Source organism: Anabaena sp. CCY 0017, from assembly GCF_963920885.1.
GTDB lineage: Bacteria > Cyanobacteriota > Cyanobacteriia > Cyanobacteriales > Nostocaceae > Nodularia.
On sequence record NZ_CAWUDG010000022.1, the window covers coordinates 1 to 57671 of the forward strand.

36 protein-coding genes and 4 pseudogenes (1 of these 40 running past the window's edge) are annotated in these 57671 nt (G+C 39.9%); 12 read left to right on the forward strand and 28 right to left on the reverse strand.

Going from position 1 to position 57671, the window contains the following annotated elements; genetic code table 11:
• Nucleotides 1–390 precede the first annotated feature (390 nt).
• On the forward strand, nt 391–2514 hold the full coding sequence (locus ACM0OW_RS20380) for an NHLP family bacteriocin export ABC transporter peptidase/permease/ATPase subunit (protein ID WP_414551966.1): 2124 nt from the start codon (nt 391–393) through the stop codon (nt 2512–2514).
• 316 nt (nt 2515–2830) lie between these two features.
• Here ACM0OW_RS20380 and ACM0OW_RS20385 read toward each other — a convergent pair whose 3' ends face one another.
• The 8 genes from ACM0OW_RS20385 to ACM0OW_RS20420 all read right to left on the reverse strand — a co-directional run bounded on the left by ACM0OW_RS20385 (nt 2831) and on the right by ACM0OW_RS20420 (nt 5858).
• Nucleotides 2831–3007 (reverse strand): hypothetical protein, encoded by a 177-nt coding sequence (locus ACM0OW_RS20385; protein ID WP_414551967.1) that lies wholly within the window; start codon nt 3005–3007, stop codon nt 2831–2833.
• A gap of 748 nt (nt 3008–3755) precedes the next feature.
• Nucleotides 3756–3971 carry a hypothetical protein gene (locus tag ACM0OW_RS20390; protein ID WP_414551968.1) on the reverse strand — a complete coding sequence of 72 codons (216 nt, stop codon included), beginning with the start codon at nt 3969–3971 and terminating at the stop codon, nt 3756–3758.
• Between the two features lie 192 nt (nt 3972–4163).
• Nucleotides 4164–4307, reverse strand: a complete 144-nt coding sequence (locus ACM0OW_RS20395; RefSeq protein WP_414551969.1) for a hypothetical protein — start codon at nt 4305–4307, stop codon at nt 4164–4166.
• A 31-nt stretch (nt 4308–4338) separates the two neighbouring features.
• Nucleotides 4339–4494, reverse strand: coding sequence for a hypothetical protein (locus ACM0OW_RS20400; protein ID WP_414551970.1), 156 nt, complete (start codon nt 4492–4494; stop codon nt 4339–4341).
• A 69-nt stretch (nt 4495–4563) separates the two neighbouring features.
• Nucleotides 4564–4761 (reverse strand): hypothetical protein, encoded by a 198-nt coding sequence (locus ACM0OW_RS20405; protein WP_414551971.1) that lies wholly within the window; start codon nt 4759–4761, stop codon nt 4564–4566.
• Between the two features lie 45 nt (nt 4762–4806).
• Nucleotides 4807–4974: a hypothetical protein gene (locus ACM0OW_RS20410; RefSeq protein ID WP_414551972.1), complete on the reverse strand. Its 168-nt coding sequence runs from the start codon at nt 4972–4974 to the stop codon at nt 4807–4809.
• A gap of 194 nt (nt 4975–5168) precedes the next feature.
• A complete protein-coding gene (locus tag ACM0OW_RS20415) occupies nt 5169–5558 on the reverse strand; it encodes a hypothetical protein (protein ID WP_414551973.1) in 390 nt (129 codons plus the stop codon).
• A gap of 123 nt (nt 5559–5681) precedes the next feature.
• On the reverse strand, nt 5682–5858 hold the full coding sequence (locus ACM0OW_RS20420; protein ID WP_414551974.1) for a hypothetical protein: 177 nt from the start codon (nt 5856–5858) through the stop codon (nt 5682–5684).
• A 528-nt stretch (nt 5859–6386) separates the two neighbouring features.
• On the opposite strand from ACM0OW_RS20420, the gene ACM0OW_RS20425 reads away from it, so the two are divergent.
• A complete protein-coding gene (locus ACM0OW_RS20425; RefSeq protein WP_414551975.1) occupies nt 6387–8528 on the forward strand; it encodes an NHLP bacteriocin export ABC transporter permease/ATPase subunit in 2142 nt (713 codons plus the stop codon).
• A 189-nt stretch (nt 8529–8717) separates the two neighbouring features.
• A complete protein-coding gene (locus ACM0OW_RS20430; protein WP_414551976.1) occupies nt 8718–10394 on the forward strand; it encodes an IS1634 family transposase in 1677 nt (558 codons plus the stop codon).
• Between the two features lie 129 nt (nt 10395–10523).
• Here ACM0OW_RS20430 and ACM0OW_RS20435 read toward each other — a convergent pair whose 3' ends face one another.
• Complete coding sequence (locus tag ACM0OW_RS20435; RefSeq protein WP_414551977.1) at nt 10524–11396, reverse strand: DUF928 domain-containing protein; 873 nt, start codon at nt 11394–11396, stop codon at nt 10524–10526.
• A 546-nt stretch (nt 11397–11942) separates the two neighbouring features.
• Here ACM0OW_RS20435 and ACM0OW_RS20440 point away from each other — a divergent pair.
• Nucleotides 11943–12260 (forward strand): hypothetical protein, encoded by a 318-nt coding sequence (locus ACM0OW_RS20440; protein WP_414551978.1) that lies wholly within the window; start codon nt 11943–11945, stop codon nt 12258–12260.
• 178 nt (nt 12261–12438) lie between these two features.
• Here the strand turns inward: ACM0OW_RS20440 and ACM0OW_RS20445 are convergent.
• The 8 genes and pseudogenes from ACM0OW_RS20445 to ACM0OW_RS20480 form a co-directional block, all read right to left on the reverse strand.
• Nucleotides 12439–12534, reverse strand: a pseudogene (locus tag ACM0OW_RS20445) (PEP-CTERM sorting domain-containing protein); the annotation flags it as partial.
• A 30-nt stretch (nt 12535–12564) separates the two neighbouring features.
• Nucleotides 12565–13056: pseudogene (locus ACM0OW_RS20450) on the reverse strand (DVUA0089 family protein); the annotation flags it as partial.
• A gap of 218 nt (nt 13057–13274) precedes the next feature.
• Nucleotides 13275–13427: a hypothetical protein gene (locus ACM0OW_RS20455; protein ID WP_414551979.1), complete on the reverse strand. Its 153-nt coding sequence runs from the start codon at nt 13425–13427 to the stop codon at nt 13275–13277.
• 26 nt (nt 13428–13453) lie between these two features.
• Nucleotides 13454–15805 carry a CHASE2 domain-containing protein gene (locus ACM0OW_RS20460; RefSeq protein WP_414552019.1) on the reverse strand — a complete coding sequence of 784 codons (2352 nt, stop codon included), beginning with the start codon at nt 15803–15805 and terminating at the stop codon, nt 13454–13456.
• A 162-nt stretch (nt 15806–15967) separates the two neighbouring features.
• Nucleotides 15968–19444 carry a filamentous hemagglutinin N-terminal domain-containing protein gene (locus ACM0OW_RS20465; protein ID WP_414551980.1) on the reverse strand — a complete coding sequence of 1159 codons (3477 nt, stop codon included), beginning with the start codon at nt 19442–19444 and terminating at the stop codon, nt 15968–15970.
• Between the two features lie 85 nt (nt 19445–19529).
• Nucleotides 19530–19751 carry a hypothetical protein gene (locus ACM0OW_RS20470; protein ID WP_414551981.1) on the reverse strand — a complete coding sequence of 74 codons (222 nt, stop codon included), beginning with the start codon at nt 19749–19751 and terminating at the stop codon, nt 19530–19532.
• A 102-nt stretch (nt 19752–19853) separates the two neighbouring features.
• Complete coding sequence (locus ACM0OW_RS20475; RefSeq protein ID WP_414551982.1) at nt 19854–23171, reverse strand: type 2 lanthipeptide synthetase LanM family protein; 3318 nt, start codon at nt 23169–23171, stop codon at nt 19854–19856.
• A gap of 86 nt (nt 23172–23257) precedes the next feature.
• Nucleotides 23258–23512, reverse strand: coding sequence for a mersacidin/lichenicidin family type 2 lantibiotic (locus ACM0OW_RS20480; protein WP_414551983.1), 255 nt, complete (start codon nt 23510–23512; stop codon nt 23258–23260).
• 203 nt (nt 23513–23715) lie between these two features.
• Here ACM0OW_RS20480 and ACM0OW_RS20485 point away from each other — a divergent pair, with 203 nt between their 5' ends.
• The 5 genes from ACM0OW_RS20485 (at nt 23716) to ACM0OW_RS20505 (ending at nt 36075) form a co-directional block, all read left to right on the forward strand.
• The gene (locus ACM0OW_RS20485; RefSeq protein WP_414551984.1) at nt 23716–24891 is read left to right on the forward strand and encodes a sigma-70 family RNA polymerase sigma factor; all 1176 of its coding nucleotides are present in this window, start codon (nt 23716–23718) and stop codon (nt 24889–24891) included.
• Between the two features lie 14 nt (nt 24892–24905).
• On the forward strand, nt 24906–26063 hold the full coding sequence (locus tag ACM0OW_RS20490; protein WP_414551985.1) for a DUF1822 family protein: 1158 nt from the start codon (nt 24906–24908) through the stop codon (nt 26061–26063).
• A gap of 364 nt (nt 26064–26427) precedes the next feature.
• On the forward strand, nt 26428–28959 hold the full coding sequence (locus tag ACM0OW_RS20495) for a CHAT domain-containing protein (protein ID WP_414552020.1): 2532 nt from the start codon (nt 26428–26430) through the stop codon (nt 28957–28959).
• 359 nt (nt 28960–29318) lie between these two features.
• Entirely contained in the window at nt 29319–30797 is a 1479-nt protein-coding gene (locus ACM0OW_RS20500) for a ShlB/FhaC/HecB family hemolysin secretion/activation protein (RefSeq protein WP_414552021.1), read from the forward strand.
• 487 nt (nt 30798–31284) lie between these two features.
• Nucleotides 31285–36075 carry a CHAT domain-containing protein gene (locus ACM0OW_RS20505; protein ID WP_414551986.1) on the forward strand — a complete coding sequence of 1597 codons (4791 nt, stop codon included), beginning with the start codon at nt 31285–31287 and terminating at the stop codon, nt 36073–36075.
• Nucleotides 36076–36141: 66 nt separating this feature from the next.
• On the opposite strand, the gene ACM0OW_RS20510 is transcribed toward ACM0OW_RS20505, so the two are convergent.
• Nucleotides 36142–38415 (reverse strand): caspase family protein, encoded by a 2274-nt coding sequence (locus ACM0OW_RS20510; RefSeq protein WP_414551987.1) that lies wholly within the window; start codon nt 38413–38415, stop codon nt 36142–36144.
• Between the two features lie 272 nt (nt 38416–38687).
• Here ACM0OW_RS20510 and ACM0OW_RS20515 point away from each other — a divergent pair, with 272 nt between their 5' ends.
• The gene (locus ACM0OW_RS20515) at nt 38688–41438 is read left to right on the forward strand and encodes a hypothetical protein (protein WP_414551988.1); all 2751 of its coding nucleotides are present in this window, start codon (nt 38688–38690) and stop codon (nt 41436–41438) included.
• A 545-nt stretch (nt 41439–41983) separates the two neighbouring features.
• Here ACM0OW_RS20515 and ACM0OW_RS20520 read toward each other — a convergent pair.
• The 9 genes from ACM0OW_RS20520 to ACM0OW_RS20560 all read right to left on the reverse strand — a co-directional run bounded on the left by ACM0OW_RS20520 (nt 41984) and on the right by ACM0OW_RS20560 (nt 56133).
• On the reverse strand, nt 41984–44119 hold the full coding sequence (locus tag ACM0OW_RS20520) for a S8 family peptidase (protein WP_414551989.1): 2136 nt from the start codon (nt 44117–44119) through the stop codon (nt 41984–41986).
• Nucleotides 44120–44322: 203 nt separating this feature from the next.
• Nucleotides 44323–46884, reverse strand: coding sequence for a tetratricopeptide repeat protein (locus ACM0OW_RS20525; protein ID WP_414551990.1), 2562 nt, complete (start codon nt 46882–46884; stop codon nt 44323–44325).
• Between the two features lie 152 nt (nt 46885–47036).
• On the reverse strand, nt 47037–47552 hold the full coding sequence (locus ACM0OW_RS20530) for a tetratricopeptide repeat protein (protein WP_414551991.1): 516 nt from the start codon (nt 47550–47552) through the stop codon (nt 47037–47039).
• A 109-nt stretch (nt 47553–47661) separates the two neighbouring features.
• A complete protein-coding gene (locus ACM0OW_RS20535) occupies nt 47662–48327 on the reverse strand; it encodes a DNA-binding response regulator (protein ID WP_414551992.1) in 666 nt (221 codons plus the stop codon).
• A 534-nt stretch (nt 48328–48861) separates the two neighbouring features.
• Nucleotides 48862–49614: a zinc metallopeptidase gene (locus ACM0OW_RS20540; RefSeq protein ID WP_414551993.1), complete on the reverse strand. Its 753-nt coding sequence runs from the start codon at nt 49612–49614 to the stop codon at nt 48862–48864.
• A 255-nt stretch (nt 49615–49869) separates the two neighbouring features.
• Nucleotides 49870–50553: a hypothetical protein gene (locus ACM0OW_RS20545; RefSeq protein WP_414551994.1), complete on the reverse strand. Its 684-nt coding sequence runs from the start codon at nt 50551–50553 to the stop codon at nt 49870–49872.
• Nucleotides 50546–52963 (reverse strand): CHASE2 domain-containing protein, encoded by a 2418-nt coding sequence (locus tag ACM0OW_RS20550; RefSeq protein WP_414551995.1) that lies wholly within the window; start codon nt 52961–52963, stop codon nt 50546–50548. Before ACM0OW_RS20550 ends, ACM0OW_RS20545 begins: the two co-directional genes overlap by 8 nt.
• Before the next feature lie 456 nt (nt 52964–53419).
• A complete protein-coding gene (locus ACM0OW_RS20555) occupies nt 53420–54769 on the reverse strand; it encodes a DUF1822 family protein (protein WP_414551996.1) in 1350 nt (449 codons plus the stop codon).
• Nucleotides 54766–56133 (reverse strand): hypothetical protein, encoded by a 1368-nt coding sequence (locus ACM0OW_RS20560; RefSeq protein ID WP_414551997.1) that lies wholly within the window; start codon nt 56131–56133, stop codon nt 54766–54768. The genes ACM0OW_RS20555 and ACM0OW_RS20560 overlap by 4 nt, the downstream gene beginning before the upstream one ends.
• A 554-nt stretch (nt 56134–56687) precedes the next feature.
• Between ACM0OW_RS20560 and ACM0OW_RS20565 the strand changes: the two are divergent.
• Together ACM0OW_RS20565 and ACM0OW_RS20570 are read left to right on the forward strand one after the other, a co-directional pair.
• Nucleotides 56688–56945 (forward strand): annotated as a pseudogene (locus ACM0OW_RS20565) (ISAzo13 family transposase); the annotation flags it as partial.
• Nucleotides 56923–57252 (forward strand): annotated as a pseudogene (locus tag ACM0OW_RS20570) (IS4 family transposase); the annotation flags it as partial. The pseudogenes ACM0OW_RS20565 and ACM0OW_RS20570, both read left to right, overlap by 23 nt.
• A gap of 279 nt (nt 57253–57531) precedes the next feature.
• Here the strand turns inward: ACM0OW_RS20570 and ACM0OW_RS20575 are convergent.
• Nucleotides 57532–57671 carry the 3' portion of a hypothetical protein gene (locus ACM0OW_RS20575; protein ID WP_414551998.1) on the reverse strand. 112 nt of this gene lie beyond the right edge of the window, so the window shows 140 of its 252 coding nt (coding positions 113–252); its start codon lies off the right edge, out of view — the gene reads right to left on this strand; the stop codon is at nt 57532–57534.

Sequence of the window (57671 nt, forward strand, 5' to 3'; positions counted from 1 at the left end):
GTTTCAAAATCGCCTTGTTTGCAGTTTTATCGCTGGATGTTTGCAGTTCGCTACATCTAACTGTCTACAAGTAGTATGACTGTCTATGTGTGATACACGACTCGAAAGGTTATCCATGATAAAAATATATCTGGAGTAATTTTTAGGCAGGCATTAACTGACCGTGTACACCAGTGTATCTGCAACATCCAGTCGTTGTCATACCTGATCGAGGGATGGCATCGACTCTGGAAAAATTGCTCACATCTCTCGAAAGTCAAGAATAACAATAATTTGAGTCTTCTGAGTGATAATTTATCTGTCTAAAACAGCAAGATTTTTGATACGATCAATTGAAATTACCCGTTATACCGCCCAAAAGTGCGTATCAGAACTCCCACTGTCTTACAAATGGAAGCTGTCGAATGCGGTGCGGCCTCCTTAGCGATTATTCTTGCCTACTACAATCGCATTGTCCCTTTAGCCGAACTTCGCATTGAGTGCGGAGTTTCCCGTGATGGCAGTAAAGCCTCTAATATCATTCTTGCGGCTCAACGGTACGGAATGGAAGTTGGAGGTTTCAAAGCCGAATTAGAACAACTGCAAGAATTATCCCCTCCCTACATCGTCTTTTGGAAGTTCAATCACTTTCTAGTTGTGGAAGGATGGAACAAAAATTGGGTGTTCCTGAATGACCCGGCTACAGGCCCCCGCAAAATTTCCTGGGAGGAATTTGATCAAGGGTTTACTGGGATAGTGCTGTTAATAGAACCGGGCGCAGACTTTCTCAAGGGAGGACGCAAACCTAGTGTGATCTCATCCTTGCGCGATCGCCTACAAAATTCACTTGGAGCTATTTTATACTGTATCTTGGCAGGATTTTTGCTAGTTCTGCCTGGTTTAGCAATTCCGGTATTCAGTCAGATATTTGTAGATCAGGTACTAATAGAAAATCGCACCGAATGGTTGCGTCCCTTGATTTTAGGAATGTTCCTCACCACCTTGTTTCAAGGACTGCTGACCCTATTACGACTGCGCTTTTTGCGAAAACTGAGAATTAAGCTGGCGGTGGGAATGTCTACTCGCTTTATGTGGCATATCCTCAGATTACCTGTGAGATTTTATGCCCAAAGATATGCCGGAGAAGTCAGTAATCGCGCCAATTTGAATAGTAAAGTGGCTCAGATACTTTCTGGGCAATTGGCAACCACAGTCATTGATGCAGTAATGGTATTATTCTATGCTGTGGTGATGTTTACCTATGATGGTGTACTGACTTTAATTGGTATCTGTTTTGCCGCTATCAATGGACTAGCTTTGCAATGGTTAGCACGACATCGGGCGGATGCAAATATGCGCTTGGTGCAAGATTGGGGAAAAGCCGATGGGGTGAGTATTGCCGCACTTCAAAGTATGGAAACATTGAAAGCATCGGCTTTGGAATCGGATTTCTTTACCCGATGGTCTGGATATTACGCCAAAGCCATTAGCGCCCAACAAGAGTTAGAAGTTTCAAATCAGATATTGGGGGTTTTGCCAATATTACTCACCTCTTTAACCTCGATGTTAATTTTAGTGATTGGGGGTTGGCGAGTCATGGATGGAAACCTCAGCATCGGGATGTTAGTGGCTTTTCAAAGCTTAATGCTAAGTTTTCAGCAACCTGTTAATACCTTGGTAGATTTCGGTACTACCCTCCAAGAATTAGAAGGAGATTTAAATCGTTTAGATGACGTTTTAGGTAATTCCCTAGATCCAGAAGTGGAGACAAAGAAACAAATCCAAAATCCAACATCCAACATCCAAAATTTAAAGGGTTATGTAGAGTTACGAAATATTACCTTCGGTTACTCCCATGTAGATCCACCGTTGATTGAGAATTTTAGTCTATCGTTGCAAGCAGGACAAAGAGTAGCTTTAGTGGGTGCGAGTGGTTCGGGAAAATCTACCCTCGCTAAACTTATTTGTGGACTTTATCAACCGTGGGAGGGGGAGATTCTTTTAGATAAGACTCCCAGAAGCGAGATTCCACGAGAGGTTTTGGCAAATTCCCTATCACTGGTAGAACAGGATATCTTTTTGTTTGGGGGTACAGTGCGGGAGAATTTGACCTTGTGGGATACTACAGTCCCAGATGAGCAATTAATCAAAGCCTGTCGGGATGCAGCTATTCATGAAACTGTGATAGCAATTCCAGGGGGATACGATGGGAAATTGCTGGAAGGGGGTGTAAATTTAAGTGGAGGACAGCGCCAACGCTTAGAAATTGCCCGTGCTTTGGTGAAAAATCCGGCAATTTTGGTGATGGATGAAGCGACTTCTGCTTTAGATGCCCAGACAGAACAAATTATTGTGGAAAATCTGCATCAGCGCAACTGTAGTTGTATTTTGGTAGCCCACCGCTTGAGTACCATTCGGGATTGTGAGGAAATTATTGTTTTGGAAGCGGGTAAGGTGGTGCAGCGCGGTACTCACGAGGAATTATGGCAGGAAGGGGGAGTGTATGAGAGATTAATTCGTTCAGAGGAAAGTTAGCCTATCACTGCTCAATTATTACTAGACATAGGAGTGAAAAAGATTGTGGAGACGTTCCTAGTAACTTCTATACAAGGGTTCTAGGAATCGTATATTTAATTTCTGGAGATGTCTACTGAAAAAAAAGCCTACTGTTAAGAAGATTTAACAATAGGCTGAAACGCATTGATCATAGGTTAAGTCAGTGAAAGGGAAGTCGTTCTTCTCCCTTAATGTATTGATTCACATCTCAAAGTCATTTCTGGCAAGGTTTGTGGTAGGTTCCCATTTAACAGTGGGGACGGCATCAACGCCCCACTAACAGCCCACTAAGTAGTTACGCAGCATCAACTATATCAAAAACCAAAATGTCACCTCCGCCACTACCACCACCGGCTGGTCTCCCTCTCCCTGCTGCAATTATTGCCAAATCTGCTAAGAGGAGTTTGGAATCTGGACTTAATTGAGAGAGTTTAGACTGCTTATGACTGTTGTTTTTCTTGTTGTTCTTCATTGTTTTATTGGATGGTATTGAGTATATGTTTTGGGTTTGAACTCGCTCACTCACTACATACGACAGTCAAGATGTTTTATGCACTATCGCTTTTTACAGTGAAAAGGTATTAGGTGGAGCATCAGTTTTGGCACAGTTTGTGATATTTCTAATGCTGTTTTTGGAGAAAATAACGGCGCTGTTCTCGATTCAGTTGCTTTGGTGTTAACGATTTTCTAATCCAAACTTCCGTTAACTGTAGCTAGTCACTAGAATATCTGGCAACCTATGCGTATAGCCCCCGGACACATTCGCAACATCAGACAGTGAGAGTTTAGTGAGTTTGGACTCTTTAGGGTTTTGTTTGGTTTTATTTTTCTTCATTGTTTTCATGGATATAATCTCCTTCTGTTCGCCTGATATTGGAAGAATCATTCCAACACCTGGGCTTTGGTTGAATTGATAGTATTAATTTAGTCTGAGGTTGTAAGAGCGCACATCAGATCAATGTCATGACTTAACCATGACATTTGTCATTACTAAATTTACTTTCTCCAGACACCTGCATATCTAGCAGAATTACCATCCACATAACCAGTTAAATTCGGTGTGCGAAGACCACTATTCTGTTTTTACGGTAAAGAAATATTCGCTTGAACAGAATCACTCATCAATCTGGTAAAATTCAGGACATGATAAAATTCCCTTACTTTAGATACCCAGACAGAGCAAATCATTGTGGAAAATTTTTATCAACGACATAGGTTTCCTATGCCCATATAACTTGCAGTTCTGCTTGATTTTCAGCATTTTTACCATGTTCACCGACTATAAACTTTAATCGTGCTGAGGCAATTTCGTCATCGGAACAGTAGTTGTCCATAGCGATCGCCTGATGTAAGGTGATACCATGATGACGCTTTACATTTGCAAATGCGTTTTGAATAAGCTCAATTAATGCTTGTAATTTTAAAGACTCTAGCATAATTATCTGATGAAGTTTAATTTTAACTACTAGAGTTGGGACAATGGATGCCCTATTATTTATATAAATTTAAAAATCTTAACCCCAGAAATATTATAAAATTCCCAAAAGGTTTTATCTAGAAAAATAGATAATTAGCTTTTGGGATTTCTATTTTCTGATACTTTCTGGGGGAAAGGTCTTCACACAATACTAAAACCTTCGTACAGGTAAATATCGCCATTCACTATCATTACCAGCGCCAGTAACTTGGGCAAGTTGTTCTTCATCAAGTTTCAGAAGGTTGATATCCCAATTTTTTTGTTTTTGTTTGAGATTGTAATTTTTCTTGTTCATTGTTTTTATTTTTTCAAAGGTTATTTATTTTTTAAAGAACGCCTCTTTTGAGAGTCACGTTGCTATAACTTTTGAATCTAGGCAAATCGCCACCAGTGATTTGAGTAAGTTGTTCTTCATCAAGTTTCAGAAGGCTAATATTCCAATTTTTTTGTTTTTGTTTGAGATTGTAATTTTTCTTGTTCATTGGTTTTATTTTTTCAAAGATTACTTGTTCTTGATTCGTGTAGTAGGAGGAGATTTAACAATAATGGATTTATTCACAGTTCAAAGTTATTGTTTCCATCGCTATCGCATTCGAGTTTCCAGATACATTATAGGAGTGTATTGCAAGTCCAAGCTGTTTAATGTTGGCAGCACCAGTTACTTGGTTAAGTTGTTTGTCATGGAGTTTAGGAAGGCTGATATGCCAATTTTTTTGCTGTTGATTTAAATTTGACTTCTTCTTGTTCATTGGTTTTATTTCTCCAAAGTTACTTATTCTTGATTCTTGCGTCACCTATAGATTATGTTTGACTGTTATGGGAATTCTAACCTTGATTCCTGAAGGTAGTTTTCCACCCCCTGAAATACCGTTGAGTTGTTCTAGAGTCAGAGTCTGCAATTCTACAGATTTTTGGGAAGTTTGTATTTCTTGGTTGAATTTTTGGATATTTTTGTTATTCATTGTCTGAATTCCTCTGAGGATAATTTACTAACGAGATACTTCAAATTGCATCGAGATTGAAATACTTTAAAAGCCCATTCCTAACAATATTTAACAATGGGCTAAATTGTATTATCGAGTTTCATTCACTTACTCAACACTTTCCATGCTCTAAATTTAGCTTCAAGCAGATTACATAATTGAGCGATGGCAAGTTAATTAGACCCTGGGATATTCGCTCGTTCGACACCAGAAGGCTGCATTTTTTTCAGGCTTGTTTGTCTCCGCTGACATTTAACGTGTGTTTTGGTTTCTAAGCTAGATGGTTCGATATTTTCTGGTCCAACAATCAGTGTTTGATAATTAGCAGCTTTATCAACCACGATTTCGCCACATTTATTGACTGATTTATCTTGGCGTGATTTTATTTGGCCTTGAGCATCAATATATCTGATTTGGTATCGTTTGCTAGGAGTTAATCCTGTTACCACGACTTCACCTCTACTAGTTTTATAAGCTTCGGCGGCAGTACCGATCGCACTATGAGTTAGCACGAGTATTGCGGCGATGGACGCTGTAACAATTGAAAAGTTGTTGTTCTTCATTTTTTTCGTGGATGGGATTGAATATATGTTTTGGGTTTGAATTCCCTCACTGACTACATACGACAGTCAAGATGTTTTATGCACTAATCGAGTTTCATTCACTTACTAAATACTTTCCATGCACTATTCTGGAAATTTAGGCAATCTCCAGTCGGGTATCTCTCTAACTTTGAAATCGTCTGGACGCTCACGTCCTGAACCCGCACCAGCAGATATCTTGCTCAAATCATCCAATGACAGTTTTTCTGGGGAAGCGTTGATTAAAGATTGTTGCTTGGTTTGCAGTTGTTGATTTTTCATGGTTATAATCTTCTTTTGTTTCCTTATATGGGAACGATAATTCCATTACCTGGGCTTTGGTTGAGTTGATAGTATTAATCTAATCTGAGGTTATAGAAAAGCACATCTGATCAATGTCACGACTTCTGAATGACATTTGTCATGATTGGAAAGTTAAATATTTTTTCTGGAATTAGTCAACATCAAAGTGAAGGACTTAATATAAAATGTAACTACCTTATAAAAGGAAGATATTTCATGAATAAATATCAACAAAAAAATATTACAAAACTGATTAATAAAAATGAACTTCAACTATTGAGTGAGGAAAACTCAGAGATATAGTTGGTGGTGCATTGTTGCTTCCTGCTGTACAAGCTGCACGAGAAAGCGCCAGAAAATAACCCTAATCTAAAAATGAACAGGCACCCAAACAAGAAATGTAACTCAACTAATTCAGAAATCAAGTAGTAGGGTTGGTGCTAACTCCTGAGCAAGATCAACCATCAATCTGGTAAAATTCAAGACATTATCAAAACTCCCTGGCACATGACAGAAAAAGCCCTACGGGAACTAGCATCAATCCTCAACCCCACCGCCAACCTCCCTCAAGGAGAAACTCCCCTACTCATTGCTGCGGGTGCAGTAGGGAAAGCTTTGGGTATCACCATTCGTCCCCCCGCCCAATCTGAAAATCTTAATGGACTTCATGAAACCTTAGAGGGAATCGCCCGTGCTTCCGGTTTCCGCACCCGTCGAGTTACTCTTACCCCTAACTGGTGGAAAACAGATTGTGGTTCCTTCCTCGCTTTTACTGGGGAAGAAAATCTGCCTGTCGCCCTCTTACCGATTAAAGCTGCCAAGTATGAAATACTCAACCCAGTAGAATTGACACGCACCCCTGTCAATTACCACACCGCCTCCGAAATCGCCCCCATCGCTTATACCTTTTATCGTCCTTTACCAGACAAAGAAATTACGGTACTGGATATCCTGCAATTTTCTCTGAGAGGTAGTACCGCAGACTTGCTAAAAATCCTCTGTGTGGGAGTAATTGCTACTTTGTTGGGAATGTTTACACCGCAAATAACAGGTATCCTCATCGATTATGCTATCCCCGATGCTAACCGCAAGTTATTAATTCAGATGGGTTTGGGGTTGTTAGCGACTAGCTTTGGGGTGATGATATTTCAATTGGCTCAAAGTTTTGTCATCCTCAGATTGCAAACCCAAATTAGTGTGGATACTCAAGCTGCTGTTTGGGATCGATTGCTGAAACTCAAACCAGCTTTTTTTAGCCAATATTCCACAGGAGATTTACACAACAGGGTTTCAGCGATTTCCCAGATTCGTAATCGTCTGAGTGGTAGCATTCTGCGATCGCTCTTTACAAGTATATTCACCCTGCTAAATCTGGGACTGTTATTAATTTATAGTTTCCCCCTGGCATTAGTAGCGATCGCGATCGCATTAGTGGCGGTAATTATTACTACTGTATCAGGTGTGATTACCCGTCAAAAAATTCGACCTCTCCAACAGCTTTCGGGAGAAATCTTTGGACTGACGGTGCAGTTAATCGGTGGAGTCTCAAAATTGCGCGTTGCGGCGGCGGAATCAGAAGCGTTTGCTTGCTGGGCAAAAAAATACACTCAGCAGGTAAAACTGATGTTGAGTACTCAGTTCCTGGAAGATATACTCACCGCTTTTAATATCATGCTGCCAGTGACAAGTTCAATGCTGCTGTTTGGCTTGAGTGTATCTTTAATAGGACAGTCTGCGGGGGAAACAGGATTATCTACTGGCACATTTTTGGCATTTAATACCGCCTTTGGGACATTTATCAGCAGCGCCACCCGATTAAGCAACACCCTGATTGATATTTTAGACATCACCATTTTATGGGAACGCGCCCAACCTATTTTGCAGACAAAGCCAGAAGTTGATGCTCACAAATTCCATCCCGGAAGGCTTTCCGGTCAACTAAAATTAGACCAAATTTGCTTTCGCTACCGCCCGGATAGTGCTTTAGTTTTAGATAATATCACCCTAGAAGCCCAAGTAGGGGAGTTTATTGCTATTGTCGGGCCATCGGGAAGTGGCAAATCCACTATTGTGAGATTACTGTTAGGATTTGAAACCCCAGAAGCGGGAATCATCTCCTATGACGGTAGAGATTTGTCAGGAGTGGATATTGTAGCAGTGCGGCGACAGTTAGGGGTAGTGCTGCAAAATGGACGCATTATGAGTGGTTCAATTTGGGAAAATATTGCTGGGGGTGCAATTATCACTGAAGATGAAGCCTGGACAGCGTTGCAGATGGCGGGATTAGCGGATGATATTCAAGCAATGCCAATGGGGATACATACTATTATTTCTGAAGGGGGTGGCAATCTTTCTGGGGGACAACGACAGAGGTTGTTTATCGCCCGTGCTTTGGTACATAAACCACAAATTTTGTTATTTGATGAAGCAACATCTGCATTGGATAATCGTACCCAGGGGATTGTGACTCAGAGTTTAGAACAGCTGGGGGTAACTCGCGTGGTGATTGCCCATCGCTTGAGTACGATTCGTCATGCAGATAGAATTTATGTGCTGCAAGCTGGGAAAATTTTACAGCAGGGGAGTTTTGAGGAATTGGCCTCGGTGGAGGGGTTGTTTGCTGATTTGATGGCGCGACAGATGGTGTAGTAGCAATTTGCCAACGGGAATAAGCTTTCAAGAAACATATTCGGTAGGGTGGGAAATAGGAGTGAGTTCTCGGTATTTTTGCTCTAAAACTATTGGTAAGCTGTCGCGCCTCTAAATCATATATCCCACATTCAGCAGGTAAAACCAGAAAAAAGGTATTTTAATCTAAGTGGACAGAAGGTAGCTAAAGTGAAAACAGAACTACAAGTAGATGTTAAAGACATTGACCATTTAGGGATAATCGCTGGAATTATAGATGAAATAGGGATTGTGGAGATAATAGATCAAGAAATAGGGACTCATGCACAAGAGAAAGTTAGTGCTGGACTTGTGGTTAAAGCGATGATAATCAACTGCATGGGGTTTATAACTGCTCCATTATACTTATTTAGTCAATTTTTCGTAGGGAAAGCAACAGAACATCTAATAGGTGTGGGAGTAGAAGCTGAACATCTCAACGATAGTAGATTAGGACGAGTACTAGATCAATTATATGAATATGGTGTTAGTCTCTTATTCTTAAAAATAGCCTGTGTAATGGCAGAATGTTTTGGAATTAAAATATCAAATGCTCATATTGATGGTACGAGTTTGTCAGTTCATGGAAAATACCTGAAATCAGTTGAAGGAGAACAAAATTCTGCTGAAGATATACTTTCGTTAGAAGAAGAATCAGAACCAGTAGCAATAAACATTAATCATGGTTACTCTCGCGACCATAGACCAGACCTGAAACAATTTACATTAAGTTTGTTAACGACTGGAGAAGAAGGAATTCCATTATTTATGCAAGTCGGAGATGGGAATGAATTAGACCAGAATGCTTTTCCCAAAATGATTCAAGAATTTCAGTCTCAATGGCTTGGAGAACAACCTGAAGTATATGTAATGGATGCGGCTTTTTATACTGAAAAGAACCTGAAACAGTGCAGTGAGAGCATAAATTGGATTAGCCGAGTACCATTAACCATCAAAGCAGCCCAAGAATTAACTCAAATTTTATTGCCAGAACAATTTATCAAAAGTAATCTGTATGAAGAACATAGTTTTTGTGCTGTGTGTAGTGAATATGCAGGGATAAAACAAAGGTGGATTATAGTAGAAAGTGAATTACGTCGAGATGCTGACTTAAAAAAAATATTAAAGCGAATTGAGCAGTCATTAATATTAAAAATAAAAAGTCTAAAAAGCTTACAGAATAAAGAGTTTGCTTGTGAAGCCGATGCTTTAATTGCCGCAAAAGATTTTGAGAAAACCCTCAATTATCATCTATTAGATGAACTAAAAATTTTAGCTAAACCCCATTATCAACGTCGGGGCAAACCTAAACCAGGAGATGAAGTTAGTGACTATACTTATCATATTCAAGCAAATTTAGTAGAAAATAAAATCGTTATTAAGACCCATCGTAATCAAGCGGGGCGTTTTATTTTAGCCACTAATTCGTTAGATGAAAAAAAGTGGACTAATGATAATGATCTGATTTTACAAGAATATAAGGGACAACAAACTACGGAAAGGGGATTTCGCTTTATCAAAGATCCTCTATTTTTTGCCTCACGAGTTTTTCTGAAAAACACTAAACGAATCATGGCACTGGCAATGATTATGACATTAGCTCTCATGGTTTATAGCTTAGGGCAGCGTCAACTCAGACAATCCTTAAAACTTACTAATTCTCACCTCCCTAACCAAAAAGGTAAGCTCACTGCTCAACCTACTTTAAGATGGATTCTTCAATGTTTTCAGTCAGTTCATTTAGTATTTGTCGATGGGATTAAATCTTTTATTCAACTCACAGATAGACAAAAACTGATTTTACAGTTCCTTAGTCCATCTTCTCACCGATATTATTTTTTGTCTTAAATTACCTGCTGAATGTGGGATATATTTTAGAGGCTAAAACCCTTGTCTAGCCTAGAGTTGGTTAAAAACTAGGTGCGTAACAGCTTATGCCATTTATCTCTTGTGCCGTTAGTTTAAAGCAAGGTTGAGTCAATTTGGAAAATGTCGTTCAGAATTTTCGGTCTCTGAGTTCTGCTTGGGATTTTGGAAATTATTCTTCAAACTGGGTTTGCAACAATTAATCAGTGGTTGATTAGCTATTTCTTCTAAGCCAGCCGAATTTAGTAAAGTTGTCCAATTTGTTAGTAAAATCTCATTTTTAGGACTGATATGGCGTAATTCTGCTAAACTTATAATAGCATCGTACCAAACACCATTTGCGGCATAAAGCGTCGCCTTTTGTTGCGGTGTTGCTTGTTTGAGTTGTGCTGTTAATGTGGAATTTGGGTCAATTCTTTGCACCCAACCATCGGCATAATCAAGTTTCGTCGGCTGTTTTTGGTCGCATTGAACCCGGACTTTAAAAAACCAGTGATACATTTTTCCCACCTGCAATGAGGCTTCACTTGGTGGTAAATGAACGCTAATAATTCCTGGGGATTCTGGTGGGGTCAGGTAAGTTCGGTATAAAGTCTGACTTTTGTTCTGGGTTTGCTCTTGCAAAACAAACTCAATGTTGGCTATAGATGAAGCATTATAGGGAACAAAAAACAAGAAGTAAGGATGTTCAGCGTTGGTTAAACCCCAAACTTGAGTGATGGGAATAACCGCTTGCGTACCTTGGTCTAGAGTCTGTTGATAGATCGGGACTAAGGCTGTTAACGTTTGATTAGCAGCGTCGCATCCACGGCTTGCAGCCCCACTTCTAGAACCGGTTGCACTTCGGTCTGGTGGTGGCGGTGGTGGGATAAATTCGACTGAGGCCAGATGATGATTAACTGGTAACGCCTGGAGTTGTAGAGGGGAAGATATGTTACTAATGAATGCTATGCCCAAGGCTATGGTTAATTGCAGGTTTTTCATAATTCGTTGTCAAGCAAAAAGATATTTTATGATTTTTTCATCGGCTTGATGATGGCTACTAGGATAACAGCACTACAAACTAAAGCGATCGCCCCAGGTATAAAGGAACCCAACAACTGTATAATGAGGCATATCTAGGATTTATTATTTTTGTCAAGCCTTAGAGAACAAGGCGTTAATACATCACTCATCCTGGTAAATTGGTGCAGGTATTGAACAAGATAGGCGGCTTGCAGCCCCACTTCTAGAATCGGCTGCGGAAATGCGCCTAATCTAACCTAGTAAATATTATATAAAAATCCGATTTGATTATTGAAAAAATCTAAGTATATGTAGTGGCGTGACAAACTTAAAATGTTGCAAAAAATTGTAGGTTGGGTTGACGTAAGGAAACCCAACATCATTGGCAGCGTTGGGTTGCGCTGCGCTTAACCCAACCTACTTCTATTGCACTATTTTAGGCTTGTCAGTCCACTACGTGTGTTTCATAAATCAAATATGAGTCCTATAATAGATATAAACATTATTTAAAAGTAAGAAGTAATAATGACAACTCAAGCAGAAATAATCAATCAATTAAAAGCTCTCGAAGCACTTTCTCAACAGGGAGGATATAGTGATATCTTGGCTTCATCACTCAGAAAGATTATCAATCAAGAAAAAGAAAATATTCAACAGCAAATTAAAGAATTAGAAAATGATTTACAAGCATTTGAACAACAGTATCAATTATCATCGGTAGATTTTTATCAACAATTTAAAACAGGTCAATTAGGAGATGAAGCAGATTTTGTGGAATGGAGTGCTTTTTATCAAATGTTGTCTGATTTAGAAGCTCGTTTAATGTTACTTAAATCTTGCTAGAAATTATTGATTTAATTACTCAAGAAATTATATAGGAAGTATTAAAGTTCTAAACCTCACATTATTCATTTCTGCGATTTTCTTCAAGAAGTCAGAAATCTCTGGGATCAAAAGCAAAAATGCCATGTCTGGTGTTGACACGGCTGTGGTTAAATTATATTTTAGTAATTAAATTAATTTACGCTTTAACTGCGGCTTTGCGTTTGCGAAGTGAGGTTACGCCAAAAGCACCTAAGCCCAAGATACCCATAAGGGAAGCAGGTTCGGGAACTGAAGCTAAATCTACATCACCAGTGAAAGTAATCTGGTAGTCTCCAAGATTGTTGCCCAAAAAGTTACCATCAGTCTGAATCCCATTAATGGCTTCGGAGAGAGAAAATGAAAAATCGGAAATCGCCAGGGTATAATTACCAGGATTCAGAAACTGTGATAAAAAGGAATCCAAAGTGCTTACAGAGCCATCTGAACCCCCCACTGAAATTAAACTATCGTCGTTACCGGCAATTAAATCACTTGTGTCCAATAAGCCATCATTGCTGAACAGATAGATTTGGGAGTCTAAACTAGAACTTCCGTTTCCGAAGTCGATATCATTTGCCAAAACATCTATTGTTACTATACCTGCTGTATTGACAGCGAAGTTCCAATAATCAACAGTGGTGGTTTCTGGGGTGGGTTTAGTAATACTACCTGTGACAATGGTAGCAGCTTGAGCAGAAGCAACTGTTCCCAATGCTAGAAAAGCTGCACCTGCAGTAGCCATTGATAACTTTGTCAATACATTTACGGTAGTCATAGTATTTTTGCCTGAAAAACGAGTTTTTTGTTGCTTTCGATGCCACTGATACTAATACGACTGTTTAACGCCTGTAAATTGGTTTTCAGCAACTTCACAGAAAATTTACTGAGAGAAAAGACTACATTTTCGGGGGGGGGGTAGCGTTAAATACTTATAGTGTAAGGCTTTCAGATAGATGAAGTAGTATATTTAACTAATTCCAGTATATAAAGTTATTATGCTGCACTTCGGTCTGGTGATGGCGGTGGTGGAATAAATTTAACTAAGGCAAGTCCCTGATTAACCAGTAATGTATTGAGTTGAAGAGGGGAGAATATGTTACTGGTTAACCCTATCCCCAAGGCTATGGTTAATTGAAAGTTTTTCATAATTGGTTGTCAAGCAAAAAGATATTTTATGATGGTTTCATCTGCTTGATCACGGCTACTAAGATGACAGCACTACAAACTAAAGCGATCGCCGCAGGTACGAAAGGAACCCAACAACTATATAGTATTAATAATATCAGGCAAAAACCGTATAAACTCAGAAATGCTACCCCAACTGCCAAGCCTAAATAAGTGAGTTTTCGCAGATAAACCACCAGCAAACCCCCTGTCATCGCCCAACCCCAAACCCAAATCACTTCCCCCCAGACATTCCAAGTCCATAACAAAGGTCGCTCATCCAAAGCCGCACTCAACAACTGACTCACCATCTGTGCTTGTAAACAAACTCCTGCTATTTCCTGTGGTTTACCTCCAGAAGCAGCGTAGGGAGTCAATGAATAATCACGAAAGCTTTCGGCTGTTGTGCCAATTAAAACTATCTTGTCTTTGACGGCATCGGCTTGTAGTTGACCAGCTAATGCTTGTTGTAAAGTAATGCGAGGTGATATCGCTTCTAAGTTAGGAAAGGAGCGATAATTGAGTAAAATTTGGTGTCCTAAAGCGTCAATACCTTGGTAGCCTCCGGTATGGGCTTCGATGGGTTTAAATTTCAGCTTACCTAATTGCCATGCACCATCAGGGCTAAATTGTAACTGAATTCCTTCAGCATATAAATAACGTAATGTCAACTGCACATTTAAGGCATAAGGTACAGTACAGGGAGATGAGGGAGGAGGAGTTAACGCCAACAGATGACGGCGCACCACATAATCAGCATCGATCACAATATCACTAAAACCCAGAGCATCAGGAGAAACTTCTGGTGGTGGTTTGATACCTGGTTTGCTAGTTTGGGGGTCGCTAACTTGACATACTGCCACAAAGCGATCGCTTGTTCTCATGCGTTCTGCCAACTTGGGATAAGCTGGTTGTACAGCATAATCTCTGTATATATCCAAACCAATCACCCGTGGTTGATACGCCTCCAATTTTGCCAACAACTGATCCAAAGCCTCATCTGATAAAGACCCCCGTCTATTCTGAGATTGGGCTTGGACATCTTCTTCCGTAATTTCAATTACTAGTATGCGAGAATCTGGTTTTTCCTGGGGACGCAGACGCAGCAGATGGTCAAACGCCATTAACTCCCATGATTGCAATAAACCAAAATACCGGACTCCCATTAATAATGGTGTGAGAACTATACTGGCAAGCATCACCGCAGACAAAGCTTGTCGTCGGGTTTTCCCCCCCTTAGTTGAAGTTTTAGGTACAGAAGATATTTCCTGACTCTTCTGGTTAACGTGCAATTCTCGCCATAATAGAGGCATTGCTCCTGGATTCTGATAAATTACAGGCAACCAAGTAGCACAGGGAAACTGCGTTTCTAGTCCTTGCAACCGTTCCCGTGCTTCTCTGACTGCTATGTATAAAGATTCCCCACGGGCAAAAGCTTCTAAAAAATACTTGAGGAATTCTTGCGCCACCCGGTCAGGAACTGGTTCTCGCATCACGATAATTTGGGGTATATGCAAATCGGCAAACTCTCGCGCCAAACCCAAACCATCACAAGAATTAAAAATTGCCAAATGTAAACCTCGTGCTACTGCTTTTCGCAAGGCGTACTTTAACTGACTAATTGTTAAACACTCTGTTTGATTAATATCAATTTTTCCTTCATTCCCGCTACCATCAGTAGCACTATGTCCGGCGAAAAACAAAATTTGCCAGTCTTGTTCCCATAGCTGGTCAGTCAGGTCTTTACTTGATGGCTCAACTAAAAAGGTAGTATTGGCATGAGGTAATTCTTTTAAAAGCTGACTATCTGTTTCGATATCAATTCCCTGACTATTACCCAAAATTGCTAAAACTTTCACCTGTGAAGCAGGAGGTGAATTGCGGCTAACTTGTTCATAACTAGGCGCACTCAGAGCGATTTCGGCTTGGGGATAACGTTCTAATAAATCCCACAAATGCCAAGGCAGTTTTTGTAATCTCAGGTCATTGGTTTGTAGTAGTACGCGGATATGGTCTGAAGGTAGCAGTTTTTCCAACCATTTTTCCCGGATAGGGCGAAAAGAAAGAGACGATAGCCAGCTATTTAAATGATATTTCAAAGTATCCGCCGCCTTTTCGCAATCTGCCAAAGAAAAAGTTTGTATTGATTGCTTAGGAATACCAATAGGACGACCAGAAAACTTGAGTTGACAGTAAATAGACCGCCATTGATGGTAACAAAGGGCAATTTCTGAATCTGGTGGTAATTCCCCAGTAATTTCCACAACTGGGCGAACATTTTCATCACCAATTTGCAAAGTTACCGGAAACCCCGCCTCAAAACTGCCTGTACCTAACTTTAAAACTACTAACTTGCCCAACGTCAGCACCCCAGAAATGGCAATCTCACTTACCTTAATAGGACTTACGCAAAAAACCACTCAAACTCATAACTCTGTGTTCTCTGCGCCTGGTGCGGTTTGTTCCTTCATAAATCAAGACATGACACTAAATATATACGAATGCGATCGCAGTATATGCAATCAATCAACCGAGCAAACAGCACTAGACACAGACAAACCACGAGGCGTAACATTTGGGACTTGAGCCACTAGAGATACATTACCATTTTTATCCACAATCCAACCTTGGGCTTCTACAATTTTATCTGTCGGAGATGCAATACTTTCATTAATCACATCACTACTTTGATGCTGATTGATCGTATCTAACGTTATCCATCGGGCTGTAGATACGTCACCTTGGAATGGTTCTATGGGACTGCGGGCGATACCTCCCCGTCCTGTGACAGTAAAAGAACTACGTCTAGCAGAACTTCCAGGGTTACAACTAGAGACAATTTGTTGAGACGCATTCGTGAAATTGTCAGGCAACTCTACCAAACCGCGACTAGGATCTAAATCAGGTGTATTAACTGTGACTGTACCTGACAAGCCAAACTGCGAACTAGCGTCAATGTCATTAGTATTATTTAAGGGTATCGATGGGCGTTCTTCTAGATTAAAAATACTCCGAGCATTGATGTTGATCTTGCCACCTTGCCCTTGAAAAGCATTAGCCACAATATCATTATTTTCATTAGCCGTCGCGACGATAAAACCATCCGGGGCATCAATCGTGATGTTACCACCGTCGCCACCAGCCCCATCAATACCTGCGGTAGTCGAGATTTGACTATTGCGGCGTAATAACAACAGCTCGTCAATTTTGAGCATAATATTTCCGCCCTGACCTGATGTAGTTGTGGCTGAGAGAACCGCTTGATTTTCTAATGACAAGTTGCCAGTTATCACTTCTAAATTACCAGCATCTCCTCCTCCCTGATTGCTTACGCCAATTTCAGCCCCATCTCGCAACGTTAACTTCTGGGTTTCAATCCTCAATTTTCCCGCAATACCGATATCTTGGGAGCTAGTAAACAAACCGCTAGGAAACCGCTCACCGGACTGATCTCGAAAAAACCGTCTATCGGGAATCTGTGGTACTGTGCCAACTAATTCAACTGAATCAGAAGCTTTGATCAAAACATTTCCACCTTGACCGCTACTAAAAGTCCCAGCACCTAATTGCGCTCCTGCTTGGACAATTAATCGAGCCGTATCAATTGTAATTTCGCCTCCATAGCCCTCACCGAGAGTAGTAGCAGACACAGTAGTGGGTTCTCCATTATCAGAAGTGCCAATTAATTGGATCTCGTCAGCCTGGATGTTAATGTTTCCCCCCTTGCCTGTACCGTTTTGAAAAACGGTAACTAAAGTTTGTGCGCCTTTGCTAGCTAGAAACCTGCCCGTATTTACCGTTACAGTACCGCCTTCCCCAGCACCTTGGGTTTGCGCTCTCAAACCACTTCCAAAACCAATCGCTTCCACTAACTCTGCATTTACGAGTATATTGCCTCCCTTACCCTGATTAAAAGTTGTGGCAGTTATCCTTGCCCCATCTAGTAGAATGAGGCTTCCTGTATCAACATCAACTGTAACACTACCACCGTTGCCCGTCTCCCCAGTCTGTGCTACAGTCTGTGCTGCCAAGCTGCTGATAAACCTGCCATTTCGACCAATAGCTTCTACTGACTCCCTGGCATGGATAAATATATCGCCTCCGTCACCTTGACTAAAAGCTGTGGCGCTTACCTGTCCGCCATCCTGGAGAATCAGTTTTCCTGTATGTATCTCTACTCTACCGCCCTTTCCCGCACCAACAGTAAGTGCTGTCAATTGGCTGGGAAATGTGCCATTTTGATCGATGCCAATCACTTCCACTGATTCCCTGGCATGGATAAATATATCGCCTCCGTCACCTTGACTAAAAGCTATGGCGCTTACCTGTCCGCCATCCTGGAGGATCAGTTTTCCTGTATGGATCTCTACTTTTCCACCCCTTCCTGTACCTTGAGTCTGCGCTCCCAAGGTACTGAGCGATGTGCTATTTTGATCGATGCCAATCACTTCTACTGATTCCCTGGCATGGATAAATATATCGCCTCCGTCACCTTGACTAAAAGCTGTGGCGCTTACCTGTCCGCCATCCTGGAGAATCAGCTTCCCTGTATGGATCTCCACGCTACCGCCGTCACCAGCACTCTCAGTGGCAGCAAATAATCCGCTAGAACCAATCGGCGCAATCCCAAGAGCTGCCACTGACTCCGAAGCGTTCACTAGTACATTTCCTCCATGCCCCTGACCGAAAGTTGTGGCGCTTACCTGTGCGCCACCCTGGAGAATCAGCTTCCCTGTATGAATCTCCACTCTACCACCCTCACCAGTATTTTTACTAGTAACGGAAAATAAGCCACTAGCAAAATTTCCAGTTGTGGCGATTCCTGTTGCTTCAACTAACTCTGAGGCGCTGACAATAATCTTTCCTGCATTGCCTTGGCTAAAAGTACTAGATGACACTTGTGCGCCATTTTGGAGAATCAATTTGCCTGTGTTAATTTCTACATCACCAGCTTTGCCGATACCTGTTGTTTCAGTTAAAATAACACTAGCTTCGTCATTGGGGGCTGTGCCACTGGCTGCAATAGACTCAGAAGCTCTGATGCTGATAGTTCCTCCACTCCCCTCACCCCGTGTTAGGGACAAAATCAATGAACCATCTTGTAGCACCACTCGCCGTCCCTGCATTTGAATATTGCCACCTCTAGCACCACTAGTATCAATAGCAGCAGTTTGGGAGAGGCGAATTTCTTGGAAGTTCTGCACACCCTGATTGCTCAATTCCCAGCCTGGGTTCGTTGGGGTAAGACCTAATAAACCTTCTCCTTGAACGCTCCAAACTTCAATTCGCCCTGATTCGGCACTCAAACTTCCGCCTTCCAGCACGACTTCACCTCCAGCCAGCGCCAAGGTTTGACCGGGTTTTACCTCCAAACCACCAGTGCGATTAACTTCAATTACTTCACCAGTTTCCTGATTAATACTGAGTTCATTACCCTGCCCCTGTACGAAAATTCTGCCTGCATCCTGTCCGTATTGCAAGCCAATGGGAACATTAAGCGTTAGTAAAGGAGGAGCAGAGGGGTTAGTAGTGCTAAATTCTATGCCATCATTAAATTTGATGCTCTGGGCAGTACTGGACAAAAAAGACCCACGAAGGTCAAGCCTTGCATTAGGGCCAAAAATAATCCCATTGGGATTTAGTAAAAATAGATTGGCTCCACCGTTGACACCTAGTGTCCCCAAAATCGTTGATGGGTTAGTTCCAGTTACTCGACTGAAAATGTGTTCAATTCCCCCAGGATTAGCGAAAAAGACTTGTTGTCCATCCGCAATATTGAATTCTTGAAAACTGTGAAATAGGCTTGTACCTCTTATAGCTCCACCATTAATTTGAACAACAGAAAGGCCGTCTGTAGTCAGTATAGAATTTTCATTATCTAAGAAAGAATCAGGGGTAATCTGAGCTTGGGCAAAATCTCCCGATGCAGCATATACTGCACACAAGGCTATTAAGGCTGCCCTAAATCGCCAGTACCAAGATGAGCAGATTAGACCCATGATTGCCATCCTCAAACATATTCAGACTTCACTTTCGCACAAATCGGCATTTGTCACAGAAAAATTTATGGGAAAATTGAAATCATCAAGTTAGGTATGACTTATATCGTGTATCTGGATATAAGTCGTCATCTGGTGGCGGTGGTGGCGGTGGTGGCAACATCCCTGTCGTAGAGCGACCATTCGGACTCGTCGGGTCAGTTGTATCAGATGAAGTAAGGGAACCCCCATTGATTTGTTCTTGCTCACTAGGAGTAAGTTTAATGAGAAAATCGATATCCTTGAGGCTTTTGTGTTTGTGTTTCATTTTTTTTTAGTTGCTTTTGTTGATGGTATTAATTTAATCTGAAGCCATGAGAGCGCACATCTGATAAATGTCATGACTTAGCTGTGACATTTGTCATGTTAGTTATTGGGTAGCGATCGCATACTCGATTTGTTTCTGCACTGAGTTGTTAACCTTGGGGGGTTCTAGTCCTAGCACCGAAGGAACACTCTCTGGTGCTGCTAGGCGCAATAATTCATAACCAATACCTGCTAGTCCGGTCATCAATCCTGGTGTCTCCACTCCCAAGGGAACACCACAAAGCCAACCATGTTGATCGATACTTTCGAGGATGATGGCGGCAAAGCGGTCAACTTGAGTTTTCCACTGAGGATCATCAAGGGTGAGACTGGCTTGCAACAGCAATTCTAGGTTGCCTAAATCTCCATGACACAGAGAATGGTTGTTACCAAATCCATGCGCGATCGTGGTTTTCAGGGCTGTGTTAATCTCGGAACGGATTTCAGCATCATCAATGTATGGCAGAGAACTCAACCGAGCCAACCCAATTCCCGGTGCGCCATGACACCATGCTGTCATACAAGTACAATTATTGTCTTTATTTCCTAGTACCTGGTCTGTAAAGTTACGCAAATCAGGCCAATTTCCCACTTCTGGGCGGAAAAGACTACGCTCGTAGTTAATGGCTTCGAGTGCGGCTACCCGAAAGCGATGCTCACCAGTTTGTGCTGCTAGTTCTAGAAGTACCGAGGCAATACCAGCCACACCATGAGAGAAGCCAGTTAAGGGCGTTGTGCCAATGTTATTGTTGACCCAAGCAATGCCATGTTTCATCGGTTGAGCTTTGGCCAACAGGTGTTCTCCACATTCAATAGCAGCAGCAAGAGTGCGTGATGCAGATTTGCATCGATACAGAGTCATCAAGCTGGCAAGATACCCCGCAGTACCACCAATAATGTCAAGCATTTCATCTTGCTCAATCAAATCAGAGCAAAGTTCAACCAACTCCTCAGCTTCAACTAATAAGTCTGGTTGATTCCACAGTTTAGCTAGATGTGTCAGAGTGTAAATCATTCCTCCCCAGCCATTAAAGCTGCCAATTGATGTGAGGTATGGTTGTGCTTCTTTTACTTGCTGTCGCAGTGTAGTCAAGGCTGATTGCGCTAACTTGGTGTACTTCTGTTCTCCAGTTACTGTTCCCAGATAAGCCAGAAACAGGGCAATTCCTGACACCCCATCGTAAATATCTATGCCGACTGGTGCGAGCATCCAACCACCCTTTTCGGTTACAGTGATCCCAATCCAAGAGATATCGCTTTCACCGTGAAATGCCAGTGTTTCTAAGCGATCGCCAACTGCACGTGCTGCTGCAAGCAAACGCGTTTGATTTGTCTTAGTCTGAGGTTCTGTCAAGGAGTACGCTGGCCATACTCGCTGGCGGTCTGCTTCCATGCTAGATGTCGCTAGGGAGGCGCGGATCACCCAAAGCTGCTTTTCGAGATCGGCTTGAGAAAGTTGTTGTGCGCGTTCTTGAACCAGAGTCTCACCTGTTTTATCAAAATAGCCAACAATTCGCTCACCTGAACTAGTCCATAAATCGCAGGAATTGGGACGAGTTAAGAACATCGGAACGTCCCCCTTTTGTAAGTCATCTCGCTCAGTCGGGATGATTTTAATTAGCCGGGGGTCAGTTTCGATTTCCGACCAGAGACGATCAAATAGGCGATCGCGTTCCAGAGCATTTCGCAGCATATCAGGATGAAAACCTTCATACAGCAAGAGGCTATAAGTCGATGTTGATCGAATCACAATCCGCACTTCATCCTCAGCAAAGCGCGAAAGAGGACTTTCATCTGACAACAACTCCTGACAGTGTTTTAGAAGTAACTGATAAATCTGAGTAAATCCATTCACTATGGCATCGGTATAGTCAAGTAGATTAACATCCCTACCGTTCAAAGTCGGTCTGTTCTCGTTTTTTGGCAGCTCTTGCTTTTGGCGGACTAAGTGCATCTCATCTGTGCCTACTCCTTGCCATTTAGGAAGCTCATAGGGAATCATTTGTCCAGCAAACGCACCTAGTCCGCTAACATCAACCCCTTCTGATTCTGCGTTTAACCAAGTTCGATAAGGCAATAACCCCGTAGAAAAAACCGAGTTACTAAAGGTATTGATGACCCGCTCTTTAGCTTTTGTCACATCCAAATCACCAACACGCTGATGAAAAAGTGCCTCTAGGTCAAGCAACATGGGGTACTCACCAGATGCAATGATGTTCTCAGAGTGAAAATCAGTTGCTTCCAATAGGTATAAGAGTGCAAGATAACCACCTTGTCTTTCATAGAAACGCCAAATTTCATCTATGGAGGTACAGCCTTTAGCACTCACAAATTCAACCCATCCATAAGTTCCACAGTCAAGTATTTTTAATGTTCGGAATGGTGGGTGATCACCCCGTTCATTCAGCCAGGTGAGAAATTCCTGAAAATGCACATCAACAGCTAGTGATTTTGGCTTGTAAACTATTTGTAATCCTGAGCTAAATCTAGCTATCAAAACTGATCGCCCTTCTCGATGTCTGTCGCCTACATTACTATCAAAAGCAACCAGCTTACCCAAATCTTTCTCAGGAATAAAAATTGTTTGGATTTTATCCCAGTCGTTACATAAATGAGCCAGAAATTCCAGACTATAATTAACCCAATTGTTGAGACAAATTGTAATTTGACGGGCAAGAACTGGATACTCTTGTAAGATGGCAAGAGCTACATCTGGCTGGCGTAATTGCTCGACAAAGCTGTGAAACCGTTCATCTGGGGTATTGCCTTTGAGTAACCCTTGTAAACGAGCAACATTGAGTTCTAACACCATAGTACGGCTCAGAATATTAAGTAATTGCTGTGGCAAATACGCACAAAGAATATCCTCAATGTTTTCTGAGTTAAAAGGTAGAATGGATTCTGATTGCACAAGCTTTTGTACTTCACCGCGTATCCGCTCCAGTGCCTGTTGAATAAGCGGCTCAATTATATTCAATAATCCACACATCGCCTCTTTCTGGAATGTCTGAGGCAAAGGTCTTGATGTTTCTAAAGGAAAAATAGAAAAGGCATTGCTTAATTCTGCCAACCATGTTGGGGTAGCTGGTTGACGTTGGTACACAGTCTCACTTGATTCACCAAGAAGTGATAAAAATTCTGACTCGGTTATCCCATCTATTTTTAAGCGTTCTTGAAAATAAGATTCAATGGAACATGGAAACTGTGCTTTCCATTGCTGCATTCGCTCTTGAGCAAGTTTAGTATTAATTGAATTTGTTATTTGTGGCGCTTTTTTTTGGGTACTTAACGATGTAATGCGTTCAATTAGAGTATTAGCAAAGTACCAATTTGATGATTTAAAAAATGATTGGTTCATGACTTGTAAAATAATAGACACCATATTTATATAAAAACTGACTCACCCAGAAAAATCTGGGTGTGTCTTAAAATAGCTAATCAGAAAACTTTTTTTTCCAAATATTTTAGTTAACAACTGTACGTAAACACAGTTGGAGCAACCATTGCACAACAAATTTCATATTTGATAGTGATAGTTCTTCTCTTGAGTTCAAGAGTTTCTCCACTTCTTTTTAGATTACCTCCTACGATAGTTTCCATAGTCGTATTTGTTAATTCAACCATCCCTGCTGGATTTTCGGGCAATTGAGAACGCTGTTCTGCACTCAGGCTGTTGCGATAGTCTTCATCTTTCCAAGCGCGGATAATATCGATATTAGACATGATTTTTTTCCTTTGATGTTTTGCAATGATTTTCAGAATTGACCTGGGTTTAGGTCTTTCTGGGGGTTTCTACGATGGCTTTGAGTGTTTATGCACCCTCTAAGAAAATTTTTGGTAAAAATCTGAAAAATGCCTGGAACGCTGTGTATTACAATTAAGTAGAAATTCGTAACCTCTAAATTTTCTATACTCACAAAATATTTATGCAACCCCGACAGGGCATTACGGAAATCTTTTCGACCTTTGTGCAGTTGGATGCAGATAGGTTCAACGTCTGGGCTACAGATAGCAAACTACAGCGAAGTATCAAAAAGTGCTTAAAGCAATACCCGCAACAGAAATCTGATAATTTCTGGGTGCTTTATTGGTACAAAATCTGGGAAATAGAATCCAGCCCTCTAGCAGTGGGACATATTTCGGCTTATTTACAAGAAGTCTGTTATTGGGTTTCGAGAAAAATCGCCGTAAATTTTATCAGTCAATATTCTCTTGCTGATTGTTTTCAAATGGCGATTTCCTGCATTTATAAAATTCTCAAAAATTTTAATCCTGAATACAGTACAAATTTAAAAACCTATGCTGTATATGCTTTTGAACGTTTCCTCAAAGATTCATTACGTCTAGGAAAGGAAGCAGATATATGTACAGATTGGGCTTTACTACATAAAATTAGTCGCAAGCGGTTGGTAAATTCTTTAACGAATGCTGGTTTTAATAGTCAAATTATCAATAATTACGTCTTAGCTTGGGAATGTTTTAAGGAACTCTACACCAGTGACAACCAAACTATCCGTCAGTTGGGAAAACCAGATACTACTACATGGCAAGCAATCACTCAGCTTTACAATAGACAAAGCTTGAGTCAACTGACTCCAGAAACTTTGGAAAAATGGCTGAGTACCTGTGCTAAAGTTGTACGAGACTTTCTTTACCCCAAGTTTGTCTCTGTCGATGCTCCGTTTAATGGGCAAGAATCAGGTAATTTATTAGATACATTACCCGCAGATTTACCAGCATCCTTACTCACAGAAATTATTGCTCAAGAAGAGTCTACAACCAGAGAAACACAACAAGCCCAATTAAACCAAGTTTTGATGGATGCTTTAGCCGCGTTGGATATTCAGGCTCAAAAATTACTCCAAGCTTATTATCAGCAAAAGCTAACTCAACAACAAATTGCTCAACAGCTAGAAATTAAGCAATATACAGTCTCTCGCCGTCTTACCAGCATTAAACGCTCATTACTCACTACCCTAACGCAGTGGAGTATAGATAGTTTGCATATCTCGCCTACATCTGTCGTAGTGGATGCAATAAGTAAAAATCTAGAAGAATGGCTCAATAATTACTATAGCCATGCCCACCCACCTGTAAAGTAAAACCTCTTGAGATTATGTTTGATGCTTCTCTTGCTTTCGCTGTTGATAATGACTTAGTTCTAGAAATGATTCAGACATCACCACCTCTAGAACATAACTACTCTACCTCTGGTGCTTATCAACGTGCTTGGCTCAATCAAATTTGTTTAACTACATTTTTAGCTTGGTTGCAAACCGAAATTACACCCAATGCGAGAGTGCATCCCAACACGACGACGTTACCCAATTTTTGGGAACTAGTCAATGGTACAGCGATGAGTTTTGATAACTCACGTTTGGTGTTAATTCCTACTTTAGCGATGGATGTGGATGAGTTGCGTGTACCTCAAGAATGGGTGGATATTCCAGAATGGGTGGCTGATTATTATTTAGCTGTGCAGGTAAATCCTGATGAGAAGTGGGTGAGAATTGTCGGCTATACAACTCATCACCAACTGAAAACTTTGGGGGTTTATGATGCAGGCGATCGCACTTACAGTTTAGAATCAGATCATCTCATCCCAGACTTGAATGTGCTTTGGGTAACTCGCCAATTGCATCCTGAAGAAACTAGACGTGCGACGGTTGCGCCCCTACCACCCTTACCGCAAACTCAAGCAGACAATTTACTGGCAAGATTAAGTAACGCAGATATTAAATTTCCCCGCTTAGAAGTTCCCTTTCCTCTCTGGGGTGCATTAATCACTCATGGCGGTTGGCGACAACGCTTGTATGAATTGCGCCAAGGAGTTACACAACCAGCCTCAATTGGGCAGTGGTTTCAGGATGGTGTATCAAATTTTGCTCAACAACTTGGCTGGGAAATACAGCAATTTACAGCCTTACCTTCAGGGATGAGGAGTCGAGAAAGTCAAACATCTATTTTCGGCTTATCTCGCCAAATTTTAGTAGCTGATGATACTTATGAATTACGAGTTTTCCCTAAAGGCAATCCAGAAGAACAAATTTGGCGCTTTGAATTACGCAATGCAAAATTAAAAAATATGATTCCTCTAGGGTTGCAACTCAGACTACTAACAGAAGACTTACAACCATTTCCCAACAATGAAGATACAGCCACAACGCCTGTAGAAGAATTGTATGTAGAAGTAATGTTAGAACCCGGCGAAGGATTAGTTTGGGAAGTCACGCCTTTACCGACAGAATATGAGCGCGAAATTTTACGTTTTTAATTGCCGTGGTATTGTTTATAGGACTTACGCAAAAACTCTGGTGAAATTCTCTTAACTTAGTGTCCTTTTTGTCCTTCTCCCAAAGGGAGAGGCTAGCGCCATAAGCGAAGCTATGCCGAAGGCTTTATGCGGTTTGTTTCTTCATAATTTTCTGTAAGTCCTGGTTGATAGTCTTAATTTAATCTGAAGCCATAAGATTGCACATCGGATAAATGTCATGACTTAGCGATGACATTTGTCATATTCAGTCAGTCGGCGTGAATGAAATTCTCAAGAGGTGTGGGAAGTGGTAAAAAATCAAGGATATAGAAAAAACAAGTTAATCAATTTTTGTTTGCTGGCTGTGTTAAATATATTTCTATGTATTGTTGTGACTCCAGCTTTCGCAAATATTGCTCAAAATCGAATAAATCAAGATTCACCTGCAAAAATCGCCGATAGCCAAATCCTATATGAAAGTGGCAGATTCGCCGAAGCAGTGGAGAGTTTACAACAAGCCGTCCAAGCATATCAACAGCAGGGAGATACTTTAAAACAAGCTGTAGCTTTGAGTAATCTATCACTGGCTTATCAACACCTTGGTGATTGGCAAAAAGCACAAATAGCAATTACCAAAAGTTTAGATTTACAAGGATTTCAACAACAAAGCACAACCAATAAAAATTTAGCTGTCTTGGCTCAGACTTTAGATATTCAAGGGCGCTTACAACTGTTAACAGGAAAGGCAGAAGCTTCTCTTGCTACTTGGACACAGACTGAAGATATTTACACCAAACTAGGAGATAAAAACAGTATTGCTTTGACGCAAGTTTATCAAGCTCAAGCATTACGCAATCAAGGTTTTAATAAGCAAGCTATTGATAAACTATCACAGGTAAATCAAACTTTAGAATCTCAAGGTGATTCTTTAGCAAAAGCAGCAGTTTTGCTTTCTCTGGGTGACACATTAGAAAATGTCGGAGACTTAGAAAAATCTCGTCTGGCTTTAGAACAAAGTTTAGCAATTTATCAAAGTTTAAAATTACCGCAAAATATGGCTTTAAGCCTACTTAGCTTAGGTAATAATGCTCGGATTCAGCAGAAGAATCAGCAGGCGATCGCATTATATCAACAAACATTTGAAATATCAACTTCGCCTCTGACAAAAGTTAAAGCCAGACTCAATCATCTGAATTTACTCATTGCGGAAAAACAATTTGCCGCCGCACAAATTTTAATTCCCGAAATTCACTCTTTACTTGCACAACTACCACCTTCACGCCCATCAATTTACGCCCGCATTAATTTTGCTCACAGTTTGGGTAGTTTAAATACTCCCAACTCCCAAATTGCTCAACTCCTAGCTACATCTGTCCAACAAGCCCGGAGTTTAGATGATATCCGCGCTGAAGCCTATGCTTTAGGCAACTTGGGGACTTTGTATGAAAAAACACAACAATTTTCTGAGGCTATGAAGCTGACACAACAGGCTTTAGTGTTGGCGCAAACCAGCAACGCTCCAGAGATTACTTATTTGTGGCAATGGCAGATGGGTAGATTATTCAAAGCTCAAGGTAATTTTAACAGAGCGATCGCGCCGAGCGCCGTGCCGAAGGCGATCGCTGCTTATGATGCAGCAATAGAAACATTAGATTCGCTACGTACTGATTTAGTAGCAGTCAATCAGGATATCCAGTTTAATTTCCGAGACAATGTAGAGCCAATTTATCGTGAGTCGGTGGCTTTAATACTACAAAATTCTGGCGAAAAACCAAACGTTCAAACATTAGATAAAGCTAGAACCCGCATAGAGGCTTTACAGTTAGCAGAATTAGATAACTTTTTCCGAGAAGCTTGCTTAGAAGGACAGAGAGTACTTTTAGATCAATTAGTAGACAAAGAAAATCCCAACACTGCTATACTTTATCCAATTATTTTGCCAGAAAAACTGGAAGTAATTGTCAAAATTCCGCAACAACCACTGCGTCATCATACAGTTAAAAAATCCCAAGTCGAAATTGAGCGCACCTTGGCACAACTGCGAGAATATATTTTAGAACCAGATAGAACAGAAGAAGTACAAGCTCTTTCCCAAGAAGTCTATAACTGGTTAATTAAACCTCTTGAATCTGATTTAATTACAGCTAAAGTTAATACCCTGGTATTCGTTCTCGATGGAGCATTAAGAAATATCCCTCTAGCGGCTCTTTATGATGGTGAAAAATATTTGGTAGAAAAATACGCTGTTGCTCTGAGTTTAGGGCTTCAGCTATTAGCTCCCAAACCTCTGGCTCAAACACCAGTGAAAGTTCTGGCTGCTGGTTTAGTGCAACCACCGCCGGATTTCCCCACATTTCCACCCTTACCAGGAATTAAGTTAGAATTTGACCTGATTGCTCAAACAGGAGCATCTACCAAAAAACTACTAGATAAAGACTTTACGAGCAGTAGTCTGGAAAACAATGTCAATACTGTGCCTTTTAATGTTTTACATTTGGCAACTCACGGGCAGTTTAGTTCTCGCCCGGAAGAGACTTTTATTTTAGCCAATGATGGGACGATTAATGTTTTAGAGTTCGATAATTTACTCCGCAGTCAGACGGATACTAGTAGGCAAATCTTAGAATTATTAGTTTTGAGTGCTTGCCAAACTGCTACAGGTGACAATCGGGCGACATTGGGGTTGGCAGGTACAGCAATAAAAGCAGGCGCACGCAGTACAGTCGCTTCGCTGTGGCACATCAATGATCAATCTACTGCTATCTTAATTGGTGAATTTTACAATGAATTAGTTAATGGTAAAGTAACTAAAGCTGAAGCTTTACGTCGCGCTCAAGTAAAATTATTAACCAAGTATCCTAATTATAGTCGCCCTGGTTACTGGGCTGCCTATGTATTAGTTGGTAACTGGTTTTGAGTAAGAATATGGAAGAACGAACCGCCAAGACGCAAAGAACGCCAAGGAAAGAGGTTTTAATAGGTCTTTTTCATGGGTATTCTATATTTTTATTAAGTTGGGATGCTGTCAAAAAATCACTGTTGTTTTGGTTGCTTCTGAGTATATTTCTATTGCCAGCTAAAGCCGAAGAAGTATCAAGGGGAAATTTCATCTTTTCCCAAAGATTCCCGCCGCCGCAGGATATCCAACCACCTTCACCTGCGCCACTCCCAACACCGCAATCGCCATTACCTCCACCAGCAGACTTACTTCCACCTTCGCCGCCAAGTTCCACCCCAGAAGAAGTATTCCCCAGTGAGGCTGATCAAACTATTACTGTGGAACGGTTTGAAGTTATTGGAAGTACGGTATTTAGTCCTGAAGAATTAGCTGAAGCCGTGGCTGAGTTTACCAAACGGCCAATCACAATGAGGGAAATTTTTCAGGCTCGTTCTCAAATCACGGAACTATACGTCAATAAAGGCTATATTACTTCTGGGGCTTACGTTCCACCGCAAAAGATTCAGTCTGGTGTGATTAAAATTCAGGTGGTGGAAGGTCGATTGGAGGACATTAAAATCACTGGTACTCAGCGACTGAACCCCAATTATATCCGTAGTCGTCTAGCGATCGCCACAACACCACCTCTAAATCAGCAACGGTTACTGGAGGGATTGCAACTTCTACAACTTAATCCTTTAATCGAAAATGTCTCAGCCGAACTTTCAACCGGGTTGCGCCCCAATACAAGCCGGCTACAAGTGGAAATTAAAGAGGCAAAATCGTTTAGCGCCCAAGTAGTTTTAGATAATGGGCGATCGCCAGCTGTAGGTAGTTTCCGGCGGAGGTTACAATTTAAAGAAGCTAATTTATTAGGAATCGGAGATGGTTTGAATGTAACTTATACCAACACCGATGGTAGCAATACCTTGGATGCCAGTTATATACTGCCTCTCAATCCTCACAACGGAACTCTCAGTTTTAACTTTGGTACTGCGTCTAGCAATGTGATTGAACGTCCTTTCAACGTTCTAGACATCGAATCCTCGTCTCGTTACTACGAATTGACATTTCGCCAGCCATTAGTCCAAACTCCCACGCAGGAATTTGCCTTGGGTGTGACAGCATCTCACATCGAAAGTGAAGCTTCTTTTGTGGAACAAAAACGCATACCTTTTCGTTCCTTGGGTTCTGATGAAGCCGGACGCACAAGCATATCAGCATTCCGGTTTTTCCAAGAATGGACGACTCGCAATAGTCAGGAAGTAGTTGCTCTCAGGTCACAATTTAATTTGGGTATCGGTGCGTTCAATGCCACAATTAATCCCGAACCACCCGATAGTCGCTTTTTCAGTTGGCAGGGACAAGCGCAGTGGGTTCGTCTGTTAGCTCCGGAAACTTTACTTCTAGTACGTACAAATACGCAACTTGCATCTAGAGCGCTTTTGCCTTTAGAGCAGTGGGGCTTGGGAGGCTTGGGTAGTGTGCGGGGTTATCGTCAAAATTTCTTGTTAACTGACAATGGGGCTTTAGCTTCTGCTGAAGTGCAAATACCAATCCTACGAGCAGCTAATATAGGTGGGATGTTGCAGGTTATTCCCTTTGCAGACTTTGGTGTGGGTTGGAATAATTCGGGTAGAGAAAATCCTCAGCCTAATACTTTAGCCGCTATTGGTTTAGGTTTGCAATGGTTACAGGGAGACAGCTTCACGGCTCGTCTTGACTGGGGTATTCCTTTAGTATCTGTTGACTCAAATAATAGAGGGACATGGCAAGAAAATGGACTGTACTTTTATTTGCAATACAACGCTTTTTAAAATGGTTACGTGGATGCTTGACATCCTCACCGGGCTGAAGCCACGGTGATTCCAAGAATCACTTCTTGGGTTTCCTCTTTCCGCGATGAGTTTTTGCCTCAAACATTAGAGACGTTGGGAGCAATACGAAAATGTGAGATCGAATTTTATATCTCAATTACCAGGGCTGATTCCTAATAAACCCTGGTCGAAATTCCCTATTTTTACCTTTTATAAGTAGCGATTACACAATATTCAGGTAACTTATATCACCAATTTTCGCAAATCACAAAATTGCATTGCTCCCAGAGACGTTTATCTACCTTGCCATGATCCGGATTATGGTGAGGCGATTGGCATAAAATTTTACCCCTCAAAACTTTTCAAACACCCTCTAAGGTATTGTGAGAAAACTGTGATTATTCTTGTATTTTTGCATAAGCTGGATAGCTGCCAGAAGTATATAAGAATTGAACAGGCTGTTTACTATACAGGAGAGGAATTACCAATGTCCAATCGACTGAAATATCTCGCCTTTGTCACCCTAGTATGTACTCTGAGTTCTTCTGTAGGGTTAGCCGCAAGTAATTTGGCAGACAAGCAAACATTAACAGAAGCGGCTACTTCACCGCACTTGCTGACACAAAATTTGCAGACAGAGGCAGATACGCTGTTTGAAGAAGCGAGAAAACTACATCGTCAAGGATACTTCCCAAAGGCGCTGGAAAAATATCAGCAAGTGTTGGAAATACGGCGACAACTACAAGATAAATCAGGAGAAGCCGCTACTCTCAACGAAATGGGTGACATTTACAATTTTTTAGGTCAACCCTCCCAAGGGCAGGAAACTTTGCAACAAGCTTTATCTCTGCGTCAGCAACTGGGAGAACAAGCCGCAATTGGCGAAACCTTAGATAATATTGGCACAAGTTACAGGCTGCAAGAAGACTATAACCAAGCCTTGTCATATTTCCAACAAGCCTTAAAAATTCGTCGAGAACTCAATGATAGAGAAGGTGAAGCTAAGACTCTAAGTAATATTGGCTTTACTTACATTTGGATGAATCAGTATCCCCAGGCGTTAGAAAATTTGCAGCAGGCTTTAGCAATTAATCGAGAAATTAAAAATAGACGGGGTGAAGGTAGAACCTTGCTCCGAATCGGAATCTTTTATTCACAGTCAAATAATTTAGATCGGGCAACAGAATTTTTACAACAAGCATTAGTATTACACAGAGAAGTAGGAAATAAAAATTGGGAATCGACAACTTTATCCCTGTTAGGAGATATTTATGAGCAACAAAAAGATGATGTCCGTGCTGTGGAATTGTATCAACAAGCATTAGTGATTGCACAAGAGCTTCAAGATAAAAAGTTTACAGTTAATCTTCTCATGTATATAGGAAATATCTTATCTCAAGACGAGAAATATAATCAGGCGATTGAACTTTATCAGCAAGCACTGCCCATTGCCCAAGAGGTTTCTAATAATAAATCGCAAGAATCTGACATTCTTTTCTTCATGGCTGGTAACTATGTCAGGCTAGAAAAATCTGAGCAGGCGATTAAACTTTATCAGCAAGCCCTGCCGATTACCCAAGCAATTCCTAATAATAAATCACGAGAGTCTGACATTCTTTTCCTAATGGCAATTAACTATTCTAGTCTAAAAAACTATGAGCAGGCGATTAAACTTTATCAGCAAGCCCTGCCCATTGCCCAAGCAATTCCTGATAATAAATCACGAGAGTCTCTGATTCTTTTATTAATGGCTAATGACTACAATATTCTAGGAAATAGTGAGCAGGCGATTAAATTGCACGAACAAGCATTAGCTATTCGCAGAAAAATTAAAGATGAACCAGCGCAACTGGAAAGCCTGACAAGTATTAGTTTAATATACTCCTTAAAAGTAGCAAATGCTATAACTCAGGGTTTACATTCTCAAGCTACAGCAGAAGCTACTAAGCTGATAGAGGTGGCACAGTCAGCATTAACCCTATCCCGAAAACTGGAAGAACTAAAACCACAAGCTACTGCTTTAATTCATTTAGGACAATCTTATTATGTATTGAATGAAAGTACAAAAGCAATTGGATTATTAAAACAGGCGGTGAGTATTGCGCGAACAACCGAAGATTTAGAGATAGAAAAATCAGCTTTGTATCTTTTTCAAAATATTTACAACACAACAGGAGACAATCGCCAAAAGATAGAAATCAATTTGCGACAATTAGAAATCGCGCGAGCGCAAAATAATAAATTTGAAGAAGCAAAAATGTTAGGTAGTTTAGGTATGAACTATGCAGTAATTGGAGAGCATGAAAAAGCTATTGACACATTACAGCAAGCTTTAGTTATATTACAGTCAATGGAAACCGAACCTAGAGTTTTACAAAGAAAGATTAGTGTCTTAAATTCATTAGCTTCAAATTATAGCCCAATTGGGGAATATAGCAAAGCAATGGATACTGCTCAACAGGCGTTGCAATTAGCAAAAACTTCAGAGCAACCAGAATTACTAGCAAATTCACTGTTGAATTTAGCTCATTTTCATGATAGGATAAACAATGATTTAGCAAAAGTTATTGAACTCAGTCAGCAAGCTTTAAGCATTGCCCAAAAAATAAAAGCACCCCAAGTTCAAGCAAACGCGTTACTCAAGTTAAGTGATGCTCATAGAAAACAGGGAAATTACGTTCAAGGTCTAGAATTTGCTGAACAATCATTAACCATTGCTAGACAATTAGAAAATCCTTACTTAGAACAAAGTGCGTTGTCTACGCTAGTAGATATCTATAACACACTAGGGCAAATAAATAAGGTAATTGCAGTAGCTGAACCAGCTTTAATATATGCCAAAAAAAGAAATAATCGCCCCTTAGAAGCAGATTTATTAATTAATTTAGGTGATGCTTACGGTACGATGGGCAATTATCAAAAAGGGTTGGAATTAGTAGAGCAAGGTTTACTAATTGCACAACAACTAAAAAATCTGAGTTTAGAATCAAAGGCTTTAGAGAGACTAGGTAATATTTATCATTCGCAAAAGGATTATCAAAAGGCTTTGGAGTTGACGCAAAAAAGTTTGGATATCGCTAAACAACTAGAAAGTCCACCTTTGCAACTATTGCCTACATTCACTCTTGCTAGTATTTACGGTGATCTGGGGGAATACAAGAAGAACATTGAGTTATCTCAGCAAGTTGCCGAAATTGCACGTAAACTTGATAATCGGTTGTTAGAGAGTGTAGCTTTACTTGGTATGGGAATTGCTGATTTTTACCAAGGTAATACCCAAAAAACCATTGAAATGGGCAAGACAGCTTTAACTATTGCCCAGGAAATTAATCAACCTATCTTAATAGCATTATCACAGATAATCATCGGTGTTGGTTATGGAGAATTGGGTAATGACCAACAAGCAATTGATAATGTCCAAAACTTTTTAATATTTACACGCCAAGTGAAAAACCCAGTGTTGGAAAAAATAGCACTAACATTTTTAGGAAGTTTACATCGCAAATTTGGCAGAAATAAAGAAGCAATATTTCACTATCAGCAAGCTTTAGAAATTACCATAGAGCAGCAAATAGCTGGGGCTGATAATACTATGATTAATGCAGGGTTAGGTCGGGTATATCGGGATTTAAATCAACCGAATGTTGCTATTGGTTACTACAAACAATCTATCAATACAATTGAAGCAATCAGAAGTAATATTGAAGGTTTACCGCCCCAGTTACAACAATCATTTATCAATGCCATATTTGACTTAGACAAAATAACAACTGCTGATAATTATCGGGAATTAGCAGCATTATTATTATCTCAAGGACGTAATATAGAAGCACAGCAAGTTTTAGAGTTATTAAAGGTTAAAGAAATTAGTGAATTTACTGGAGGTGAAGAGGAAAAATTACAAGGATTGCTCACATCAGGGAAAATAGAAGTTCAAAAAGCAGAAGAGACTTTAATTGCTTTTGGTCAGCGTGTGAATGAGTGCGAACTTCAACAATGTAGCAACCTCACAGAACTGCGAAATCAACGAGATGATTTAAATCGAGAATTTGCTCAAAATATTCGAGAAATTGAAAAATATCACGATAATAAAGACCCAAACCTCATTTATCCAGGCAATTTCCTGGATGCTGCTCAAAAGATTGTTGAACAACCAAGCACTATCTTAATTTATCCCTTGGTCTTAGAAGATAAAATCTGGATTCTTTGGGCATCTCAAGGGGTAATTATTAAAACGGTAGAAGTTGAAAATGTTGATAAAAATCAGCTAGATGCAACTGTAGCAAAATTTAGAGATTTATTAGAAAACCCAACTTCTGATATTGCTGAGATTAAAACCACTGGGAAACAACTCTATGACTGGTTGATTAAACCCATAGAATCAGAAATTAAAGCGAATAACATTGAAAACTTAGTCTTCTCTCTCGACCGTTCCACCCGCTACATTCCCATGAATGCTTTGTTTGATGGTCAGCAGTATCTCGTAGAGAATTATAACGTTTCGACAGTGATTTCTGCGGGGTTAACAAATATGAGCGATCGCCTACCCCCAAATATAGACGAGACACAAATTTTAGCCCTGGGTTTATCTGATGCTAAATCTGGTTTTAATGCCTTACCTAATGTACTTTCAGAAGTAAATGCAATTGTCAGAACCAACTCAAAAGAGTCTCAAGGTATTTATCCCGGCTTAAAGTTCCTCAACCAAGAATTTACCTGGGAATCATTACGTGATAACCTCCAAGGTAAGAAAATTCTACACATAGCCACACATGGCGCATTTGTGCCTAAAGACCCACAAGCTTCTTACTTATTATTAGGTAATGGTGAAAAGTTACCCATTGCAAATATTAATCTCTTGCAAAGTTGGGATAATACCCATTTAGTGGTGCTGTCAGCTTGTGAAACGGCGCGCGGTGGGGCTAATCAAAATGGGGTGGAAATTTCGGGTATTAGCTCTTATTTTCTCGGTACCAATAAAGCTCAAGCTGTAATTGCTTCCCTTTGGCAAGTTAACGATGCTAGTACTAGCCAATTAATGCAAGGATTCTACAGTAATTTGGCTGAAAATGACAGTCCTACGAAAATTCAAGCTTTGCGCCAAGCCCAACTGAGTTTATTGCAGGGTAATAATTCTACAGTCAGTTCAGACAAAGAACCACGAGGAATTAATGTTGAAATTTTACCAGATGCACCTTCCAGAAATCAACGGAGTGCTAGTGGTTATTCTCATCCTTATTACTGGGGGGCTTTTATTTTGATTGGGAATAGTTTGTAAGATGCGATAAATCTCAGAAAGACCCGATTTATCGCGTCTCTACAAGGAGGTGGTGAAAATCTTTGGTTAACTGACTACTTCAAATGCGATCGCCATTGCTGCTAATCTTTCAGTATCAATACCACGAACATCGGCTGGCAATGGTATACTTTCCCCATTGTTGCTGCTGCGTGTAGTTGCATCCAAGTCGTTGAGCAAATCATTGGTTAAACCCAAAATTTCATCAGTCACAGGTACAGGACTACGTTTGTTTCTCAAACCTCTGGTTTCGGCGATTTTCTCTAATGCTTGCAAAGAAGTTCGCAGAGGGGCTGTACTCGCGATAATCAGTGCCTCTGAGATGCCTAAAGTTCCGCCAATGGTGAGTTTAAATCCATCATCAGCTTGGGGAATTATCCGTTGTTGCGAAGGCTGTATCAATGTCGCACCTTCTACGGCCGACCAGTCAAAGGGAAAAATCACGCTCATATCGCCGACTGCATTAATGACCAAAATTGTCACGTAAAGTGGACGAGATTCCTTATTTTCCACCTGAAAAGTAATCTCAGTCCCCAGTGATAATTTTGGTATACCAGAATCGGCTGCATTCACCAGGGAAACTGGTACTGGTTGATTTGTCTCTTTTGTAACTTGTTTTACAGCCCCACGAGTTGTAAAAGTTTCACTAATTAGTTTTTGATTATCAGCCAAATTCATCGAAGCAGTAATATTGATTCTGGAAGAATTGGTATTACCTAGCATTTGCTTAACGATTCTGGTGGCTAACAAGGAGCGCAACTTAGGTTGTAAACGTTCCACAGCTTGAATTACAGTTTCCTGTGGTTCACCAAAAGAGTTAGGAATAATTTGGTCTAGACTGGGTAAGAATAACCCAAAACTACCCACTTCTGGCAGATTAGTTCGTCTGTTTTTCTGTAATTCTTGATACTTGCTCTTAGTCATCTGACCAAAGATATATTGCAGTTCTTCTCTGCCCACGGTTTTGGGTTCAATACGCTGTAGCTTTTGCAGTGCTTGTCTTGCTTGTTGTGCGGTGTTATTATCTAAAGAGTTATCAATGCCAATTTTTAAAGTTAAATCACTAGGGATACTACGGATACGCTCTTGTAATATTGTTCCAGGTTCTAGTGTTCCTCGTTGTCCTGTAGTCCTTTGCAAAGTACCTTTACCGACTAATCCTTGCCGAGAATCTAACTTGACTAATCCTCTTTGACCACCGCTAGAATCTAAAGCGATAAAATAGGGGTTATTTGTAAAGGCTTCTAAGCTGGCAGAATCTAGACCTCCCAGCCATAATTCTACTTCATTACCCTTGACTTGGGTAATTACAGCCTCCGCCGATAGAGATTGTTTAGGGGTAAAATAGATAGATGCGTTGGCATTTTCTGGACTCAGATTTGACTCAAATTCTGGGTTTTGGATAATCCCTTTTTCCCACGCCAAACTGTTTGTACTTTGACGAACATTCAACATTGCTCTACTGACAGGTTCATTCCCTGCACGTTGCCAAAGATACTGAGTAAACAAGTAACTAAACGCACCTGCGCTAAAATCGCCAAAGGGAAAATCAACAGCTAATTGTTCTCTTCTGGCGCTGGCGATCGCCACACCTTTAGCAATATTTTCCCGACGTTTTCTGATAAAATCTTGGGGAGACATTCCCAGTTTTCCCAACCACTGACGCTGATAATCAAGTTCCTCTCTACTAGGTTGGAGAAGCTTTCCACCATCAATAGACCGCACCCGGAATATTCCCCTTGTACCACCACCAGAATGACAACTATCTAAAACAACAGTGACATTTTCTGTTTGCAACGCAGACATAAGTAAAAACAGCGTATGTCCCATAATGTGCTGCACTGGTCCACCTTCAAAGGGATATCCCAGTGGTAAATCACCATCGATAGGAACCAGCGTACTATTCAACCCGTCTGGGGAGTCGCCGTCAAGGTCTTGGACTCGTGAACCGTGTCCAGAGAAGTGAAACACCACCACATCCCCCGGTTTGGCTTGTTTAATCAGATGTTCTTCAAAAGCCGTCAGTATATTTTGACGAGTAGCCTGTTGATCTGTCAAAGTCAGGATATCTTGGGGGTTAAAACCAAAACGGTAAGTCAATAACTCCTTCTGCATCAACACATCATTAACACAGCCAGACAAAGGCGGAATACCAGAATATTCATTAATACCCACCAGTAGCGCCAATTTACGGGGTGTGTTTTGAGCGAGAACTTGACCATAGCGATCGCCTTGCTGCATAATATCCCATTGGCTGATACCTAAAGTTGCCAATGCAGAACCAGAAAATTGCAGAAATTGACGACGTTTAATGTGAGACATAGTAACTTTTAATTGAGGATTTGCTATCTATCTATATTTCTGGGAGATTTCAGAGTATGCAACTTTTACTCTTTCTCTCCGCCTCTGCGCCTCTGCGTGAGACTGAGTACGTCGAGAATGATTTTCTGGTTTATTATCTTGGTTGATGACCAATTATAGATTTTATAAGGCTTTGAGTGAGAATTTTGACGAAAAATACGAGTACAGACTGTATAAAAGTCGTGCATCTGTGGCAATAATAGTTATGTAGACTATATAAACACAGGTGAACCATGAGGGAAATTGGTTTTGTCAAGTGGTTTGGTGGGTATGACTCCACAAGAGGAAGAGAAAATAATTTTGGGTATATTCAACGTGAAGATGGATCACAAATAAAAGTCTATAGAGAGCAACTTCGTTGTGAAGAAACTTGTTTAAGCGAGGGAATATTAGTTACATTTAATGTAAAAATAAATTCGCAAACTAATAAAGCAATAGCTAAAAACTTAAATTTATTTAAGGAAGTTGGCAAACTTAAAAATTTTTGTAACTCTACTCATCCCAATAATTATTGGTTTATAGATTCTGATTATCAAGATAATATATTAGTACATAAAAAAGAAATTAATTGTTCCGAATTAGATTTACAATCTGGAAAATTTGTGAAATTTGAATTGCAACGAGATGGCAATGAATGTAAAGCAATAAATGTACACTTACTTAATAAAGAAGAAACAGATTCAGATATTATTGAACGTTGTCTGAGCCACAAAGATCCTAGATTTTGTGCTTTTGGACTTTGGGGTTATCTCAATAATCATTCTCTAGATGAAGCTGTATCTTTAGCATCTCAAAAATTAAACAGATACGCATTATGGGAAAAACGACGTTTTTTACGTGATCTACCAGAACCTATATCGCTTTACTTTGAAGTTGAAAGTCTTACACCAGTATTACCTGATAAAGATCAACGTCAATTATTCTTACAAATTTTAACGGATGATTTCACTAAAGAAATAGATGATAGTTTACGAGACGACATATTTAATATAATAAACAAGTCTCAAAATCTTAATTCAAATTTATGCAATAAGGTTATAAATAAGTTGTATGAATTATATTTAGATGCTCCAGAACATCGTAAAAAACTGAATCAAGAACTACAGATCAAATGCTTAATTGAACTTATAAGTCATGTGCAAAATGATTCTCATATTAAAGAAACACTATTAAATGATTTACAAGATATTTTAGAAGTTTCAACATCAATTTCTCTGTGGGGCTTAATACCTAATTATATTATTCTAGAAAAACAGATTTGGACTATAGCACCGCGAGATAGACGTATTGGAATACTTGTTAGTCAAATTAGTAATCCAAAAGATTTAAGTCATCAAGATAAATTTTTAGAAATTGCTAAAATACTTGAAGAATCTGCACTAGAAGAAATTCCTTCACTAATTTCCATATTTCAAGATAAATATTGGATTAAAAGTCACGATGCTATTTTAAGATTTTTACCACATATTGAACAAATTACTATCCTTGTAGACAAATTTAAGAATAATGTTAATGATCATGAATTTATCATAGCTAGAATTTCACAATTACTAACTGAAAATTTAAACAATAACCTTCCGAAACTGTTGTCTTTACTACCAGAGAGTGTAAAAAAATACGATGAAATATTAGAGTTTTTGCCAGCACAGGAGAAAGTTAATATACTTTTATCCAAACTCAAAAAAGAAGATGCAGTAGAAAATAAAGATATTATCGTAAAAATAGCAAATATTCTCAAAACTTTTTCTATTAAAGAACAGATTGAATTAATAGAAAGACTACCAAAATGGTTAAAATATCAAGAACCCATACTTCAATGTTTTTCTTTCTTACCTCCAGATGAGCAAGTTAATTTAATATGGTCATTAATAGAATCTGATGACTTATCCTTTTGGCATTATTTATCGAGAAAAGCAAAAATAATGTGTGTTTATCGGTTGCAGAAAGAAAGTAAAAATACATCTAACTTTCTAAAGGCATTGGATAAAATCATAGAAAATTATCCAGAAAATGACTCTTTGGTTAGATGCGTACTCAACATTATATGGGTGAAAGAAAATCAAAATAGTGCTAATCAAGTTTTTCAAAAAGTACATGACCTGTTAACAGATTATGTACTACAACAAGCAAAGACTTCTTCTGAAGCTATAGATATAGACCCATTACTTCCCTTATGTAAACCTAAAAAAGTTAAATATTGTGTCGCAAAACCTTGGGCAACAGATGAAGATAAGCAGTTAAAAACTAACCGAGTCTCTCGTGCTTACTGCCCACGACTAAGAACAGATTGTGATTTATTCGACTCTAAGAAAACCGATACTTCCAGTTATGGATCATCTTATGGTGCGCGTCTTTATGCTGATTGTTCACAAGATTGGAGAGATTGGTCTTTACTAGAACTTTTTGAAATAGCAGACATCGTACCAAAAATTAAGGAAATGGAAAAACCTGAAGATTATGTTCCAAAGTTATCAGGTTGGGTTAATCGCATTAATGAAATTCGGTTAAGATTGAAATGTTCCGTGTGTGAAGATACGATGCCACATCATCCCTTCTATGCTACGTTTCAGGCTAAATTCAGGGTAACAGTTTTCTCTTGTAAACATGGAATTGGTCATGACCGTAATATTTACTTAAATGACTGCTGGGGATGTGAGGCAATAATTGATAGTCGAGAAAGTAAATATAAATCACCAGAAAAAAGATATTATATTTGTATTCACTGTGGAAGTGGAGCGCAATACAGTAATATTTATACTCAAGGAGATATTTGCCCAAAATGTGGCACACCAGGAATGACAGTCAGCAAAGGAAATTATCGCTACCGTCAATGTCGTTCCTGTAATCACCAAATCAAGCTACCTAAAGATAAGAAGATAACTGGACCCCAATGCCCTCAATGTGGAACAAGAGGAATGATGCTGACAGTTAACGAAAAAAATCAGCAAGTTCGTGTTTGTCGCTCATGTGGATATACAAATTAAAAATGTAAAATTTTGAACTCGATTTAAAAAATTTACGGGAGTTACGTAAATCTGGTTATTTGCAGGATTTATGCAGTCTGACTCACCCTACAACAGATTTTTGGTGTGACACTTGCGTAAGTCCTATATAAGTTGGTTTGGATGAATAAGAATAAGTAAGTAGGACTTACGCATTGACAGGAAGGAACAAATAGGGGGTATGGGTTTCAGGGATTTAAACCTGGTTTTTTGACAATTTTTTAGCGATCGCTATTGATCTGAATTTCATCCTCTAAAACCTGAAACAACCTAATTTCGTTCATACACATGACGGTTAATTTGTACAGTGCGTAAGTCCTAGTAAGGAAGTCTCTGCTGTTTTCATTCTACAAGTTACAGCGATTTTCAGGTAAATGAACCACAGTTTAAAATCTCACGCAAAGGCGAGGCAGCGCGGTCTTGGGGGTTTCCCCCATGAGCGACTGCCGTAGCAAAGGCGCAAAGTAAGAAAGAAATACAGATATCAGCTTGTGGTCTAAATACATGAAAACTGCTGTAATTACGAATTAATCATCATGTTTTTTCACAGCCTGGACTGCTGCATCAGCATTCACCAATCCTTGACCAAAGAGGTGTTGTTGAACTTGTTTTGATGGTGAACCGTAGGATTTGATATCTTCATCGGAGATACTCAGCCCTTGATAACTGGCTGTAGATTTGAGAATATCAGTTAAGCGATCGCGATTCAATCTTCTTTGACGGTCTTCTCCTTTCATTAAGGCCACAACCCCAGAAACGGCTGGTGCAGAGAAAGATGTACCTTGTACCCACCAATATTTACCTCTGGAATCAACCTCAGCAGACCAACGCGACGTGGGATTTGGTATTCCTTGCCAAAAAGCACTTAGCCAAGTTCCGCCTGTGGTGGGGATTCCACCTAACAATCCTGGTGTATCTAAATCGCCTCCTGGTGCAACTACATCTAATCCCACTCCGTAATTACTATAAGACGCACGATGACCCCTGAGATTAGTTGCTCCCACAGCCAAGACTCCTGGATAAGCGGCAGGGTAAGCTGCTCGGTCACTGTTAGAATTACCAGTAGAGGCGACAATTACCAAGTTAGGATAGGCTTTGAGAATGTCAGCGATCGCTTGTTCTTCTTGTTCACTAGGCAACATTGCACCCAAGCTAAGATTAATGATATCAGCACCGCGATCAGCTGCATAGCCCAAGGCTTCAATATAAGTAACAGGATTAAAACTACCATTTAACCCAAATACCCGCACTGGTAAAATTTGAGCGTTGGGTGCTACACCGACTAATCCTTCACCATTTTTCGGTTTCGCTGCGATTGTACCACTGACTTGAGTACCATGAAATTCGCCTCCGACTCGGCTAGTGCGGATTATGTAACGTAAACTATTGGCAATTTCTTCTAGTGACGCATTTGGATATCGTCGTCTCAAAGTGACGAACTCTCGCGGATATTGCTGAACTAATTTGGCATCGGATAGTTTAAAAGTATCTTGAAATTGTGACCCCAAAATTGCCAGTTCTGTAGGATTAATGCGAGTATCAGCATCACCAATTTTACAGGGATCAGGGTTATTCCCACCACTAGAAAAATCCCAGCCGTGAACTTCTCCCGGACATTTATCAGCCGATTGCACTTTATACAAACTATCTGCCAAATCAGGGTGATTCCACTGAATTAGACTATCTAAAACTGCCACAACTACACCCTGTCCGCCGTTGCTATTTTTCCAGGCTTCTTTGACGCGGATATCTGTGCGGGGAATAGCAGATTTAGTTGTAGTCTTGGGTTTTTGTAAACAGCTTTGTAACGCCTCCCAATTAGGTATATCCTGCTGTAGACATTGTTGCATGGGTGTGCTGTCCAAATGCCAAGCTAAACCTAATAAGTTGCTTTGGGGTGAAGTCTCTCTATTCACTTGGGCAACCGTCTTGGGTATACTCTTATTCAGTTGCCATTGTTCCATGCTCTGGACTTGTGGAACAGTCGTTTCTAAGTTTCTATTCCTGACAGACTGCACAAAGTTAGGTGAAACAGAATTTATACCTTTAACGGTAGTGAGTTGGTTAGCAACACCGAGAACTTCTGCACCTGATGCAACTGTAGATTTAACCAGATAGCGATCGCTATGAAAGCGTAATTTCCGCACAACTTCTAAATTATTTTGTTGTAAAAGTTCTTTTCTTTCGCTTTGTGATAATTTAGAATCAAAGCTGAGGATAATTTCATTAGGTAAAACAATCACATCCTGCTCGTTGTTGCGACTTAGTACAGGTAAGGTACTTTGGACATAGGGTTGCTGCTGAATACTCTGCTGTACAACATTTCCCGCCGACTGTGGCACAGTCACCACAGCATAGTTTTCACCCAAAGGATTGACTATGGGTGGTGTAGTTAATCTTGTATTGCGCTGGATATCTTGTTGGAGTTGCAGATATAGAGGTGTGGCCGCCGCTAAACTGCGAGTTGGAGGTAAATCTTTAAAAGATACGGCGATCGCATCTTGCCGTTGATTTAGCGGTATGCGTTCCCCTTTATACAGATAAAATAAATCGCTGTTTTCTTGTGTTTGAGCAATTGCAGATATCTGCTTTGGCATTGAGAATACATCCAAGCCAGACCAAATAAAACCAGTGAGGACAATGCAAGTTGTGATGCGTTTCATAAAGTTGTTTCCTTGTTTTTTAAATGAACATTTGAAGCACCAGGCGACTAGAAGTCGCGGCTACACAGGCGAAACCCACCTACGTGGGTTGAAAACCTCGATTTTCTGTGAGTCCGCGCAGGCGGACTTTGTTTGTATAGCCGCGTTCGCCCTTGGCGTTGCGGTAGCAATTTTCCAATCGCCAGGCTTCTTCAGATTCCCCACTATTCAGATTCCCCAATTAAAGTAAATGCAGCCCAATATTTAGGATCAGGATGTGTTTTCATAGTGTTAAGCATGGCGTTTCTTAAGGCGGTAGCTTTGTCAACATTTTGTTGTAGATTTTGATAAAAATCAGTCATTAACACAGAAGTAGAATTATCATCAACAGCCCATAAAGAGACAATCACACTGGGGACACCAGCGCTAATTAAAGAGCGAGATAAGCCAATGACACCATCACCAGTCACCCGTCCCCGTCCGGTATCGCAAGCACTGAGAACAACTAAATCTGCATTCAGCTTCATGTTAAAAATGTCTTCAGCAGTGAGTAAACCGTCATCTTGACCAGAGGGTGCTAAGGCGATCGCACTTCCCAAACCCCGAAGATCATCAAACAATCCATGTGTGGCTAAATGAATAATTCTGGCTTGGGTCATTTGCTGGACAGTCGCAGCTTTAGTGGCTTGATTACCTGTTATGGCTTGAGTTTTAAACAGTGCAGCAATATCTTTGGCTTCCTTTTCTGCCCATTTCAAGTTAGATAATTGTTGAGCCGGTTTTCCTGGTTCTAACACCACTTTTGGCATAGTTGGATTACCAACCACCAAAACTTCCCCTTTCCCAACCCCCGATTTCCCGTTCCCCATTCTTTGCTGACGAGTTAAATCTAAAACTTGAATTGATGGTGCAGTGAGGATAGTATGTTTTTCAATTAAGTATTTGCCTTTGTCATCTTGTAGTGCAGGGAAGGGTACGAGGAATAATTCACCTTGAGGAACGAAAATCACACGTTCATTTTCATTGCTGGGGAGAAGGTCGGCTATGGGTTCAATTAGTAGTTCATGGAGTCGGCGGAATTTTTGTTTTGCTTTGGCTGCATCATGAATTTGACTGACAATAACACCACGACCTCTAGCACCAATGGATTGACGGCTTGTAGTAACCAGTTCTGCCAAAGTTGTATTGTCTTTTTCCCAGAGGGATTTGAGGTCAGCTTGGCGGAAATTGATTTCACCTGTGGGTTTGATTACCCATATATACAATTCTGATTCTTTAGTTTGTGATTTACCCTGAATGTTGAAATCATCAGAAATAATTGAATATTGGATCAGGGTAGCATTTTTCACTTTAGCAATTTGTTTAATTTCTGCGATTGTTGGGGAGGTAGAGAATTGTGTTTTGGTATCAGGAGATAACCGGGAAACCAGTAACTCCACAAAAGCACGTCCTCGTCCGCGTTCGGATATTTCTAAGGCTGTATCAGTTTTATTTTGGGCAATCAGGACTTTTTGTAAATGATTGTAGATGCGACTTTGCGTTTCAAAAATTGAGACTTTTTCACTATCTTTTAATTCTCGACCTCGTAGAGATTCATAAACTTTTATTCCTTCCAGTAGGTTACTCTCCGCTAAAGAGAGATTTCCTAGTTTGTATAAAGAAACTCCTAAATTATCCAGTGACTGACCCTCACCCAGACGGTCTTTGATTTCTCTAGCGATCGCTAAACGTTGTTGATGGTAGTTAATAGCTGTGGGGTAATCTCCCAAAGCATTGTAGGCAACACCGAGATTTCCTAGTGATTGACCCTCACCACGACGGTCTTTGATTTCTCTAGAGATCACCAAACTTTGTTGAAGGTAGTTAATAGCTGTAGAATAATCTCCCAAACTATAGTAAGCAAGACCCACATTTCCCAGTGCATTACCTTCACCAAGACGGTCTTTGATTGACCGCGCAATCCCTAAACGTTGTTGATGATAGTCAATAGCGGTGGGGTAGTCTCCCAAATGATGGTAGGTATTACCGAGATTTCCCAGTGTCGCACCCTGACCAAGAAGGTCGTTGATTTCCTTAGTAATCGCTAAAGCTTGTTGATGGTAGTTAATAGCGGTGGGGTAGTCTCCCAAATGATGGTAGACAACACCAAGATTTCCCAGTGTCGCACCCTGACCACGAAGGTTGTTGATTTCCCTCGCGATCGCTAAACCTTGTTGATGATAGTCAATAGCGCTGGTGTAGTCTCCCAAAATATTGTAGACAACACCGAGATTTCCCAGTGTCGCACCCTGACCACGAAGGTCGTTGATTTCCCTCGCGATCGCTAAACCTTGTTGATGGTAGTCAATAGCACTGGTGTAGTCTCCCAAACTATGGTAGGCAATACCGAGATTTCCCAATGCATTACCCTCACCAAAACGGTTGTTGATTTCCCTCGCGATCGCTAAACCTTGTTGATGGTAGTCGATAGCTGTAAGGTAGTCTCCCCAAGTATAGTAGGCAGCACCAAGATTTCCCAGTACATTACCCTCACCAAAACGGTTGTTGATTTCGCGGTAGATTTGGAGTGCTTGTTGCCAAGACTGCAATGCGCCCGTAAATTGACTGATATTAAATTGCTCAATACCTTGCTGTAAGAGTCGGTCTGCCTCTGCTTTCCGTTCATCTGCTGTTTGTGCCAAGACAGGCGAAATTTGTAAAAAACTAGGTAATTTGGTAGATACAGGCATAAAAGCAGTCAGGATGAAAAAAATAAATGCAGTGGTGCTGATTGTCCGATAACGCATGGCTGGTATTTGCAGTTAGGAGTTTCTATATCAGGAGAGGCGTTGACAACATATATCTCTAATGAGTTCAGGGATATGCAAAAATGGAGAAGATATAACAGCTACAACCGGATATGGATAAAATTTACCAACCCGGTTTTAGCCAAATAGCTCTAAATCGCCTGTATTTCCTCAATAGCATTATCTGCTCTTTGGGCGAATTCTAATTCTCCTTCTTGAGTAAATAGGGTTGATGCTTGACGTAAATCAGCGATCGCGCCTGGTTTATCTCGTAACTTCATCAGGGTAATACCTCGAAAATAGTACGCATAAGCAAAGTTAGGACTAATTTCTAAGGTTGTGTCAAAATCATCCTTTGCTGTGTAATATTTATTTAAACTCAAATTACTTAATCCCCTACCAAAATAGGCAAAAGTATTATCCGGTTCTAAATTGATCACTTGATTAAAATCTGCGATCGCTTCCTGATAATTGTTTTCTTTTAATCTATCAAAACCCCGTTCTAAGTACATTAAAGCATCATCTTCATTTGTAGAATCAGAAACTTGTGCTGTGACTGTAGATAATATTCTCGGCTGATTTGCCCATAAATTTCTCGCTTCGGCTTTGGGTGTAATTGCTATGGTGCTTAATACCATGATTACTACTGCTAAATTCAATTTCTGCATTTTTATGGCTCCTTGGTTACTCGTACTGTCTTATAATTTTCGCCTTCTATATACCGATACTTCTCAGATATGGTGGGGTTATGCAAAAATTTTGTGATTTTTGAGCTATTTAATTAATCAATCCCATTTCTCTAGCTCTAATTTGTGTAATCACCCGTAAATTTTTTCCTTGGATTTTCAACTCTTCACAGTCAATATTTAACGCGTTTTGCAGTCCATCCCAATAATGCCGTACCATCCGTTCAGATACACAAATATGTCGCGCGATCGCTTTATCCTGTAATCCCTCTTCAAAGGCTAATTTCAATAATTTTAACCATTCTGGCTTGACTTCTATTTCGTTACAATTTTTTTGAATATCTTTAATGTGAGTTAATCCCTGTAAGCACCATTTAATTCTGGTGAGAATTTCTGCATAACCAAGGCTTTTATTTGCTAAAACAAACCCTCCTTGATGTTCAGCAATTTCTGACTTAATTTGAATTAAATTATTGATGTGTTCACTCTGCACCATAATATTTAAATAAGGATACTTTTTCATTAAAGTCTTTAACAATTGTATGCCTGTAGAAATTCGTGGTGATTCTCCATGCTTTTCAGGTAGTAAAATGTCTGTAATAATTAAGTCAGGCTGTATATTTGAAAACTGTTTTAGAACGTCTTCAGCCGTCGTTAATGTTATGGTTTTAGCTTCTGAATATTCATCTGTGAGCATGGCAATTGTGCCACCAATAAATATTTCATGAAAATCAGTTACTACAATTTGCTGATTCATTTTATTTATCTCCAATTTTAATAATAGGGAATGGGGAATAAGAATCATAGACTAGTAAAGCACGGCGTAAATATAGTGATTCCCATTCAAGTGAGGTACAAGCAGTAATAACTAAACGCAGATGGACGCAGATAAACGCGGATAATTTTGTACTTTATTAGACTAGGAAATGCTATAATCCAACCACGCGAAGTCAATCAGGACTTACTTACGCAAAAACTCTCTCAAACCCTTATTCCTCTGTGTTCTCTGCGTCTGGTGTGGTTAGTTATTCTGTAATCCGCCCTGCGGTGCTAGCATTTTCGCTTTCTACATATTTATACTTCTCACTCCTATTGGGTTTATGCAAAAACATGGTAATTTTTTGGCTATTTAGTTAATCAATCCCATTTCCTTAGCTTTAATTTGTGTAATCACCCGTAAATTAATAGGACTTACGCATAATCTACGTTTTCTTGGCGTTCTTGGCGGCTTGGCGGTTCGATAAATCAAGATTTTTGGTAATTGTTGCGTAAGTCCTGATTAAATAGCACTTTAAGCAAATAGCAAATATAGTCTAGAGGAGCGTAAATAAGTTAAAGCACAATGAAACAAAAATTTTCTGGCTATATTCTGTTGCTTCCTGTCTAATATTTTGTATTGCTGCAATAAACGTAGTCCTATTACAGAAGCGTGGATCTCGGTTATAAAGATGAGCAAACGAGATATTAATGTACATAAAATCGATACTAACATGAAGATTGTATATATCACTAAACAAAATATTGCCAGGGGTAAAGTTATGGGAATAAGTAACAAACTCACAACTAATTGGAATAACTTAATTTTTTGAAACCATTGATAACTTTGCCGTTGTCTTTGGCGTTGAATAGCATATCCAAAAGGAGATAAAGCTTGAGATATTTTAAATCCGAATAAAAACATATACCCAACCATTGAAAGATAATTAAATATTTTTAAATGGTTGAAAGATTTACCCAAATTTTCCATAAATTTCATTTGTAGGGCATGACCTACTTCATGTGCTGCGAGCGCAACTGCTATGATGGAATTAGAATTAGCGACATCTTTTGACAAACCCACAAAATTGAGCATCGGGCTATAGCAATTTTGGTGGTCTTGAGTAAAACAAACTTTCACATCCGTTCGTCCCAAGTCCCGCAGAATTACGCGACTCATTTCAGCAGCACTTATCTCAGCTAAAGATACTTCTAAAAGTTGGTGCTGCAAAGAGGGTTTTAACCTAAGTTCTTGAAAGAAATTATGCCAATAGGGATTTAAAGTCATGATAAATTGTGTAATAGATAGACAACTCGAATCAAGAAGCAATAATTGTCCCCTTCCATGTATCCATACTTCTAGATGGACTGGGGTTATGCAAAAATGAGAGTTATCAGTTATCAGTTAAGAGACATACTTTGGTTTAGGTCTCCCACTATATCGACGTTAACTGACAATTGAAAACTCATAATCTAAAGCCGATTAGTGGTAGGCGTTGGTGGCGTGTCTAAATCCCCCACTATACACCTTGATAACTTTTCACTATTCACTGTTATTAGCTATTGCTGGCTGACATAATTTTTGAAGGGTGTCTTCACGAAATGCGGTTAATTCAGCCGAAGGTTCGGGAACAGAATAGATTTGTTGCAAGACATCACTCCACAAGTTATTTTCAGCAAAATAATTGGCTTTAGCAATAGCAATCGCTTCGGTATTTGCACCTGTGGATTTGAGTTGTTTTTCGATATTTTGTAATTCAGAACTAATGCGATCGCGCCCTTCCTTATCCATGACTTGAAAGGGGACAAATTGCCCACCATTAACTACCCAGTTATAAACTTGTCCTGGTTGTAATGGTTCGCCTGTATAGGTAATATTTTGAGTATGAACTGCTGGGTGAATCCATAAATTGATATTGCTACCCGGATGGCGCACTGCTATTGTAGAAGCGTAACCTTGCCACAGAAATAAAGGGCGATCGCTCCAAACTTTTCTATATACACTTGGTGCATCTGGAGAAATCATACACACTGATCCAATAGGACGAGAACCACCATTCCGAGGTTTTATAGGCGGTTCTTTTTTATTAAACAAATTCCGATAAGCCCTGACTAACAAAGATGGTTCTTTTGTATCTTCAGCAAGCACAACTTGCTCAGGTAAGATAGCCAAACTTGTAGAAGCTACGGCTGATAAAACTAAAGTAGATATTAGAAGATTACGCATTTTTGTTTCTTTCAAAATAGGGAAGGACAAAGTAAAGCCAAACGGTTGCCGAGGGTAAAATCCCAGGTAATAGTATGGCTAGGGAAATATACACTTGTAAACTAACCAGTCCATAAATTCCTGTAATTACAGTTGGTATAAATAACCATTGCCATATAAACTTCTGCTTTTCTATTGGCAAAATCGATAGGCTTTTACCTACTAATATCGCCATAGCAGTTATCCAGAAATCAGGAATTGGCACAACTAATCTGCGAGTCAGTAAATGATGCACCATGAAAGCATGAGTTTCACCTCCTGTAATTACCCGATTTTTATTCTGAGAACTTTCCTGATTACGCCAATATTTAACCGCAGGTGGTAAATCTCTGTGAAAATTATCCTCACCATCTTTGCTAATTCCAGCCTCGTTATATCCCCCAGGCGCAATCATCACAATTTGCTGCTGTAAATTGGGAATCATGGCAGAATTTTCTAGTAATTCCCAAGCGGGAAGAGAACGATATACTTGCTGAGAGGGAATGGAAAAGTCAATAATTGGGTGCATCCACATTTGATCTAGCCAATAACTCAAACCTGTAATGGGTTGTAAATTCGCTCTCTGGGATGACAAAATTGTTTGGTGACTTTTGTTACCATCTTTGAGAAAAGCGTTAATTTGTTGCAGCAGGTCTGTTTGACTATCTGATTGCGGCTGGGGTGAGTTAGGGATTCGTTGCAATTCGTAACTTAAGGTTAATAAATTAGAAAAATGCCAAGGCTGAGTTTGCCAATCATCCATCGAAAACAAGCGCATATACCAAGGCAAAACTTTGATATCACCTTGTAGACTCCAGTTTAAACTGGCAATTTCAGGTAATGCTTGTAGCCATTCACCCTTGAGATTGTGAGTTGCAGCCAAAACAAACCATGTCGGTTGGGGTGCAGAAATAGCATTTTGGATCGATTCGGCGAGGATGCGATCTGCTTGCGCTTGGGGTCGATCTAATAGATAATCAATACCAATTATCCTGGCATTTTTAGCTACTAACGCATCAACTAAACTCGCCAAATATTGACGATTCATCGGTTTGGGATTAGATATATTCGCTTTTCTAATAGACGTTTCATCAATTTGTACTAGGAGGATGGGCGCATCGGGAACGCTTTCGACTTGATTTGTTAGTTGACGATATATAGCCTGTACCAATATGCGGCGTTGTAATGCCCATCGTTGTAGGGATAGGGATAAACTAATAGTTAATATGAATAACAGTGCGATCGCTTCTAGGCGAGTAGGCTTTAATTTTTCAAATATTTCTGTCCAACTAGATGGTTGGATACAAAATGACTTTGCTTCTGGATGTCGGAATAAAGAAGGAATTAAATACGCACTAGGATAAGTAAAGTTTTTTTCTAATTTAATATATTTTGTAGCTGTTAATAATGACTCATGGACATCTTTATATTGAGCTAAAGTTTGAACAAATCGCAGAAAAAATTCCTCAGCTACCCGATTATGAATGGGTTCTCGCATTACTGCAACTTCACTAATACCCAAATCTATGAGTGTATTAGCAATACTTAACCCCTTGCAAGAGTTAAAAATTGCTACCTGCAAACCTCGCTCTTTTGCTATAGTTAAAGCAGGTTTAATTTCACTTAATAATAATGCCGTATTTGGAGCGATACCCAACTCACCACCAGTCAAATTAGTTTCATTACTATGACCAGCAAAAAACAAAATATCCCAACCAGAATCAGCAGCGATTGCTTGGACAATTTTAGTTTTTAACTCAGTAATACTTTCATGCGATCGCAAACCAACAAAAGTTACATCAGCCACGGAACGCAAAGAACGAATAGCCTGCTTTTCTGCGTCAAAATTTAAGTTAGATTCATCTCCTAAAATTGCTAAAATTTTCGCTTTTCTGGGAGCATTATCTGGCTTGGCATTAGCAATAATTCCTCGCCGATTTAAAGGTGTGCGAACAATCCGAAACTTAGTAGAATCCAGGGCAAATTCTGTACCAATTTCCCAAACTTCCCAAGGTAAACGATCTAAATCTAGAGAGCTACAAATCAGAAAAATATCAGTATTAATTGCTTTAGCTATAGTTGCTCTAATTTCATATAGTTCCGCACTACGTAACCAGTGATGAAACTCATATAAAAGTTGTGCTTCCGCCTCCACCAAACGAGCGTGCCAATCAACAGGAGGTGCATTAAAACTACCAATTTCTGCTACTTTGCCTCGCAGTTCCGTATTATAAAAACCCAAATAAATTCGCTGCCATTCCTGGTACTTAAAATTCAGCGCATCAGGATAAGCCAGCGTTACCCCAATCTGTTGCCCTTGCCCCCAAGACAATTCAAAGTAACAAAGCTGATCAAACTGTTGCACCTTCAAATAAAAACCAGAAACAACCATAATTCACCACAGATAAACGCTGATAAAATACACTTTAAACTCTTTTTATGGACTCTGCACTTGTGTGAGACTTTTTGGAAATCTCCAGACTGTGTGTACACGGTAAGAGTGGTGAGAGAAAATCGCCTACTAATTCTCTATATTTCTCACACCTGGGGAGGTTATGCAATTTTAACTAAGAAGATGCTTTAAAAGTTTTGAGCGAATGTAACCCGCAGGCTGTACGCTAACAAACATGACCCATAGCGGCTTTCCGTAGGGAAGTCCAGCGACCTAGACTAATGAAGAATTAAGGTTTTTAACCCGCGCAGGTGATCACTGAGCTTGCCGATAGCGTAGCGTGGCGTTAGCCATAGTGCGGCCTTCCCTCTGGGAAGACGCTACGCGTCATGTTTGTATAGCCGCGACTAGAAGTCCCCAGGGCTAAGTTAAAAATGTCACCATAAAAACTAAAAACTAAAGCACACGCCCCGGATAAAATGTAAACGGAGGTAAATTAATTTCTATACCATCTATTAAACTGACACTCACTAAGAACTTTTCATCCCAATTACCCACAACACGAGTAAACAAATAACCATCACCCTGTTCTTGATTGATTCCCTGTTCCAATAAAACGCTCGTTTGGTCACTGACTCTTAATTTTAAATGACTAGGTAAAGTATTTTGTGAAGTTGTACCTAAAACTAACAACAACGTCCACAAATGTGGGTCATTTTCAGATAATAAATGCCAAGTCATCGCATACAGGCGCAAGGGAATTCCGGCTAAGAGTAAATCTTGATAAGCACCCCGCGCCTGAGCAGGAATTTTTAAACCTCGGTGTTGTAGTTGGTTGATAATTGTCTGAAATTCTTCTGTAGGACTTCGCATTGCTACCGCAGGTGTGAAACTAGGTAATAATTTCCAAGAAAATTCCTGTGCTAATTCATCTAATTCATCCCACAACCAACGCCCCACATTCAAAGCTGGCTGTGTACATAATTTAAATAAATCTTTTAAGTTGGTTTTGAGTCCAGAGTTAGGTGTTTGCTGTTGACAATTATAAATCCAATGCAGTAACTCTGGATTAGTAAATACAGCAATTGCTTGTTCCCAAGTCAATATTTCCCATAATTCACACTGGGGTGATTGCAACTGGGGTAACAATGCGATTAAATTACTTTGCATTGTCGATGAAATTTGAGCGTGATGATCAGAAATTGCTGGTAAAGTAATGGACGTTGGTTCTAGACAACACAAATTTAATAATAAATTGTTAGCATCACAATCAAACCAATCCAAAGGTAATTGATAAGTCCAATCTACTTCCGGCTGTAAATTCGCTCTTATCCGCTTTTCTATGAGTTCCTGATAGGATATAAACCCAGAAATTACCACAGATGCCTGTTCTTCTAAAACTTCGACCAATACATAAAAATGAGGAACATATTCTGGTAAATCTACGACTAATTGAGAAAGAGCAATTTCTGAATCATACAAACTACCAGTGGAAATTAAGCAAACTTTGAATTCACCTACCTGCAAGTTGGCAACAACAGGAATCGCGTTAGCTAATGCTGGCTGTAAAACTGTGCATTTTTCCCGCCGAATAGTTAAAGTATCTGCTCGTTCTTGTAACCATTCTTCAAAAGCAAATAGCGCCAAACTATTCATATAAGTTTGCCATTTCCGGGAGACGTTGGAAATTTGATTACTCAGGTCTACAGCCTGAATAGTTTGCTCAGATGAAAGATGGATTGCAGATGGTGAAAGGAATTCATAGTCTAATTGTAATTGAAAAGGGTTGCTTGATAAGTTACTCATTTTTGTTTATCCAATACATCTAAATAACGGCACAATTTTTCTGAAAACAGGCTATTTGGAGAATGACTATTGACTGTTCGAGATTCGATTTCTGCTTCTCTAAATAAAATAGAACTTTGCGTATGTAGTATGGATGCCAGCTGTTGTTCAAGTTTTTTTAGACGTTCTGGTTGAGAATAATTATGTGCTAAATTAATCACGCTATCGCATAAAATTTTGACAAACTCTCGTTGCACATCAGCGCGAAAATCCTTCAGCTTAAGTAAGCGAGTTACTGCATCTTGCGCCCTTAATTCCAATTTCCGAGCAATTTCTGTCATCGACATTTGTTGACAATGAAATAGCTGGAGAGCTTTGATAAAATTTTGTGCTTTATTCCCCTTCTTCTGTTTTAGCTTCTTCTCCCACGAAGTTACAACTATCTTGAATGCTGGATCTAAACAATCCAAAAATTGCTGACGATATAACTCTAAAAACTCTATCTCTTCATTTTCATCAGGATTTTCCACAGCAGCGATGTCAACAGGATATTCACTAACTTTTGGTAGAGAACGACTCTGGTTATAAATACGGTATTCTCGTAGATAAGCAGCCAGCCTCTGTAATTGTGCCATTACAGTTTCATTCTCCAACTTTTGACCAATTTGGGGTTGTAAGCTGATAGCAATTTGATGTAGCTGTTGAGTCGTGGGTTGAGGACATATTCCCTTATTATCCAAAGAAATTTGTTGCAATCTTTGCAATTTATAAATTTCGTGATAACTCTTTAAAATTGCTAAAAAATCTGCCACCTCTTTAGAGGTTAAAGCGTGAAAATCATCAAGAATTTGCTGTAATTTTTTCGGTGAAGTATCATTCAAAATTGCCCAATCAGTTACTCGATAAAGTCCTAACTCCAAAAAAAATTTATTGAGTTCGGGATTTTGTTTTACCTTGATATTTATCCAAGTGGCTAAATGACTTTTTTCGGGTTCAAAACTCGACAAAATCTTCCGCCCCAGGCATTGATAATTACCTGTTTGTTCTAAATTACCATCGTCATCTAAAACATAAGGTAATAAATCTCTGTAACTAAAACCGTGAGCTTTGCCAAATTGGGCTTCTAGCTGCCAACAAACCTGCTCAATTTGCCAGGATATCAGACACAGTAGGCAACGTTCAGCTAAACAGCATATATCAGTACAACTATCCCTGGATAAATGCAGCAGTTTTCGTTGCACCATTGCATCTGGTACATCACTTTCAGCCGTATATTCGGGAAATCTATCCGCAAAAAATACTTTAGCTGGAGTAATTTCCTTGATTTTTCGTTTTCCCGCAGCATCAATTGTTACTAGCTGCCAATATCTGAATGCACTACTCATAAGCCATAAGTATTTAGAACCGCCTATTAATAGCAGTATCGCCTAACATTCATTCTTAATTCCAGACTCGTACAGCTTATGCAGTTTTGGCAAAACTTAGGATACGAGTGTTTATAAAGAGCAAAGCTAAAATCATTCTGGCGTGGAGTCTGGTCGTGGTGTTGTTGAATACCCCCGGCATAAGTTTCGATACTTAATTTTTTCGGCTTTTCCGTACCTGTCATGCTAAATAGAACCTATTCGACTGGTAATACATTATCTTAAGTATGGCTCAGTGCCGCTCAAGACCTATCCCACTCATCAAATTGTAGCGATCGCCTGATTCATATTTTCAATCAGCAACGCCAAATAAGTTGTACAAATTTTAAAATTTTATCTGAAATAGCTCGTGATTTTAGCGTTCACATAAGGGACTTCCAAGCAATAAAATCACCAAGTACGTGAATGATAATCATTATTAGGTGGGGAAGGAGAAGCCCCCGCCTGCCGCTTCTCCTTCCCCTTTTTGTAGTAAATTTAATTAGGAGAAAAATTTATGGGTGTTTGAAGTGTTGATAGAATTAACTGATTCAGTCAAAAAATTATTCTTAGATACAGCAAGCCAACTCAAAGGAGCAGCAATGCGGCGCTTTCAAGCACAAATTGTGATGGAGTTAGGTTACGGAGGGCAACTACTGGCTCAAAAAGAATTGGGATGGGATAGAAATACTATTCGTAAAGGAATTAAAGAATTAAGTAGTGGGATTACTTGTGTAGATAATTATTCGGCAAAGGGGCGTTATAAGGCAGAAGAACGGGAGCATCTCACTTTTAGATGTAACTGGTGAACGCTTTATTTCTCTAGTTTTATTGATAGCGCTCGCTTACTCCTCTGCAACAATTCAAGGTCAACAAATCAAACGTAAAGGAATACAAAAATATATTGCTCGGATCAAAGAACATGGTCGAACGGAACGGAGACATAGTAGTTTTTATATCGGTTTATATGGTCAAACTTGGGTCAATTTTAAGGATGTTTGTATGGATTTAGTCACGGAGTTAATGAAATTAAATCGCAATAAATGTAAGTATTATCAACAAGGTCTAAGAGCTATGAGGCTTATAGAGTCTGTCTTGTAGCTGATTTTGATTTTGTCCCCCCTTTTTCATTCTGTGTAGGCACTCCCTGTTTTGATGTCAGATATCAAAACCTTTACTATTTGGGAATCCTACCTTTTTTTTGCCCAAAAAACGAGTCCTATTTATCTCTGGTCATAAAGATCAAACCTTTTCTCAGTATAAACACTACTATTAGTGTAACTAATTCTTTTAATTTACTGAATCTGGTTTTTAGCGATTCCTACGGAGCGCTTCGCGATCGCTTGTTTTTTGTCCAAACTCACAAAATCGCGTTGCTCCCTATTCTGAGTAGTACCTATCTTTTAACTTTTGCCTAAAGTTTTCAAGATTTTGAGTTGTGGGAGACTTCGATAGAAGTTTCGTAAGTTCTTCCTGGCGTTCTTGGGGTAAGGCTTGGTTTTCGGTAGCTAGGGGAGTGG

What these genes read in the sequence shown, in the direction of transcription:
- ACM0OW_RS20380 (WP_414551966.1), top strand. Translation starts at nt 391, where the DNA reads ATGGAAGCTGTCGAATGCGGTGCGGCCTCCTTAGCGATTATTCTTGCC.
- ACM0OW_RS20385 (WP_414551967.1), bottom strand. Translation starts at nt 3,007, where the DNA reads ATGAAGAACAACAAGAAAAACAACAGTCATAAGCAGTCTAAACTCTCT.
- ACM0OW_RS20390 (WP_414551968.1), bottom strand. Translation starts at nt 3,971, where the DNA reads ATGCTAGAGTCTTTAAAATTACAAGCATTAATTGAGCTTATTCAAAAC.
- ACM0OW_RS20395 (WP_414551969.1), bottom strand. Translation starts at nt 4,307, where the DNA reads ATGAACAAGAAAAATTACAATCTCAAACAAAAACAAAAAAATTGGGAT.
- ACM0OW_RS20400 (WP_414551970.1), bottom strand. Translation starts at nt 4,494, where the DNA reads ATGAACAAGAAAAATTACAATCTCAAACAAAAACAAAAAAATTGGAAT.
- ACM0OW_RS20405 (WP_414551971.1), bottom strand. Translation starts at nt 4,761, where the DNA reads ATGAACAAGAAGAAGTCAAATTTAAATCAACAGCAAAAAAATTGGCAT.
- ACM0OW_RS20410 (WP_414551972.1), bottom strand. Translation starts at nt 4,974, where the DNA reads ATGAATAACAAAAATATCCAAAAATTCAACCAAGAAATACAAACTTCC.
- ACM0OW_RS20415 (WP_414551973.1), bottom strand. Translation starts at nt 5,558, where the DNA reads ATGAAGAACAACAACTTTTCAATTGTTACAGCGTCCATCGCCGCAATA.
- ACM0OW_RS20420 (WP_414551974.1), bottom strand. Translation starts at nt 5,858, where the DNA reads ATGAAAAATCAACAACTGCAAACCAAGCAACAATCTTTAATCAACGCT.
- ACM0OW_RS20425 (WP_414551975.1), top strand. Translation starts at nt 6,387, where the DNA reads ATGACAGAAAAAGCCCTACGGGAACTAGCATCAATCCTCAACCCCACC.
- ACM0OW_RS20435 (WP_414551977.1), bottom strand. Translation starts at nt 11,396, where the DNA reads ATGAAAAACCTGCAATTAACCATAGCCTTGGGCATAGCATTCATTAGT.
- ACM0OW_RS20440 (WP_414551978.1), top strand. Translation starts at nt 11,943, where the DNA reads ATGACAACTCAAGCAGAAATAATCAATCAATTAAAAGCTCTCGAAGCA.
- ACM0OW_RS20455 (WP_414551979.1), bottom strand. Translation starts at nt 13,427, where the DNA reads ATGAAAAACTTTCAATTAACCATAGCCTTGGGGATAGGGTTAACCAGT.
- ACM0OW_RS20465 (WP_414551980.1), bottom strand. Translation starts at nt 19,444, where the DNA reads ATGGGTCTAATCTGCTCATCTTGGTACTGGCGATTTAGGGCAGCCTTA.
- ACM0OW_RS20470 (WP_414551981.1), bottom strand. Translation starts at nt 19,751, where the DNA reads ATGAAACACAAACACAAAAGCCTCAAGGATATCGATTTTCTCATTAAA.
- ACM0OW_RS20475 (WP_414551982.1), bottom strand. Translation starts at nt 23,171, where the DNA reads ATGGTGTCTATTATTTTACAAGTCATGAACCAATCATTTTTTAAATCA.
- ACM0OW_RS20480 (WP_414551983.1), bottom strand. Translation starts at nt 23,512, where the DNA reads ATGTCTAATATCGATATTATCCGCGCTTGGAAAGATGAAGACTATCGC.
- ACM0OW_RS20485 (WP_414551984.1), top strand. Translation starts at nt 23,716, where the DNA reads ATGCAACCCCGACAGGGCATTACGGAAATCTTTTCGACCTTTGTGCAG.
- ACM0OW_RS20490 (WP_414551985.1), top strand. Translation starts at nt 24,906, where the DNA reads ATGTTTGATGCTTCTCTTGCTTTCGCTGTTGATAATGACTTAGTTCTA.
- ACM0OW_RS20505 (WP_414551986.1), top strand. Translation starts at nt 31,285, where the DNA reads ATGTCCAATCGACTGAAATATCTCGCCTTTGTCACCCTAGTATGTACT.
- ACM0OW_RS20510 (WP_414551987.1), bottom strand. Translation starts at nt 38,415, where the DNA reads ATGTCTCACATTAAACGTCGTCAATTTCTGCAATTTTCTGGTTCTGCA.
- ACM0OW_RS20515 (WP_414551988.1), top strand. Translation starts at nt 38,688, where the DNA reads ATGAGGGAAATTGGTTTTGTCAAGTGGTTTGGTGGGTATGACTCCACA.
- ACM0OW_RS20520 (WP_414551989.1), bottom strand. Translation starts at nt 44,119, where the DNA reads ATGAAACGCATCACAACTTGCATTGTCCTCACTGGTTTTATTTGGTCT.
- ACM0OW_RS20525 (WP_414551990.1), bottom strand. Translation starts at nt 46,884, where the DNA reads ATGCGTTATCGGACAATCAGCACCACTGCATTTATTTTTTTCATCCTG.
- ACM0OW_RS20530 (WP_414551991.1), bottom strand. Translation starts at nt 47,552, where the DNA reads ATGCAGAAATTGAATTTAGCAGTAGTAATCATGGTATTAAGCACCATA.
- ACM0OW_RS20535 (WP_414551992.1), bottom strand. Translation starts at nt 48,327, where the DNA reads ATGAATCAGCAAATTGTAGTAACTGATTTTCATGAAATATTTATTGGT.
- ACM0OW_RS20540 (WP_414551993.1), bottom strand. Translation starts at nt 49,614, where the DNA reads ATGACTTTAAATCCCTATTGGCATAATTTCTTTCAAGAACTTAGGTTA.
- ACM0OW_RS20545 (WP_414551994.1), bottom strand. Translation starts at nt 50,553, where the DNA reads ATGCGTAATCTTCTAATATCTACTTTAGTTTTATCAGCCGTAGCTTCT.
- ACM0OW_RS20550 (WP_414551995.1), bottom strand. Translation starts at nt 52,963, where the DNA reads ATGGTTGTTTCTGGTTTTTATTTGAAGGTGCAACAGTTTGATCAGCTT.
- ACM0OW_RS20555 (WP_414551996.1), bottom strand. Translation starts at nt 54,769, where the DNA reads ATGAGTAACTTATCAAGCAACCCTTTTCAATTACAATTAGACTATGAA.
- ACM0OW_RS20560 (WP_414551997.1), bottom strand. Translation starts at nt 56,133, where the DNA reads ATGAGTAGTGCATTCAGATATTGGCAGCTAGTAACAATTGATGCTGCG.